This window comes from Ensifer sp. BR816 (genome assembly GCF_000378985.1).
GTDB lineage: Bacteria > Pseudomonadota > Alphaproteobacteria > Rhizobiales > Rhizobiaceae > Sinorhizobium.
Genome location: NZ_KB905370.1, coordinates 2,859,017 through 2,916,687, shown reverse-complemented (window position 1 = coordinate 2,916,687; position 57,671 = coordinate 2,859,017). Strand labels below are relative to the sequence as shown.

Annotated in this window: 45 protein-coding genes and 2 pseudogenes (2 of these 47 running past the window's edge); 17 read left to right on the top strand and 30 right to left on the bottom strand. The window is 60.6% G+C overall.

Annotated features, from left to right (window positions below; translation table 11 throughout):
* The 6 genes and pseudogenes from RHIBR816_RS0114045 to RHIBR816_RS0114015 form a co-directional block, all read right to left on the bottom strand.
* Positions 1 to 30: the 5' portion of a response regulator transcription factor gene (locus RHIBR816_RS0114045; protein WP_026186982.1), read on the bottom strand. It extends 747 nt beyond the left edge of the window; 30 of the gene's 777 nt are visible here — the first part of the coding sequence; the start codon lies at positions 28 to 30; the stop codon falls past the left edge of the window.
* A gap of 782 nt (positions 31 to 812) precedes the next feature.
* Entirely contained in the window at positions 813 to 1,595 is a 783-nt protein-coding gene (locus RHIBR816_RS0114040) for a response regulator transcription factor (protein ID WP_026186981.1), read from the bottom strand.
* Positions 1,596 to 1,988: 393 nt separating this feature from the next.
* Positions 1,989 to 2,561, bottom strand: coding sequence for a hypothetical protein (locus tag RHIBR816_RS0114030; RefSeq protein ID WP_018237187.1), 573 nt, complete (start codon positions 2,559 to 2,561; stop codon positions 1,989 to 1,991).
* Positions 2,558 to 2,941 (bottom strand): hypothetical protein, encoded by a 384-nt coding sequence (locus RHIBR816_RS34155; protein ID WP_018237186.1) that lies wholly within the window; start codon positions 2,939 to 2,941, stop codon positions 2,558 to 2,560. The genes RHIBR816_RS0114030 and RHIBR816_RS34155 overlap by 4 nt, the downstream gene beginning before the upstream one ends.
* Positions 2,942 to 3,233: 292 nt before the next feature.
* Positions 3,234 to 4,025: an ABC transporter ATP-binding protein gene (locus tag RHIBR816_RS0114020; RefSeq protein WP_026186979.1), complete on the bottom strand. Its 792-nt coding sequence runs from the start codon at positions 4,023 to 4,025 to the stop codon at positions 3,234 to 3,236.
* A 69-nt stretch (positions 4,026 to 4,094) separates the two neighbouring features.
* Positions 4,095 to 4,304 (bottom strand): annotated as a pseudogene (locus tag RHIBR816_RS0114015) (ABC transporter permease); the annotation flags it as partial.
* A 163-nt stretch (positions 4,305 to 4,467) separates the two neighbouring features.
* On the opposite strand from RHIBR816_RS0114015, the gene RHIBR816_RS0114010 reads away from it, so the two are divergent.
* Both RHIBR816_RS0114010 and RHIBR816_RS0114005 read left to right on the top strand, forming a co-directional pair.
* Positions 4,468 to 5,040, top strand: a complete 573-nt coding sequence (locus tag RHIBR816_RS0114010; protein WP_157628189.1) for an SMI1/KNR4 family protein — start codon at positions 4,468 to 4,470, stop codon at positions 5,038 to 5,040.
* Between the two features lie 174 nt (positions 5,041 to 5,214).
* A complete protein-coding gene (locus RHIBR816_RS0114005; RefSeq protein ID WP_026186978.1) occupies positions 5,215 to 6,249 on the top strand; it encodes an IS110 family transposase in 1,035 nt (344 codons plus the stop codon).
* 527 nt (positions 6,250 to 6,776) lie between these two features.
* Here the strand turns inward: RHIBR816_RS0114005 and RHIBR816_RS0114000 are convergent.
* Positions 6,777 to 7,823, bottom strand: coding sequence for an IS110 family transposase (locus RHIBR816_RS0114000; RefSeq protein ID WP_026186977.1), 1,047 nt, complete (start codon positions 7,821 to 7,823; stop codon positions 6,777 to 6,779).
* A gap of 121 nt (positions 7,824 to 7,944) precedes the next feature.
* Positions 7,945 to 8,436: pseudogene (locus RHIBR816_RS34150) on the bottom strand (ABC transporter permease); the annotation flags it as partial.
* Between the two features lie 690 nt (positions 8,437 to 9,126).
* Between RHIBR816_RS34150 and RHIBR816_RS0113990 the strand changes: the two are divergent.
* The 10 genes from RHIBR816_RS0113990 (at position 9,127) to RHIBR816_RS37495 (ending at position 20,370) form a co-directional block, all read left to right on the top strand.
* Positions 9,127 to 9,951, top strand: coding sequence for a response regulator transcription factor (locus RHIBR816_RS0113990; protein WP_026186976.1), 825 nt, complete (start codon positions 9,127 to 9,129; stop codon positions 9,949 to 9,951).
* A gap of 360 nt (positions 9,952 to 10,311) precedes the next feature.
* Complete coding sequence (locus RHIBR816_RS0113985) at positions 10,312 to 11,628, top strand: O-antigen ligase (protein WP_157628187.1); 1,317 nt, start codon at positions 10,312 to 10,314, stop codon at positions 11,626 to 11,628.
* A 25-nt stretch (positions 11,629 to 11,653) separates the two neighbouring features.
* A complete protein-coding gene (locus RHIBR816_RS0113980; RefSeq protein WP_018237177.1) occupies positions 11,654 to 12,490 on the top strand; it encodes an AAA family ATPase in 837 nt (278 codons plus the stop codon).
* 8 nt (positions 12,491 to 12,498) lie between these two features.
* Complete coding sequence (locus RHIBR816_RS0113975; RefSeq protein ID WP_157628185.1) at positions 12,499 to 13,521, top strand: hypothetical protein; 1,023 nt, start codon at positions 12,499 to 12,501, stop codon at positions 13,519 to 13,521.
* Positions 13,522 to 13,660: 139 nt separating this feature from the next.
* A complete protein-coding gene (locus RHIBR816_RS0113970; protein WP_018237175.1) occupies positions 13,661 to 15,841 on the top strand; it encodes a pyruvate kinase in 2,181 nt (726 codons plus the stop codon).
* Positions 15,842 to 15,874: 33 nt separating this feature from the next.
* Positions 15,875 to 16,432, top strand: coding sequence for an adenylyl-sulfate kinase (locus RHIBR816_RS0113965; RefSeq protein WP_084811072.1), 558 nt, complete (start codon positions 15,875 to 15,877; stop codon positions 16,430 to 16,432).
* 85 nt (positions 16,433 to 16,517) lie between these two features.
* Positions 16,518 to 17,855: a cation:proton antiporter gene (locus RHIBR816_RS0113960; RefSeq protein WP_018237173.1), complete on the top strand. Its 1,338-nt coding sequence runs from the start codon at positions 16,518 to 16,520 to the stop codon at positions 17,853 to 17,855.
* Positions 17,852 to 19,006, top strand: coding sequence for a PqqD family protein (locus RHIBR816_RS0113955; protein WP_018237172.1), 1,155 nt, complete (start codon positions 17,852 to 17,854; stop codon positions 19,004 to 19,006). Before RHIBR816_RS0113960 ends, RHIBR816_RS0113955 begins: the two co-directional genes overlap by 4 nt.
* 29 nt (positions 19,007 to 19,035) lie before the next feature.
* Positions 19,036 to 20,004: a nucleotidyltransferase family protein gene (locus RHIBR816_RS0113950; protein WP_245262589.1), complete on the top strand. Its 969-nt coding sequence runs from the start codon at positions 19,036 to 19,038 to the stop codon at positions 20,002 to 20,004.
* 90 nt (positions 20,005 to 20,094) lie between these two features.
* Positions 20,095 to 20,370: a hypothetical protein gene (locus tag RHIBR816_RS37495; protein ID WP_084811071.1), complete on the top strand. Its 276-nt coding sequence runs from the start codon at positions 20,095 to 20,097 to the stop codon at positions 20,368 to 20,370.
* A gap of 280 nt (positions 20,371 to 20,650) precedes the next feature.
* Here RHIBR816_RS37495 and RHIBR816_RS35280 read toward each other — a convergent pair whose 3' ends face one another.
* The 7 genes from RHIBR816_RS35280 to RHIBR816_RS0113915 form a co-directional block, all read right to left on the bottom strand.
* Positions 20,651 to 24,568, bottom strand: coding sequence for a metallophosphoesterase (locus RHIBR816_RS35280; RefSeq protein WP_018237170.1), 3,918 nt, complete (start codon positions 24,566 to 24,568; stop codon positions 20,651 to 20,653).
* 211 nt (positions 24,569 to 24,779) lie between these two features.
* Positions 24,780 to 27,404 (bottom strand): RTX toxin, encoded by a 2,625-nt coding sequence (locus RHIBR816_RS37960; RefSeq protein ID WP_198294144.1) that lies wholly within the window; start codon positions 27,402 to 27,404, stop codon positions 24,780 to 24,782.
* A gap of 204 nt (positions 27,405 to 27,608) precedes the next feature.
* A complete protein-coding gene (locus tag RHIBR816_RS34135; protein ID WP_198294143.1) occupies positions 27,609 to 28,847 on the bottom strand; it encodes a hypothetical protein in 1,239 nt (412 codons plus the stop codon).
* A gap of 309 nt (positions 28,848 to 29,156) precedes the next feature.
* A complete protein-coding gene (locus RHIBR816_RS0113930; protein ID WP_018237168.1) occupies positions 29,157 to 30,659 on the bottom strand; it encodes a lipopolysaccharide biosynthesis protein in 1,503 nt (500 codons plus the stop codon).
* Positions 30,660 to 30,761: 102 nt separating this feature from the next.
* Positions 30,762 to 31,640: a sulfotransferase gene (locus tag RHIBR816_RS0113925; protein ID WP_018237167.1), complete on the bottom strand. Its 879-nt coding sequence runs from the start codon at positions 31,638 to 31,640 to the stop codon at positions 30,762 to 30,764.
* Between the two features lie 169 nt (positions 31,641 to 31,809).
* The gene (locus RHIBR816_RS0113920) at positions 31,810 to 33,129 is read right to left on the bottom strand and encodes an HlyD family type I secretion periplasmic adaptor subunit (protein ID WP_018237166.1); all 1,320 of its coding nucleotides are present in this window, start codon (positions 33,127 to 33,129) and stop codon (positions 31,810 to 31,812) included.
* 24 nt (positions 33,130 to 33,153) lie between these two features.
* Positions 33,154 to 34,893: a type I secretion system permease/ATPase gene (locus RHIBR816_RS0113915; RefSeq protein ID WP_026186975.1), complete on the bottom strand. Its 1,740-nt coding sequence runs from the start codon at positions 34,891 to 34,893 to the stop codon at positions 33,154 to 33,156.
* Positions 34,894 to 35,665: 772 nt separating this feature from the next.
* Here RHIBR816_RS0113915 and RHIBR816_RS0113905 point away from each other — a divergent pair.
* Positions 35,666 to 35,905: a hypothetical protein gene (locus tag RHIBR816_RS0113905; protein ID WP_018237164.1), complete on the top strand. Its 240-nt coding sequence runs from the start codon at positions 35,666 to 35,668 to the stop codon at positions 35,903 to 35,905.
* Between the two features lie 40 nt (positions 35,906 to 35,945).
* Here RHIBR816_RS0113905 and RHIBR816_RS0113900 read toward each other — a convergent pair whose 3' ends face one another.
* The 6 genes from RHIBR816_RS0113900 to RHIBR816_RS0113875 all read right to left on the bottom strand — a co-directional run bounded on the left by RHIBR816_RS0113900 (position 35,946) and on the right by RHIBR816_RS0113875 (position 44,896).
* The gene (locus RHIBR816_RS0113900; protein ID WP_157628251.1) at positions 35,946 to 37,169 is read right to left on the bottom strand and encodes a polysaccharide biosynthesis/export family protein; all 1,224 of its coding nucleotides are present in this window, start codon (positions 37,167 to 37,169) and stop codon (positions 35,946 to 35,948) included.
* Positions 37,170 to 37,388: 219 nt separating this feature from the next.
* Positions 37,389 to 38,687 carry an exopolysaccharide biosynthesis polyprenyl glycosylphosphotransferase gene (locus tag RHIBR816_RS34130; RefSeq protein WP_157628183.1) on the bottom strand — a complete coding sequence of 433 codons (1,299 nt, stop codon included), beginning with the start codon at positions 38,685 to 38,687 and terminating at the stop codon, positions 37,389 to 37,391.
* A gap of 195 nt (positions 38,688 to 38,882) precedes the next feature.
* Positions 38,883 to 40,091 (bottom strand): glycosyltransferase, encoded by a 1,209-nt coding sequence (locus RHIBR816_RS34125; RefSeq protein WP_018237161.1) that lies wholly within the window; start codon positions 40,089 to 40,091, stop codon positions 38,883 to 38,885.
* Positions 40,092 to 40,255: 164 nt separating this feature from the next.
* A complete protein-coding gene (locus tag RHIBR816_RS0113885; RefSeq protein WP_018237160.1) occupies positions 40,256 to 41,857 on the bottom strand; it encodes a hypothetical protein in 1,602 nt (533 codons plus the stop codon).
* A 193-nt stretch (positions 41,858 to 42,050) separates the two neighbouring features.
* Positions 42,051 to 42,614 carry a transcription termination/antitermination protein NusG gene (locus RHIBR816_RS0113880; protein WP_157628178.1) on the bottom strand — a complete coding sequence of 188 codons (564 nt, stop codon included), beginning with the start codon at positions 42,612 to 42,614 and terminating at the stop codon, positions 42,051 to 42,053.
* Positions 42,615 to 42,802: 188 nt separating this feature from the next.
* Positions 42,803 to 44,896, bottom strand: a complete 2,094-nt coding sequence (locus RHIBR816_RS0113875) for a polysaccharide biosynthesis tyrosine autokinase (RefSeq protein WP_084811069.1) — start codon at positions 44,894 to 44,896, stop codon at positions 42,803 to 42,805.
* A 471-nt stretch (positions 44,897 to 45,367) separates the two neighbouring features.
* Between RHIBR816_RS0113875 and RHIBR816_RS0113870 the strand changes: the two genes are divergently transcribed.
* From RHIBR816_RS0113870 to RHIBR816_RS38380, 3 genes are all read left to right on the top strand, one after another.
* Positions 45,368 to 45,847, top strand: a complete 480-nt coding sequence (locus tag RHIBR816_RS0113870) for a hypothetical protein (RefSeq protein WP_018237157.1) — start codon at positions 45,368 to 45,370, stop codon at positions 45,845 to 45,847.
* 353 nt (positions 45,848 to 46,200) lie between these two features.
* On the top strand, positions 46,201 to 47,166 hold the full coding sequence (locus RHIBR816_RS0113865) for an AraC family transcriptional regulator (protein WP_245262588.1): 966 nt from the start codon (positions 46,201 to 46,203) through the stop codon (positions 47,164 to 47,166).
* A gap of 170 nt (positions 47,167 to 47,336) precedes the next feature.
* Positions 47,337 to 47,552, top strand: a complete 216-nt coding sequence (locus RHIBR816_RS38380) for a hypothetical protein (protein ID WP_018237155.1) — start codon at positions 47,337 to 47,339, stop codon at positions 47,550 to 47,552.
* Positions 47,553 to 47,593: 41 nt separating this feature from the next.
* Here the strand turns inward: RHIBR816_RS38380 and RHIBR816_RS0113855 are convergent, their stop codons facing one another.
* The 6 genes from RHIBR816_RS0113855 to RHIBR816_RS0113830 all read right to left on the bottom strand — a co-directional run bounded on the left by RHIBR816_RS0113855 (position 47,594) and on the right by RHIBR816_RS0113830 (position 54,768).
* Positions 47,594 to 48,670, bottom strand: coding sequence for an ABC transporter ATP-binding protein (locus RHIBR816_RS0113855; RefSeq protein ID WP_018237154.1), 1,077 nt, complete (start codon positions 48,668 to 48,670; stop codon positions 47,594 to 47,596).
* Entirely contained in the window at positions 48,671 to 50,593 is a 1,923-nt protein-coding gene (locus RHIBR816_RS0113850; protein WP_018237153.1) for a glycoside hydrolase family 127 protein, read from the bottom strand.
* A gap of 17 nt (positions 50,594 to 50,610) precedes the next feature.
* On the bottom strand, positions 50,611 to 51,474 hold the full coding sequence (locus tag RHIBR816_RS0113845) for a carbohydrate ABC transporter permease (protein WP_018237152.1): 864 nt from the start codon (positions 51,472 to 51,474) through the stop codon (positions 50,611 to 50,613).
* Positions 51,471 to 52,388: a carbohydrate ABC transporter permease gene (locus RHIBR816_RS0113840; RefSeq protein WP_018237151.1), complete on the bottom strand. Its 918-nt coding sequence runs from the start codon at positions 52,386 to 52,388 to the stop codon at positions 51,471 to 51,473. The genes RHIBR816_RS0113845 and RHIBR816_RS0113840 overlap by 4 nt, the downstream gene beginning before the upstream one ends.
* Positions 52,389 to 52,450: 62 nt before the next feature.
* Positions 52,451 to 53,686 (bottom strand): sugar ABC transporter substrate-binding protein, encoded by a 1,236-nt coding sequence (locus RHIBR816_RS0113835; RefSeq protein ID WP_026186973.1) that lies wholly within the window; start codon positions 53,684 to 53,686, stop codon positions 52,451 to 52,453.
* A gap of 92 nt (positions 53,687 to 53,778) precedes the next feature.
* Positions 53,779 to 54,768, bottom strand: a complete 990-nt coding sequence (locus RHIBR816_RS0113830; protein WP_245262587.1) for a LacI family DNA-binding transcriptional regulator — start codon at positions 54,766 to 54,768, stop codon at positions 53,779 to 53,781.
* 357 nt (positions 54,769 to 55,125) lie between these two features.
* Between RHIBR816_RS0113830 and RHIBR816_RS35935 the strand changes: the two genes are divergently transcribed.
* Positions 55,126 to 55,287, top strand: coding sequence for a Thivi_2564 family membrane protein (locus tag RHIBR816_RS35935; RefSeq protein WP_018237148.1), 162 nt, complete (start codon positions 55,126 to 55,128; stop codon positions 55,285 to 55,287).
* A gap of 633 nt (positions 55,288 to 55,920) precedes the next feature.
* On the opposite strand, the gene RHIBR816_RS0113820 is transcribed toward RHIBR816_RS35935, so the two are convergent.
* From RHIBR816_RS0113820 to RHIBR816_RS0113810, 3 genes are all read right to left on the bottom strand, one after another.
* A complete protein-coding gene (locus RHIBR816_RS0113820) occupies positions 55,921 to 56,247 on the bottom strand; it encodes a hypothetical protein (protein ID WP_018237147.1) in 327 nt (108 codons plus the stop codon).
* A 214-nt stretch (positions 56,248 to 56,461) separates the two neighbouring features.
* Positions 56,462 to 56,908, bottom strand: a complete 447-nt coding sequence (locus RHIBR816_RS0113815) for a universal stress protein (protein WP_018237146.1) — start codon at positions 56,906 to 56,908, stop codon at positions 56,462 to 56,464.
* Between the two features lie 252 nt (positions 56,909 to 57,160).
* Positions 57,161 to 57,671: the end of a DUF475 domain-containing protein gene (locus RHIBR816_RS0113810; RefSeq protein ID WP_018237145.1), read on the bottom strand. It continues 587 nt past the right edge of the window; only the last 511 of its 1,098 coding nucleotides appear in the window; its start codon lies beyond the right edge, outside the window; it ends in the stop codon at positions 57,161 to 57,163.

The following is a 57,671-nucleotide window of genomic DNA, read 5'->3' as shown; positions in this document are numbered from 1 at the left end:
TTTCTCAAATCTGGATATGAACGAAGCCATTGCAAAAATCCCCTATAACAAAAATGAGATAAATTCCTCAACCAAACGCCAGACTCATACAATTTTCCCGAAACTAACCAGAGTACTTCTTTTTAATTAATACTTTTGGTTCTATGTTTCGGTTAAAAATATTTCACAAGATACCACTTCATTACAAATAGACCTGCACTCCACAATAGTCTAGTGGAACTTCCCCCAAAAATGAAGGGGGGCGCCGACGAAAGTCGCCGCTGGCGCGCCAGTGCGCACCGATCACGATACCGCCGGGCCCGTGGGGCGACTGCGGATTCCCGACATCCGCAGCAATTTCCCTAAGGCGACGGCACCGGGGTCAGACAGCTTTTCTGAGCGAAATGGGACAAGGGCGCTCGCCGCCCAATACGGAAGACATGGATGGGCGTAGGCCAACCGGTCGAACATCGGCTGCGCCATACCCTCCATTCTCTTCCGTCGAATGGGCAGTGCCACGAGATCCGACCTCCGATCCTCCAGACAAAGCATCGGATTAAGTGACGCGGCACGGCATTTGACAATTGCCGAAATGAGAGGATGGCTACCGCCTTAGGCGGCTGCCCGAGTATCTACCGATCCACCTTTAGCAGCAAGTCGCGTCTCGGGCTCATCAATCAGTCGATGGATCCGGGGGAAGTGCGGCCAAGCTCTGATCGGGACGATCTACAGCGCCGCGCGTCTTGTCAGACGCGCAAAGGTCGCTGTAGCACTTTGAATTGCTGCATGTCTTTGTCCTTAAATCGAGGTCGATTCACGGAGACATGCAGGAGTCAGGTCGTGGAACGGAACTCCTTGAACCCCGACGAGGACTTGCGGTCCTGGAAGCTGCGGTATCTTGCCGCTGCCTCGGTCCGGTTGTGCGCGCCCAGCTTGGTGATGATGTTGTGGAGATGAATCTTCACAGTATGTTCCGACAACCGGAATTCGGCCGCGATGAGCTTGTTCTGTAGCCCTCGCGAAACCATCTCGAGGATCTGCAGTTCGCGCGCCGTCAACTCGGCAACGCCATCGATCTCTCCGCGTGGAGCCGTCGCGACCCCGCTATGGGACGGCATATGATGGCCACCTCTGCTTGCCTGCAGCATGAACACAGGCGGAAAATACTCGCCGCCGCAAAGCATCAACCGGACCACCGACAGCCATACATCGAGCCTGACGTCCATGGGCAGCACGCCACGAACCAGGGGTGATCTCAGTATTTCGGCGAAGGACGAGCCTTGGCCGTGGCCGTGCGGTTCGATGACCGCCGTAAGCGCCTGCGGGTGAAGGCGCAGGATCCGGTTCGAGGCGCCCTCAACCTCCCGCATCAGGCAGATGTCGACAAGAATCAACGACACCGGGTGCGAAAAGGCTCGACATGCTGCATCGACATCGTCGACCTGATCGACGCGGACCCATGGAAATTCACGTTCCATCGCCTCGATCAACCGCTCCGAAACGCTCCCGACGCTCGATACAATCAGGATGACGCGTCGGGGCTCAGACCGCCGTTTACCATCTGCAAAGGCCCCGGTTCCAACCCCACCCTGCTCAGCCACGTTCCGTAACGCCATACCCCCCACCCGATCTATCGATCGGCAACTGCTGGTCGATCGAAGCTGCGCAAACCACGTCGCTCCCGCAAACTCTAGCCCACCGCAAGCGCCGTCGCGACGACGCAAAAAGTGTGAGCCATCCATTGAAAGTCTACCAGGCGGCGGAGCCCGCCCTGTCCGGCTTCATCCAAATGAACGAGACTGGTACGCGGCGACATAGTCGGGGCGCGGCGCACGCGTCGATTTCTGCTGATCGAGACAGCCGAGTGACGATCACAGGCAGAAGCCGGGCGGCGTCCTCTACCTCTCCGATTGCGGCAAAGCGCAGCCAGGATTCCTGTACGACGCCCTCGGTCTCCGAAACCGTACCCAGACGCCGATAGGCCAGTCGCAGCAATCGTTGCCGATGGCTCATGAATGCCGCCAGCCCTCTGCCTCTTCCTCATGTCCATAGCGCTCCTCCTCAACACTTGCCAGAAAATCGCGCTTAACCGGTGAGCAGATCGCCGCGTGACCGAGGCCCCGTTTGAGAAGCGGATAGAACTGCCCAGCGACGACGGCCGTCGCCAGGCCGGCCCTGCCCCTCTCACCGAATCTCTTTCGGACCGCCTCGGCAATCTCCGCAAGCCCGGGTGCGTTGTCGAGCACCGCATCGGCAAAGGCAATGGCCAATGCCGCGTCAGCCGGAGCATTTCCGTGATCCAGCGCCGCAGCCATCACGCGCCGGTTCGCGCCATTCTCGTCCGCCAATTTCAGCGCGAGGTCCAGGCACGGCCCACAATCGGCACGCATGGTGCTCCGCAGCTTCGCCGCGAAGTAGACGTCCGGCGTCAATCCGAAATCCCTTGCGAGATATTGCGTGGCCAGCATCAATAGCACTCCGCCGCGCGGATCGGCGCCGATAAGCTCGCGGAGATACGCCGCGTTGTAATCGTAGCGGCGCTCGAATCGCTTCAGCAGGGTTGAAAGCAATCGCTTGATCATGCCCGGACCTCCTGACGTGCGCCGGTCACCGAAAGTACCAGCGGCATCAGTCCCGGAACGACGATAAGCAGCCCGTCACGAAGAGCTGCCGAAAGCGCGATTCCGTGCTGCGCCATCTCAATCAGATGCAGCCCCGCATGACCTGCGAGAAAGATCGTTGCGGACCATAGCACCGTCCCTCGCCCGCCTCGCCAGGCGGCAACGGCCAGCACTGAGGCCGCCGCAACGAACCCCAGCCCAATGTCCCTCACAAAATGAGCATTGAACGGGCCAATTTGGTCCACATCGGGTACTGTATGAAACCACAACTCCGGCGCAACCAGCATGAGGATACCATTGGCGCCGTGATAAACAGAAAGAAGAATGAGTAGAATACGCATGGTTTAGGGTCTCCGATTAAAGACGAGACAACTCGGTATAACGTGACGTGACATGGTCGGTTTCTTTGAACTACTGCAAGGACCCTTCGCGGTCACTTGGAGGAAGAGGCTGTCCCCGGGCTGGCGATTAGTTGACACCTGGCCCGCCACCTTCATTTGACAGAAGCTGCTTTGAGTTGGGTCGCTAAGCTGACCTAGAGTTCGGCGCATGCTGTCTCTTCGCATTGGCGAGTCGCGTTCGAGTATAGCGTCTGTTCCCTCTCGTGGAGCGAAACGCGGCCGTGCCCACCATTTAGTCGGCGGTGATTTGCTTGATTTCATCAACCGTGAAACGTTGCTGTTCTTCCATCACCATCTCGCCGAGATCGCGTTTGAGCCGGTTGAACTCTGGATGGGCGGTGTCGCGCGGGCGCGGCATGGTGATCCTGATATCGCTTTTGATCGTGCCGGGACGGTACGTCATCACCACAACACGATCGGCCAGGTAGATTGATTCCTCGATCGAATGTGTAACGAAGATGATGGTCTTGCGAAATTCCTCCCAGATACGAAGCAATTCGTCCTGAAGTGTGTGCCGAGTCAGGGCGTCTAGGGCGCCGAATGGCTCGTCCATCAACATGATCGGCGAATCCAGCGCCAGCACCCGGGCGATCGCAACGCGCTGGCGCATGCCGCCCGACAGATCCTTGGGGAAACGATTCCAGAAATCTTGCAGATGCAACTTGTCTAGCAGCGAGGAAACCCGCTCCTCGACTGACTGCTTCGACAGTCCCTGTATTTCGAGGCCGAACGCGATGTTCTTGGCCACGGTCATCCAGGGAAACAACGCGTATTCCTGAAACACCAGGCCGCGATCGGGACCCGGCCGGGTAACGGTCTGGCCCGCTACCGATAACTGACCATGGGAAGGCAGCGAAAATCCGCCGATGGCGTTTAGCAAGGTGGATTTGCCGCATCCCGATGGGCCTAGCAGGCAGACGAATTCTCCGGGATGGATATCCAGATCGATGTCCTTGAGCGCGACGACGGCGCCGTCTTTCCCCGGAAAAGATTTAGTGACTCCTTGGGCCTGAATCTGAGGCATCGCGCCTGCGCCCGGAGCGATGTCCCGTTAGCGACACAGTGGTGTGCATTTTCGAGTCTCCTCCGCCAATCAGTTGTTGATACCGCGATGCCAGCGCAGCAGGCGGGCATTCAGAGCGTTCATCCCGATATCAATGGCAAGGCCAAGGAGACCGATGGTGAACATTCCCGCGATGATTTTATCCGACCACATGAACTCGCGAGCTTCGAGGATGCGGAAACCGAGGCCGCTGTTTACCGCGATCATTTCTGAGACGATGACAACGATGAAGGCAGCGCCTTCTCTAATCGGCGTGTCGAGGTCAAGCTCTTTTCGCTCGCCCGCAATCGGCCCGAAGCGGACCTCGCACATCAGATAGGACCCTGCTAGACGCTCTCCAACGAAGTGCCTAGCTATAAGGTGCGGCAACGTGCAACCTAAGAATACGATTCGGAGGCAACTCGTGGATTTGGAAGCTCTGAACCCAAAAGTTCACCAGATGTGGCTTGAACAAAAGATGGCCGGGCCTGACTATTTCCAGCCGAGTACAGAAGAGGATATCGCTCAGATTGAGAGAGAAGTCGCCGCGCAGCTTCCGTCAGATTACAAGGAATTCCTGCTCGAATATTCGACTGTTATCGCTGCTCCGGTCATCGGTGCATATTTCTTTAAAGTTGAATATAAGGATAAACAAATAATCGAGTGTGACTTCACGCTGGTGCCTTGGGCGCGGTTAACGCTTGGAGCCGTTCGAGTCCTGCATAAGCCGCATCGAACAATGTCGGGCGTGGGACCCCGCGTACCCAAGGAGTTGCTTCCACTCACTTATGACAATGAGTCTACCCTGTTGCTCGATTTGCGCGCCAAAACGTTCGGGCACGTCCTCTATCTGCCGAAGATCAAGCGCCAGACTTTTGGGACCCTCGGTTATGGGTGGGAGCAGATTGGCTTTGTGGCGAGCAGTTTCACTGACTTCCTTACTGATCTGGACACCGAGGAGAACCAAGTGGCAAAATACGGGCTGCCAATTCGCTGATGGCGACTGAGTACACAGGGCCGGCAAGTTTCGCGAGAAGGCGAATGCCTTAGGGGAAAAGTGAACATGCTAGTGCGCAAGCGTCCGCTCTTGATGCTGTGGACGGCTCCTCCGCCGGCATCGCGATGTGCCATCATTGCGGTGTTGTTAGGAACCGCATGGGAGGAGCCATCCATGGAACAGATTACCACGATTGGACTCGACATTGCCAAGTCGGTGTTCCAGGTGCACGCCGTTTCCGCAACTGGCACGGTGGTCGTTCGCAGACAACTGAAGCGCCGCTACGTCATTCAGTTCTTTGCGGGGCTCAAACCTTGCCTGATTGGCATAGAAGCCTGCGCAACAGCCCACCACTGGGGGCGGGAGCTGGCAAAACTTGGCCACGAGGTCCGGTTGATGCCGCCAGGCTATGTGAAACCTTACGTCAAGCGCAACAAGAACGATGCTGCTGATGCTGAGGCCATTTGCGAAGCGGTGACGCGACCGAACATGCGCTTTGTCCCGATCAAAACACCGGACCAGCAGTCGATCTTGATGCTTCATCGCACTCGAATGTTGTTCATCCGGCAGCGCACGATGACGATCAACGCGGTCCGCGCCCATCTTGCGGAGTTTGGTATTATCGCGGGCATCGGTCGTAATGGGCTGCAGGTGCTGCTTGATCTCATACGGAAGGGTGAAAAGGCAGAGATACCGCCAGACGCATGGCTATGTCTCGTAGCGCTGGCTGATCAGATTGATTTGTTGAGGCAACGCATCCTGAACATGGATCGGCAGATTCTGAAATGGCACCGCACCAATGATCTGAGCCGCAAGCTTGAGGGAATTCCCGGTGTTGGTCCGTTGGTGGCCACAGCATTGGCAGCCAGCATACCCGATCCGACGGCCTTTCGCTCCGGTCGTGACCTGAGTGCCTGGATCGGTTTGGTGCCAAAGCAGAGCTCGAGCGGCGGCAAGGAAAAGCTCGGAAGCATCAGCAAGGCCGGAAACCGATACCTCCGACAATTATTGGTACTCGGCGCGTTGGCAGTTATCAAACGAGCGAAACTATTAGGCCATGCTCGTCATCCATGGCTCGTCGGCCTGATGGAGCGCCGTCCGTCGAAGGTCGCGGCGGTCGCGCTCGCGAACAAGATGGCGCGGGTTGCTTGGGCGATGATGAGCCGTAATGAACCCTTTCGCGCAATTCCGGTCGCGGCCGGGACCTGAAACACGACGCAAGCGTCGTGACCACCGTTGGTAAGAGCAGGAGACTTGTAACGCACCTATGCCAGTCGGCCCGAGGAAAGGGACAACCCACTATGCGCCAGGCGCTTCGAGCGCGAGCTTTTGACCGGGACCCAATCCGCGGAGAGCATTATGGCCAGCGGCCCTCTGTGCCGCGTCGAAAGGCCGGACACATGGCAGCTCCGACCAGCAACGTGCGAAAAGTCAACAAACCTCTTGCCAAACCGGAGCCGTCCACACATGGCGCATTCCAGCCGACATCACGCCCGCTCCACTAGTACGGCGTTCAACGTCTTTTCGCGGCCCGCGCTTCTCTCCGGGATCGGCCTCAGCCCTCCCACAATGGGGTTCAGTAGATGATGTGGTCCAATCTATGCTGCATCCTGATGACGTGTCATCGGATAGCGCCGCCCACGAACTCACATCACCATCGTCCGCGAAGGACGTCTTCCGCTGCGAAGCGGAACTTTGAATTTCTCTTACATCGATTGCCCTGAGAACTGACTACTCTACACGGCCATGGCGCCAGCCGTCGCCTCCCGCGTCCAGCGGAATTCTGAGCCGTCCACCCACATCCGATGCATCACGACCGCAAGCCTGCGTGCCAATGCAACGTTGGCTTTCTTTCTGCCATGTCGCCTGGCAATGCTCATTGCCCATGCTTTAAGCCAGCACCATTTCACCACACGCGTCAGCATCGTCTGCGCCGCCTCGTACAGAAGCGCTCGCATCATGGCATCGCCGCATAAGGAGACATGACCGATCCGTTTGCTTTCGCCCGACTGGTTGAGCACTGGGGTGAGCCCCAGTACGGCTCCGACCGCCCGCGAATGGCGGAACCGGCTGGGAATGTCGATCGTCGAGACATAGGCGAGCGAGACAACCGGCCCGACGCCGGGCACCGTCATCAACCGCTTGCAAACTTCATCACACTTCGCCTCGTGGACGACCCTCTTGTCCAGTTTGGCGAGTTCTTCGCGCAGCTTGCGCCGTCCAGCGAGCAACGGTTCCATGATTTCCGCCAGATCGGGATCCGCTTCAACGAGTTCGCGTATCCTCTCCTCGAACGTGCCCCCCGAGACGACGCCAACCTTCAGCCCGAAATTGCGCAGGAGCCCACGCATATCGTTCTCGAGAGCGATCGCTTTTTCCTGTAACAGCGAGCGAGCCGTCAGCAGCGCGCGGCGCTTCTGGCTTGTGAGCGTCTTCACGTGCACGTTCTTGAAAAGACCGACGCGCATCATCTGCGCAATGCCGCGCGCATCGTTGCGGTCACTCTTGTTCGTTTGCGAAGCCTTCAGGAAGGCCTTCGTGTGACGCGTCTCGATGCAAAATACCGGAAACCCGGCCTTTGCCAGTCCTTCGAACAGCCATTGCGACATTGGCCCAGCCTCGAGGCCCACCCGTTCCAAGTTGAGCGCGGGATCACTTAAGATGGCAATCAAGTCCTCCGGGTGAGACACTACCCTCTTCTCCCAGCAGATCTTGCCGCTTGCATCGGCAATACAAACGCTCGTTTCTTTGACAGAGACGTCGAGGCCGGCGTAATGTTTCATGGCTGCGCTTCCTCTTTCTGATGCTTGTGGCTGTTTCATACAGACCACGTTCTATCATCAGCTCGGAGCGCAGCACCTTCCCTTCCGGTCGGCGAAGATGGGGCACGAAGCCGATTACCCCATCTATGCTGATCCTCGCTCCCGCCAGGATATAGGGAGTGGCAGCGGGTATCATGACGCGGACGAACATCGTCATCTGACCAGCTCCAAGGTTGCGGGCGGCCCGGATATAAATGCCGTCCACGTGGTGCACCCCGGCGACCGTATTCATCAACACCGGGAAGAATGCTCCGATGCTGATCAGAAAGACGGCGGGCGGATCACCCAACCCGAACCACAAAATAGCGAGCGGGATGTAAGCGATCGGCGGAATCGGCCGCAGCACCTGGATCAAGGGATTGAACAGCGCGTAGGCACGGTCGTTGGCGCCCATTATGAGCCCTAGCGGCAGCGCCAATCCGGCGCCGACAGCGAAGCCCACAACCACCCGGTACAGGCTTGAAATCGTATCCCCGATCATCTCACCGGAGAATACCCAGGCGAGCCAAGTATGTTCGGCTGGGTCAAAGGGTTCCGGGGGGCACAGATAGGCCCACCATTTCACCAGCACTTGGCCAGGCGCGCTGAAGCACGACAGAGCAAGCGAGATAACAAGGCGGACAGGAGAGAACCTATGTGGCTGCGTGGCGGTTGCCTATGCGGCTGCGTCAAGTACGAAGTCAAGCAACTCGATATGCCCATTGGGCAGAATGCGTGCCAATTTTAGTTGGATCGCCGGCGAAAATCAGCGCCGCAGTTTCGAGTCGTCACAAGGAAAGATCCGTTGCTTTTGCTCAGTTTGCGGTATTCATCCAATGCAGAGAGGCACGGGCAAACTGCTCGACGACCTCAAATGGGATCTTGCATCCACGTCCGAAAGTCTTCTTTTCGAACAGCCGAGCTGCCCAAGAAACTCTTCGCTACACGCGTTCGACCGCGACAGCGCCATTGGGAATGGAGGTTACGGATGAGCAAAACTGCACCAAAAGAGGTACGCAGAACCACGTTTTAATGCTTCAAAAGTACGTATTTTTCTGCACTATTCACGGGGCTTCAAATGAACGATACTTCAGTAAGCGCCTGTTGATCTCGTCAATGACAATTTCATTGCGCTACTTTTGAAGTAATCTTTGATTTATTATTTTTCATTTAGTACGTTTTTCGAGGAAAATGTGGTTAGCAAAGCAGACGCCTTAAACAAATATGCGCGAAGCAAGCCTCTCGATCTCAGCCGACCTTGGACGAATTGCCGAGGGCTACGGCCATGAACCCATCGAGCCCAGAAGGTCGAGGGAATGGGGAGGTCGAAGCCAAGTCTCATCAAGAGGACGCCGGCGACGAACCACAGGCAACGGAAACAGACGTGCAGCCGCCACAAGACCGGCACCTTGTCATCATCGACGAGCGGGTTCTTTGGCGCGACAGCCTTGCGCGAAACATCGCCGCCGACAATCCGGACAGGGCTATTCTTACGTTCGAGTCCTCCAAGGATTGGCGCCGGCATCGCGAGGAAGACACGCCACCGTCGGCAATCCTCTTGAACATTGCGGACAAGAGGGTCGATGATCCGGCTGTTGAACAGGAAATCACGATACTCGCATCCGAGCTCGCTCCGGTTCCGGTGATCGTCCTGTCGGACAGGGACGATCTAACACAGATCGTGAAGGCTCTGGAATGTGGAGCAAAGGGCTATATTCCTTCCTCCGTAGGCGTGGAGGTCTGTATCGAGGCTATCTCGCTTTCCCTGGCGGGTGGCATCTTCCTTCCGGCGAGCAGCGTCTTCGCGATGCGCCACCTGTTCGAAACGGGGGGCGCCGCCGAGCGGCCGCTGGCCGGTTTGTTCACCGATCGCCAGGCGGAAGTGGTGGAGGCGCTGCGGCGCGGCAAGGCAAACAAGGTCATCGCTTTCGAACTCAACCTGCGGGAAAGCACGGTAAAGGTCCACGTCCGCAACATCATGAAAAAGATCAAGGCGGCCAACAGGACCGAGGTCGCCTACAAGATCAACGATCTGTTTCCGGACCGTCCACCGGCACAGGAACCGAGAGGGACGAGCACAAGAGATCTCGGCTTCGACGATGACGACTGACCGACAATCGCTTTCTGCCGTGTCGAGACTCGAAGGATTGGCAAGAACCACCCAAGGCCGGAGATCATACGGGGCTCAGACGAAGGGCGTAACTTGCATAAGAATAAGCTTCAGTTTATCTTGATCATTAAGGTAGCGCCCTAGGCGATCAACGATTTCCGATCGGCGCCGCAAGCGGAAAACGCTATTGGAATGCGGGGATATTCACCTGTAGTGCGGCAGCTTAGTTAGAATTGCTTTCGACAAAAAATTCTATTTCCATTGTATCAATTCAGCCGCCGGACGTCGCGAAGCCTCCCGCCTAAATTCATTCGCGCAACACCATGCTGCGGGGTCGTACGCACCTTGCGAGCCTGATTTTTGCGCCGTGATCGTACCGGATCATCCTTGCTTCAAATCTCCCTTTTATTGCTTATCGCTTCGATCTGGTTTCCCGGTGCCACGCGGATTGCTGGAACGGATGGCTCGTTTTCCTTCCTGCTGGCACTGTGTTGCGCCACGATAAGCATGGCGTCCTATGGCGACCTCGCAAGACGCGTTCACCGCACCGAAGCGGCTGTGGCCGCGGCCTTGCTGAGCACCGCTGGCCTGATCATCATCCTGTCGCTGGTGTCGATGCTTTATACCGGCAATCCGATGCGGACCATGCGAGCGGTTTTCGCGCAAGTCTTCGGTTTCGCCACGATTCCCGCGATTGCGGTAATTTCCGCCAAACCGAACGGGTCGGTCGTGGTGGACAGGCTCGTCACTGCGATGATCGTCATGAGCGTTGCAACAGCATGCCTCGTCATCGTCGGACTCGGCGGCGCCAAATTCGCCGATAGAGCGGCCGGCTATTTCAAACACGCAAACCAGTTGGGCATCGCCATGTCGGCGGGCCTGCCGCTTCTCGCGGCCAGACTCGTCATTGCACGCAAACACCGGCTGCTTTTGTTCGGTTGCCTCGTGGCCGTGCTCCTCGGTTTGGTGAAATCGGGTTCCAAGACCAACTTCGTCGTCGGCGTCATAGGGCTCGGTCTCTTCTTTGCCCTCTATGCAATTTATCTCGCAGTCAGACGACAACGGCCATTGACGATCATTGCGGGAGCGGTCGCAGCCCCCCTAGTGCTTCAGGGCGCCTTGTTCATTCTGCAATCGCTTAACCCAAGGGCCTACCGGCTGTTGACGACGCAACTATCCGGCGGTGAGGCGCATTCGATCATATCGCGCGAGCGGCTGTGGTCCATTTCGATCGACCTGGGTCTCGCGCATCCGTTCACGGGTGTGGGGGCGGGTCAACCGATCGGCGATATCGCTCCCCATAGCCACAACCTGTTCGTTGAATACTTCCGAACCTTGGGTGTCCCGGGCGTCGCGCTCATAGCAGTTTTGGTCCTCATCGTCATGATTTACCTGATCGGCGCCGTCATCGCCACCTTGCGTGGCAAAGGCAGGAGTACCTACTCCACCGGCGCGAATGTAATGGTGCTCGGGACGTCGGTTTGTGTGTGGAACTATCTCCTGGCAAACCAGATGAGCGACTCTTTCGGTCCATCGACGGCGCCGTTCTTTTGGATTCCGCTCGCATTGCTGATCGCCTACCGCAACGTGCAGCGATCGATCCAGGCTGGTGCTGAAGGGAGCGACCGGGCATTCGCCGGCGTGATGCCGCACGCCGTCCGAACGCTAAGGACCTGAGGACGGCCGCTTTGGACCTGATCCGATGACGTCAGAAGGGTTACGCGAGACGACGCCCAGTGGTGACGCGCAAAGCGTTGCGGGGCAGCTTCTTCCGAAGGGCATTCGTTTTGTCGAATTCTATGGTCTGCCGGGGATCGGGAAGACGACGGCTTCCAGCGTCCTGGCCGCAAGGCTGCAGCAGGGCGGCTGCGTCGTCGACGAGAAAAGAATAACATGGGAAGACAAACCACTGCTCGCACGGCAAGTGCACAGAGTCGGCCTCGTTCTTCCCAGGTTGGTTGATCGAGAATTTCGTTCGATAGCCGCAAGAATCGTAAGATACATTGCCCAAGGCGGGCAGGAAAAGCCGATCGATCTAATCCGTTGGACATGGCACCTGTGGTCGGTCGCCGCCTATCTCCAGGAAGAAAGGTCGAAAGGTGCCGCCGTCACGATCCTGGATCAGGGATTGCTGCAGGGATTTTGGTCGGTCCTCCTGAAAAGCAGGGATCGCAAAACGTCGGAACATTGGCTTGATATCCTGTCCGCCATCGGCGTGGACGATATTGTTTTTGTGGATTTGCGCGGCGGGATCGATCTTGCGCAGGATCGGCTCCGGGGAAGAGATGACCGGGCGTCACGGCTGCAAAGAGGTGTTCCGGATGGTGAGGGTGCGCTCTGGACCAAGGCGGAACGCGCCTACCGCAAGATGGCGGCCGATCTTCGGAGGAGTGCCAAAGCGTCGGATCGCATACCAACGCTGGCGACAGTCGACGTGACCGCGTCGACGTCCCCCCAAGAGGTGGCGGATGCGACGCTTTCGGCGGTGCGCTTGGCCTATCGCGGCAGGTATCGGCAAGCCGCCTCGGAAAGCCGCTGAGCATGGAGATGAACCGCCGGTCATTCCTGCGCCTTGCCGGCGTCTGTCCCCCGCTCGGTCTGATGTTCGGCTCGGACACGATAGGCGCCCGGCGAGCGCCTATCGCTAAAGCCGAGGCGGAACGCGGCCACATCGTATTGACCGGTGAATTCGGCTACGAGCAGAAAATCATTCGCAACCTCCAGGCCGAAGCGACAATCGACGCAAGAAATGCCTCCTTCGCAGTCGCCAACAGCCGCAACCCAAGACCAAACGCGATTATCGGCTGCGATATAGGCCGACGGCCGGTAAATCCTTATCCCGTCGTTATTCGCAACTGCCCCGGAGTTCGGTTCGTCGGGGGGCGCATCGACGGCGAGGTGCCGCTCAAGGCGGACTGGGGACATGCATACTGCAACAGCGCCGCTCTGCTTGTCCGAGATGGAACGACGAGGGCGACGATAGAGGGCGTGCGCGCGCGCCGCTGCTGGGATGGTATTCGCTTCGCCGAGCGAGCGAACGGCTTCTGCTTGAAAGGCTCCTGGCTAAGCGAGGTCAGGGACGACGCGGTGGAAAATGACTATCTCGTCAGCGGCGTCATTGAGGATTGCCTCTTCGACGGATGTTTCTCGGGGATCAGCCTCGACCCGGGATCGCGTGATCGCGACGGCAGCGAGGAAATCGTAACGATCGACCGATCGCTGATCCGAATGCACCCCTATCTCGCCAAGGGCGAGGTGACGCATCAAGCCCCCGTCAAAGCCTCTGACGTATCCCCGAAATTGAGGATTACAGGGTCCGTCTTTGCGCTTTCCTCGGCAAACATGCGGGGATTTCGTCGACTGGAGCGAACCTGGCAGAGGATGATCGAAAGCCACGGCAACGCCCTCCTATGGCTACCCGACGAGCCAATCCCGCCCGCGCTGCCGCTACCGCCGAGAGGCTTTGATTTGCTGACCGGCGCTGACGCCCGCACATACTGGGAAAAGGCCCGCCGACGCTGGATCACCGCCCATCCCGAGGTCCCCCGCTTCTCGGACGACGAAACGTAAAATCATCCCGCAAGGGTTCATTCCCAGGCGGAATCGGGATCGATGCCGACGCGCTTGCCGGTTGAACGGAAGCGCTCGGGCTGCGCTACAGCGCATTCATGACGTTCATCAATTCGAATCGGACGCAAAGGTGGAAACCATGAAAGCCAGGGAAGTCGAGCTCTTGTGCACGCTGGGTCCAGCGTCCCTCAATGACCGGGTCATCCATTGGTTGGAGCGGGCCGGCACTTCGCTTTTGCGCCTCAACCTATCGCACACGAAGGTCGAGGAACTCGAGCGGATCATCAAGTTCGTCCAGCAGCGTACATGCATTCCGCTTTGCCTGGACACCGAAGGCGCACAGGTTCGGACCGGACCGTTGGCCGACGGCAAGATAATCGTACGGGAGAACCGGTTCGTGACGGCGCACGCCCGGCCGGTGGCCGGCGACCAGTTCAGTATCAGCCTGTATCCGGCTTATATCGTCAACAAGCTTGAAGTCGGCGATTTCGTCAGCATCGATTTCAATGCTGTCCTGTCTCAGGTCGTGGAGAAACGCAGCGACGAAGTAACTCTCCGGATCCTGAACGGGGGGGAGATCGGCCAGAACAAGGCCGTGACGGTTCAGCGACCGCTCGACATGCCGCCGCTCACCGGGAAGGACCTCGCCGCGATCGCAATCGGCAGACGAATGGGCATCCGCCACGTCGCGCTCTCCTTCGCACATCGCGCGTCCGATGTCGACGTGGTCCGCTCGCATGCGGGCGACGACGCGGTAATCATATCCAAAATTGAATGTCTGAGCGGGTTGCGCAACCTGGCAGCGATCGCCGAGAAGTCGAACGCCATCCTCATTGACCGGGGAGACCTGTCCCGGGAAGTCCCGATCGAACAGATTCCGGCCATCCAGAAGATGATCATTCGCGGGGCGAAAGCACATGGCGCCAAAGCCTATGTCGCGACGAACCTGCTCGAGTCGATGACGAGCGCGCCGACACCAACCCGCGCCGAGGTCAACGACATCTACAACACGCTCGCGGATGGTGCTGATGGCCTCGTCCTGGCAGCCGAGACCGCCATCGGCCAGTACCCGGTAAACTGCGCCCGGATGGTGGTAAAGGTAGCGGAGCAATTCCAGCGGAATGTCAACAATGGCGGACGGCCTATCCGGGTGCGCCCTTCGTCGCTGATCGCCGGTGCCGAGCCCCACGGCGGGCGTCTCGTCTGCCAGACCATGGGACCGGCCGACAACCCGGACATCAAGAACTTGCCGTCGATCACGGTCGGCGATGACGAACTGACGGATGTCGAGCAGCTCGTCCGCGGCACCTTCTCGCCCCTTCGCGGCTTCATGGACAGGGCGTGCCTGGAAAGCGTGCTCGAGGACAATCGGCTCCCCTCCGGACTGATCTGGACAATGCCGTTGGTGCTCGCCGTGCCGAAAGAAACCGCAAGCCGCTACTCGAAAGGTGACCGGATCCTGCTGTCCACCACATGCGGATCGCCGCATTCCGTGCTCGAAGTATCCGAGGCCTATCATTTCGAGCCCGAGCTTCTCGCGCGGAAGTGGTTCGGCACCGCTTCGCACGAGCACCCCGGCGTCGCCCGCGTGCGTGCGCGCGGCGGCCACTTCCTGGCAGGCAACGTCACCCTTATTCAACCGCTGCCCTTGCCATACCGGCGCTATGACCTGACCCCTTCGCAGTTGCGTACGGTTTTTGCTCATAAAGGCTGGAGCCGTGTGGTCGCCTTCCACAGCCGCAACCTCATCCATCGCGGGCACGAGGCGATTCAGATCGAGGCCCTGAACCGCACCTATGCCGACGGCCTGTTGGTCAACCCTATCGTGGGGCATGCCAAGCGTGGAGATTTCCTGCCGCATCTCATCCTCGACGGCTACCAGGCGATGCTCGACTACGGCATTTACCCGTCGGGTAAGGTGGTCCTTGCAAGCTTCATTACCTATCCCCGGTTTGCCGGCCCCCGCGAGGCAGTCTTCACGGCTCTTTGCCGCAAGAACATGGGCTGCACGCATTTCATTATCGGGCGCGATCATTCCGGCGTCGGCGGCTTCTACGGGCCGAACTCCAGTCGGGAGCTATTCGAAGAACTCGGCGACTTGGGCATTGAACCGATCTTCTTTGACGCGATCGGCTACGACACCCACTCCGAACGCTATGTCGATCTCAATGCCTGCGAGACCGCGCAGCCCATCAGCGGCACGGAAATCAGGCGCGCCTTGATGGCCGGAGAAGCGCTGCCGAATTGGATGATGCGCTCCGAGGTCCAAGACATCGTCCGCGCCGAATTGATGATGAAGCACGCGCTTTTCCAGGAATAGCACAAGGCTGGGGGAGGACCGGTGGTGAACGGAATGACGTATTTGGCGCCCGAAATTCGGCAGGAGAACGCTCGTCTGCAAGCCGGAACCGTGCTGTGGCTACTCGGACCGACCTCGGCGGGCAAAACGACGCTGGCGACCCGCGTCGTCGCGGACTTGAGAAAGAACGGTATTCCCGCCATTCTCTTCGACGGTGACGAGGTCCGCGATTTCTTTGGCGAGCAGCTCGGATTCGGCGCAGACAGCCGGTTGCGCGTCGTCTCAATCCTGGTGCATTTGGCCAACAAGGCAGCCGACGCGGGCCTCAACGTCGTGGTCGCCGCGCTGACGGCTGGGGACGATGCGCGCGCCTATGTTCGCCAAAACGCGATAAACCTGACGATCGGCTATGTCGCCTGCTCCATTCAAGGTTGCGCGCAAAGGGATCCGAAGGGGCTGTACGGGAAGGCGATGCGCGGCGAGATCAATACTCTCATCGGCTACAACAGCGCCTATCAACCGCCCGAGAGCCCAGACCTCATCCTCGATACCGAATTGCATTCGTTGGACGAACTGACGGCACGCATCGTTGCTTCCTATGCACAGGACTGACAGGCGCGCGCGGAGCGGCGTCGATGCGGAATCGATAGTGCCCAAGGTTCACTTCCTGAAACGCGTTAGCAATTGAGGTCGCAGCATGAACGATTCCGAAACCGCGCGTTTTTTCCTCTCCCTGGTCCTGCTGCTTATCTGCGCTCTGGGCGGTGGCCACGTGTTCGAGCGGCTGAAGATGCCACGCGTTATCGGTGAGATCGTCGGCGGAATAGCGCTTGGTCCGTCTGTACTGGGGGTAATCTCGCCCGAGGCGCACAAATGGCTCTTCGCCGCTTTTCCCGCGCAGGGCGCCCTGCTCACCGCTTTCTACTGGTTCGGCCTCGTCCTGCTGATGTTCACCGCCGGATTCAAAGTGCAGGCCGAGGGTGCGGGAGCGTCGGGCCGCATCGTTTCGGCGCTGGTCTTCGGCGCGCTCATGGTCCCGTTTGCACTTGGCTATGCGGGCGCCTCGCTGTTTGCGGACACTCGCCTCGGCGATCCTTTCGCCTTCGCGCTGGTGATGGGCATCGCGCTGTCCGTGACCTCTATCCCCGTCATCTCGCGTCTCTTTCTCGATCTCGGCTTGATGGGCACGTCGTTCGCGCGCAACATCATCGGCGCCGCCACCATCCAGGATCTCATTCTGTGGACCATCCTTGCGGTCGCCACGGCGGTGCAGCATGGAGAAGCCGCCAACGCAGCAGGCATCGGGCGCGTCGTCGCCATCACGCTTGCCTTCGTGCTCGGCTCGCTCTTCTTCGCGCCGGCAGGCGTGCGGGCGGTCCGTCGGTGGATCATCGGCAAGTTCAGCGAAGCGCCTTTTACCGGCTATACCATGCTGCTGTGCCTGATCTTCGTGGCGGCGGCCAGCCTCCTGAACGTGAACATCGTGTTCGCAGCGCTCGTTGCGGGCCTGGTGATGGCGCGGTTTCCCTCCCGGCATCTCGCGCCCGTAAAGCAACACATCGCGGATATCGCAATCTGGTTTTTCGTGCCGATCTACTTCGCCCTGGTTGGGCAGCGGCTCAATCTCGCGCACGAGTTCGACAGCACCCTCACCCTGTTGTTCATCGTACTGAGCACGACCATCAAACTGACGAGCTGCGTCCTCGCCGCCAGAATGGCGAATACCGATTGGGGCAGGGCGTTTGACTACGGCATCGCCATGAACACGCGCGGTGGCCCGGGCATCGTGCTTGCCAGCGTAGCGCATGCGGCCGGCATCATCGACAGCCGCATGTTTACTGCGCTCGTCCTCGCCTCGATCCTGACCTCGCTTGCCACTGGGCTATGGTTGCGTTGGCGGCTCGTGCGCAATCCGACGGCGTTCGCCGATTGGGGCGATCGCCTGCCGAGCGATGTCGCCACGGCCACCGCCGGCCCCGACATGCCGAACAACTCCAATGATCGCCGCTTCCGGCGAGCGGAAGGAACGTCATGATCCATCAAGAGGCGATTGGTAGGATGGCCGCGCAAGGTCCTGCCGATGACAAAGCGGCAAGGTTTGTGGTCCAGGCGCAGCTCGTGCGCATCAAGGAACAGAATATTCTGTTCAGTCCGTCCCAACGCGCCATTTTCGCCCTCAACGACACTGCCGTTGATATCTGGCGCTCCCTGCAGGAGGGCATGCCACCGGCGGCCATCTCGCGCAAAATCGCCCGCGGCCCCTTCGATACTGCCGAAGCCTACAGGCATGTCGAGGCGGCGCTCAAAGATTGGGAACAACTGGGCCTGATCCGGCCCTGTCCGCCTTCTGCCTGCGCCGCGCCCGACCAGCATGTCAGCCAAATGCTGGCTGTAGCGGGCCGCACCATCCAGATTGTCTATCCAGCCGCCCATGCCTTTCCGGCGAGCACCGTTTTCAAGCATCTCGAAAGCCGCAACGAGATCGCCGACATTGTCCTCCAGCCCGTCGAGCACGGCGAGAGGATCCGACTGTTCCGCAATGGTGAATGGGTTCTGTCCTGTTCCCCGGAAGAGCTCGCCACGGTCCTCAAAGGGGAACTGCTGAGCGACATTCTCAAACACGCGAAATATGAACTTGCCCTCCATACGGCCGCCCTGCTGAAGCGCGAGCGCCTCCTCCTGCTCTGCGGTGCGCCAGGGGCCGGCAAGACCACGTTGACATTGGCACTGGCGCGGGCGGGATTCGGCTTCGTCGCGGACGATGTGACGCTCCTGGACGCCGACGGACTTGGCGTGGGGCTTCCCTTTGCGCCCGCGATCAAACCGGGCGCATGGCCGCTGCTGGCCGAAGGCTATCCCGCCCTCGATCGAGCCCCGATCTTTCGTCGCCCGGACAGCAAGCGTGTGCGTTATGTTCTGCCGCAGGACTTCGTGCAGCCGCGGCCGAGTGCCATAGGCTGGGTGATTCTTCTCCGGCGAGATCGCGTCTCCCGGCCTCGCTTGGATCCTGTCGACACGGTCGGCGCCTTGCGCGGCCTGCTCAGTGGCGCGTTCGCGCCCGGCCAGGAGTTGGGCAATGCCGCGTTCGACGTGCTGAGCCACGTTATCCGATCTGCGGAGGTCTATTGCCTGACCTATTCCGACCTGCAGGATGCGGTCGAACTGGTCCGGAGAGCCTGTCGATAATGCGCTCAGGAAACGCGCTTGATACGTTGGTGGCCGGCCTCGGCGGTCGCGTGACTGACAAGGCAGATTGGCAAGCCGTGATTGCGCTTGCCAACCACACTTTGGTCACCCCCGCCTTGTTCTCGTCGCTCGATGAGGCTGGTCAACTTCAGCGTGTCCCTGCGGATGTGCGCGAGTATCTCGAGTTCATTCACGATTGCAATCGGCAACGAAACCTGCGCTTGCGGCAGCAGTTGAAGGAGGCCGTCGCCGCTCTCAACCGGCGCGGCATCGTTCCGGTTCTGTTGAAGGGCGCCGTCCGATTGTTTCTTTCGCCGCCCGATCACCCGCCGAGCCGGATGACGAGCGACCTCGACTTAGCCGTAGCTGCGGGCGAAGAGGCACCCGCCCAAGCCTGTCTCGAAGAGATTGGCTATCTTCAAGTGGCTTACGGTCGCGGCATGTCGCGCCCGCAAGACGCCGGCGTGCTTGAACTCCGCCCGTATCGAGCAGATGGTCTGGAGCAGCCGACGCTCATTGAGCAGTATGGCTTGCGGGCAAAAATTCCAGCCGCGACGTCTCGCGCCCTGCACTGGATACTGCATGATCTTGTCAAGGAGGGAGATTATTGGCGCGGCAGGATCGAGCTCAGGCACATGCATGATCTGGCGTTGATGGCGGAAGGCGATGCAATCGACTGGACGGCGCTGCGGGCATCGCTGCCGGACAAGAACGCGCGCAACGCCGTGGATACGCAACTTCTCGCCTTGCGCTACTTCTTCGGGACCAGCATTCCAGCCGAGTGTGCGCGGCGCCCGATCATTCGTCTCCACCATTGGAGGCGCATTTTTGCGTCCAGACACCCATTTCTTGGCGCCCCGCTGCGTCTTGCCGGCAACTTGCTGTGGGGCACCAGGCGGCTTTCACGCCTCCAGAAACTGGTCCGCCGCGGCCCAGTCTTCTTGGCGCGCCGCATTGGCCTGTTGCTGCTCGACAAAGATCTACACTCAAAGATTTAAGCACAATCAACCGATATTGATCGTTGCAATTATTGACTTGTAATGTTATTATTAATCACTTCTAATATTTTTATATTATAGGGGCGCGGGATGTCGATATCGAATGCCGAAGGGCCAGAAAAAAAGCTCGAGAGCTTAACATCAGAAGCGCAAGCACGTCGTGATTTTCTTACGAAGGCCGGGCGTTTCGCTGTTGTAACACCGCCGTCTATTACGCTTCTGCTGGGCACCAGCCTGAGTTCTGACGCCATCGCCAAGTCTAGCGGCTCACATCGCGGTCATGGATGGGGAAAGAAGAAGCATCATCATCACGGGCCGACCAAGCGTCTGGCACGTCTTCTTCTGCGTGGGAAACACAAGGGATAGTCTGACGTTGCTGCCTGGCGGTCTTGCCGCATGTTTCGTCAACTCTCATTTGAGGAGAACTACGCAGCAATTCGCAGGCGACAGCGGAGCTTTGCGCCACCGGTAACACCCGCGGCCTGTAGCCCGCGAAGTCCCTATGAGTAAATAGTCGATCACAAAAAAGCCGGCACCAAGTGCCGGCTTTTTTGTTGGGAACGGCGGGGGTGCCGGACGCGGCCGACACGTTCGGCGGTCGCGATCAGCTCGCCGCACACCTCCGGAGACCGCCTCGATACGAGAACTACACCAGGAGGAGATCCTTGCGGAAGTCGTCATCGTGAAACTGATCTTCACGAACGCCCAGCAAGGTGATCTGGTCCGTACCACCAAGACTGACCACCACATTCGAGCCCTGGTTCGTGGCCGCCTGCTGGAACTCGATGGCGCTGTCTATGCCGAAGGCACGCAGATCGAGGACGTCCCCAATGCCGGCACCGGCCCGGAAATTCACGATCGTGTCATTCCCGTCGCCGACGCGGAACACGAACAGGTTGGTGTTGTTGCCGCCGACCAGCGTATCGTTGCCGCGTCCGCCCGTCAGCGTCGCATTGCTGCCGAGTCCCCATAGATAATCGGCCCCGTTGGTACCGTTTATCGCATAGCCGCCATTAACGATCGTCGGGGTACGACCCGTCGGCGTGGCGACGAAGTAGGAGTCGGTAAGGCTGCTGGTTGCGGTGGTGCCGTTGAAACTGGTGACGTTATAGACTTCGATCAGCATGCCCTGATCGGTGATGGTGACGAGAGTGGCGCCGACATTGGGAATTTCGCGGCCGTCGCCGGCGAAGCCCGTCGAGAGATAAGGAAGCTGGACACCATCGCCGTTGTCGTCGCGATTTTCGCGGTAGTAGCCGTGCCTGTGTCCGGCGAATGCGGCATTCACGCCCCAGTTCTCAAATGGCCACCGCATGCTGCTGGATCCGCCGTCCGGGTTATAGGCCGTGTGGTGGAAGTAGGCGACGTTGAAGGTCGCATCGGAGCCTTCGAGAGTGGAGCGCATCCATTGGCCCTGGACCGATGTGGAGGTGCGGCCATCCGGCTCCTCGCTGTTGCTGTTCAGCCCGAAGAAGTGCACCGGGCCAATCTGAAAGTCGTAATACCGCTCGTTGTCGGGCAGCGTAAAATAGTTCAAGTAATTGGAGACGTTATTCGTCTCGTATTCGTTGTCGCCGATTATCGGGAAGAAGCGGTTGATGCTGCTGCCGGGTCCATAGGCGCCCTGATAGTTGCCGATGTAGTCGTGGTACTGCTGGCCGACCACCGTCTCATAGGTCTGCCCGGATGACGAGACATTGTCGCCTATGGTGAGGATGAAATCGACGTTCCAGCTGTGAATGAGCGCCGCGACCGCCTTTTCTCCGGTGAGATTGGCGTCGCCCGCATCGCCGAACACGGCAAAACGGTAGAGGGTCTGCGGCCCGGCCTGGGCCGCGACGCTGACGGTGTAGTCGTGCGTGGCGGTACTGCCGTCCGACGAGGTCGCCGTCACGTGAAGAACGATCGACGGCTCGTTTTGCGCATTGAGCGTGCCGGTGCCGGAACGGGTAATGACGCCATTCGCATCGATGGCAAAGCGCGCGTCGTTGACGCTGTAGGTAACGGTAGAGCCGGCATCGGAATCCTTGGCCGAAGCGGTGATGCCGACCCTGGTTCCGGCGGCGGCGCTCTGGACGATCCGGTTGGTGGCCGTGTCGGTGTCGGCCGGGTTGTTGAAGGCAACCGGCTCGGGGCTGTTAAGGACACCGAGCGTGAAGGTCTGAGTGGCGGTGCTTCGGTCGGACGAGGTCGCCGTCACTGTCAGCGTGATCGAGCTTTCGGTTTCGAAGTCGAGCGTGCCGTTGCCGGAACGAGTGATGACCCCGTTGGAGTCGATGGCAAAGCGCGTATCGTCGATGCTGTAGGTGACGGTGTCGCCGGCGTCCGGATCGCTGGCAGAGGCGGTGATGCCGATCGCCATGCCGGCGGCTGCCAGTTCGGCGATCTGGTTGGCCGCGGAATTGCTGTCAGCCGGGCTGTTGAAGGCGACCGGATCGCTCGCCGGCGGCACATAATATTCGATATGAAGCAGCGGTGCGGATGCGGCGCTGCTGTCAAACGCCCTGGCCGTGCGTGTGCCGGTGCCGGCGACGACGAACACCATGTCGTTGAGCGCCGTCCAGCCGCCGCGGTCGATGATCTCCTGGATGATCGCCTTCAGATCCGGCGTGCGCTGGGCAAGTCCGGCTGCGCCCCGTGTTGTCCAATCCGGCGGCGCCCAGGCGACGGAGGCGTCGGTGGTCGGGCGTGAGGAGAGATTGAACTGCGCGGTGGTGAAGTCGGCGGCATCGTCGACGTCCTGACCGCGGATCAGCAGCGACACAGCCCCGGTGCTCACCTGGTCCACCGTAAACTGGATATAGGCATTGGTGATGATGGCACCCTTGGGGATGTCCATGCCGGTGAAGCGCATCCCGATGGTCTGGATCTTGGCGCCGTCGACCGCCAGCTCGAGATCGCTGCTGTTGGTCGTCATCGCACCGGTATCGCGCTGCTCGACGTCGTCGATACTCGCCGCAATCCTTTTCTCAAAAATGGTCTGCGGTCCAGTCTGCGAACCCACGTTGACCGTATAGTTCTCGGTTGCGGTGCTGCCGTCGGAAGAGGTTGCAGTCACCGTCAGGGTGATCGACGGCTCGGTTTGGCCATTGAGTGTCCCGGTACCCGAGCGGGTGATGACGCCGTTGGCATCGATCGCGAAGCGAGAATCGTTGACGCTGTAGGTAATGGTCGATCCTGCGTCGGGATCCCTGGCCGAGGCCGTAATGCCGACCCTTGTGCCCGCCGCAGCGTTCTGGACAATCTGGTTGGCGGCGGTGTCGGTGTCTGCCGGCGTATTGAAGGCGACGGCCTCCTGGCTGTTGAGGATGTTCAGCGTGTATGTCTGGGTTGCGATGCTGCGGTCGGACGACGTGGCCGTCACCGTCAGCGTGATCGAGCTCTGCGTCTCGAAGTCCAGCGTACCGGTTGCCGAGCGGGTGATAACGCCGTTGGAATCGATCGCGAAGCGCGCGTCGTCGATGCTGTAGGTCACCGTATCGCCGGCATCGGGATCGCTCGCCGAAGCGGTGATGCCGATGGCTGTGCCGGCCGCCGCGAGCTCGGCGATCTGGTTGGCGGCGGAATTGCTGTCGGCCGGGCTGTTGAAGACGACCGGATCACTGGCCGACGGTATTTGATATTCGATGTGCAGAAGCGGCGCCGTCGCAGCACCGCCGTCGAAGGCTTTTGCCGTGCGCGTGCCGGTGCCGGTGATCACGAAGGCGATATCGTTGAGGGCAGCCCAACCCAGGCGGTCGACGATCTCCTGGATGATCGCGCTGAGGTCCGGCGTGCGTTGTCCGGCGCCAGCCTCGCCGCGTACCGTCCAACCCGCTGGCGTCCACGCGACGGATGCATCCGTCGTCGGGCGCGAGGTAACGTTGAATTTGGCGGTGGTGAAGGCGGCAGCGTCGTCCGCATCCTGGCCGCGGATCAACAGCGAGACCGCTCCGCTCGTCACTTCGTCTGCTGTAAACTGGATGTAGGCGTTGGTGATGATCGCGCCCTTGGGAATGTCGATGCCCGTGAAGCGGATCCCGACGGTCTGTCCGGTGCCGTCGTCGACGGTCAATTCGAGGTCGCTGCTGTTCAACGACGTCGAGCCGCTCGACCGCTCCTCGGCGTCGTCGGCGCTCGAGGCGACCCTTGCCTCGAAGATCGAGGGGGCGGCAAGCAGACTGACGGCGGCGGTGCTGAGCGTTTGCGGGCTTTCATCCGTCGCGTTCGCCGTCGGGACGGACGCCTCATCCGGGTCGCTCCCGCTTGTCCGCCGTTCGGGGCTGGAAGGCTGTTTGCCTCCGAAACCGTCGGTCGGACTGTTGCTTTCGGGCGGTGCAGCATCGGAAGCTGGGTTGTCACCGTCCTTGCCGGCCTCGCCGGATCGGTCGCCGTGATCGGGAATACCGATACTCCCCGAGCAGGGATCGAGAAGCCCCCTCACGGTCGGAATGGCGGCTCCGAACAATGACGTGAAACCGTCATCGAACAGGTGGTCGCCAATGAGATCGAAATTCAGATCGAAGTCGATCGCGAGCAGTTTCGCGTCGATTGCGCTAGACGGAATGCGAGGTAGTTTCGACATGTGCTATCCCCTTACCGCTGCCAGGTTGAGCGCCTCGATTGATGCGATCTCTCAAAGCCGGTGCCACGACGCGAGCGAACACAATCGCCCGCCGCCGCAATCGACTGCGAGAGCTGAGTATTTCCGAAGATCGGATGGGAACCGTACCCGGACCGGTTGATAGTCGGCCGGTCTACCGGCCCCAGCGGGCCGGTCATCGTGGCTGGTTCATTCAGGCAAGCAGCCAGGGGTTGAGCAAGAACTCATACACCTTGCCGTCGTTCTCGTTCGGGTTCGAATCGTTGTCCGTACCGCGATCGACGATGTAGAGGCTCATCTGGTTCGCATCCGCGCTGCTCGGCGCCAGCGCCAAACCGGCCGGCTTGCGGGCTTGTGCGGCCGAGATGTTCAGCGTCCCCAGCAACTGGCCGGTCGTGGACAGCATGGCCACCTCAGTCCGCGACTTGATGACGTAGAGGAGATCGTGGACCGGATCGTATTCGACGCAGGGATCCCCGTTGGTCAGCGAGCCTATCGAGAAATTCGTAATTATATCGTCGCCGGCGCCCTCGAACTTTCCGTTCGCACCGGGGTTGATGGTGTAGATCTTCGCCGACCCATCCGCGATGTACAGGACGCCACGCTTGGTGTCGAAGGCTATGCCCTCCGGGTCCGAGCTGCCGAAGGTCGACGTCTTGAACGAGGTCACGATGTCGTCGGACGTACTGTAGAGCCCGTCCGCTCCAGGGTTGAGCTCGTAGATGCTCCTGGTACCGGTGTCGTCCGTGAAAAACAGATGCCGATTGGTCGGATTGTAAGCAACCCCGCTCGGCTCATCAGAGAAACTTGCGGTAGTGAGCGACCTAACGAGCTGCCCGCCGAGGCTCATTTCATAGAGATTTTTGCCCTTATAGATCGACATCTCGTCGACTTCCGCGTCGGAAATCAACAGCGTGCCGAGATGCGAGATATAGGTGATCCCCGAAGGATCGGGGCTCGCCGGCGACCACTGCGATGTCAGTATGGTCCGCACCAAGCTGGCCGAAGTCGGGAGCTGATTGCTCGTGCCGGTCCCGACCTGCAGGTTGAAGCTTTCGGTGTCCGTACTTCCATCCGAGGAGGTTGCCGTTACGACGAGGGAAATCGACGGCTCGGTCTGAGCATTGAGCGTCCCGGTGCCGGAACGGGTGATGACGCCGTTGGCAGCGATCGTGAAGCGCGCGTCGTTGACGCTATAGGTGACGGTGGAGCCGGCGTCGGGATCACTGGCCGAGGCCGTGATGCCCACCTGGGTGCCTGCGGCAGCGTTCTGGGTGATCCGGTTGGTGGCCGTGTTGGTGTCGGCCGGAGTGTTGAAGGCGACGGCCTCCTGGCTGTTGAGGATGTTGAGGGTGTATGTCTGGGTCGCGGCGCTTCGGTCGGACGAGGTCGCGGTCACCCTCAGAGTGATCGAAGTCTGGGTCTCGAAATCGAGCGTCCCGGTGTTCGAGCGGGTGATGACGCCGGTGGTGGCATTGATGGCAAAGCGCGGGTCGTCAATGCTGTAGGTGACCGTATCGCTGGCATCGGGATCGCTGGCCGAGGCGGTGATCCCGACTTGCGTGCCTGCGGCGGCGAGTTCGGCGATCTGATTGGTGGCCGTGTTGATATCGGCCGGCGTGTTGAAGACGACCGGATCGCTGGCCGGCGGCACATAGTATTCGATGTGCAGCAGTGGCGCGCGCGCCGCACCGCCCTCAAAGGCTTCCGCCGTGCGCGTACCGGTGCCGGTGATCAGGAACACCATGTCGTTGAGCGCCTGCCAGCCCAAGCGATCGACGATCTCCTGTATGATGGCCGCAAGATCCGGCGTGCGCTGGGCCAGGCCGGACTCGCCGCGCGTCGCCCAGTCCGGTGGTGCCCAGGCCACGGCCGCGTTGGTGGTCAGCCGTGAGGAGGCATTGAACTGGGCGGTGGTGAAGGCCGCCGCGTCGTCCGCGTCCTCGCCACGGATCAGCAGCGAAATCAGCCCGGTGGTCACCTCGTCGACCGTGAACTGGATGTAGGCGTTGGTGATGATCGCGCCCCGGGGGACGTCGATGCCGGTGAAGCGGAGCCCGACCGTCTGGTTTATGCCGTCATCGACAGTGAGTTCGATATCGCTGCTGGTGCTCGACATCGAGCCCGAAGCCCGTTCCTCGACGTCATCGGCACCCGACGCCACCCTTGTCTCGAAGATCTGGTCAGCGGCAAGCAGGCTGCTGGTGACCGCGAGGCTCTGCAAGCTCATCGCTGTGGGGGTCTCCGTATCGTCGGTGCCGGTTGCGAACGCAGCCGGCTCCGGCGATTGGTCGGCCTGGCGTGCCGACGCCGTTGCCGCCCGCTCCGTCGACCCGGTTTCTGCCGCCGTTTCTCTGGCATTCGCCGTCGCCCCCGGTGTCGTGGCGATGTCGCTGACGCGGCTACCAATACAGCTGTCGTCCACGTGGTTCCATATGTCGGAGCTGGCCGCTTTCAGGGTGTCGTGCACGGTGCCGACACGCCGCAAACCGTTCGCATCACGTTCAAGTGCGGGAAGGATGTCTGCCAAGAAGGAGACCGGGAACTGCAAGCTGTTGTCACCGCCAGTTTCGGCAGCGACGCCATCGTTATCTTCCGAAAGCTTGTGCGTGGCGAAGCCCCGATCGCCACTCCCGTTCAAGATTACCGTCTCGGGCAGAGCGCCATCGGCACAAAGACGCCTCGCGACATCCGCACCGGCGATGCCGATCAGCATCATCGCCCCGTCATCGGCCAGTCGGTCACCTTTGATGCCGTAGTCGACGCCGAATTCTGTGACGAGGGGTTTGATACCAGGAAACCGAGCCAATCTAGCCATGTCGTATCTCCTTTGCGCTCGCTCTTTTCAGTTCTTGGGTTCATGCGTGGGGCAAGCTCTCCATTGCGTACCGGGGCTTTTCGACGCCATCAGCAGAGCGAGGCCTGCCCCGGGCGCCATATAGCAACCAGAAATCAGGCCTTGGCCGCGTCCTGCCAGACGGCGTGACGTAGCGGCTGCTCGGACGAGCATTCTCTGCGCTGTTCAGGAAAGCAGCCAGTGATCGAGCATGAATTCGTACACCTTGCCGTCGTTCTCGTTCGGGTTCGAGTCGTTGTCCACGCCGCGATCGACGATATAAAGGCTCATCTGGTTGGCATCCCCGCTGCTCGGCGCCAGCGCCAGCCCTGCCGGTTTGCGCGCGTTTGCCGCCGAGATGTCCAGGGTCCCCAACAATTCGCCCGTCGTTGTCAACATGGCCACCTCGGTACGTGACTTGATGACGTAGAGCAGATCGTGGACCGGGTCGTATTCGACGCAGGGATCCCCGTTTGTCAGCGTGCCCATTGAAAAACTCGTCACTACGTCATCGCCGCCTACGGACGGCACGCCGTCGAACTTGCCGTTCGCACCCGGGTTGATGGTGTAGATCTTCCCTGCGCCATCCGCGAGGTATAGAACTCCGCGTGTGGTGTCGTAGGTTAGCCCTTCCGGATCTTTGCTGCCAAATGCCCCCGTCTTGAATGAGGTCACAGTGTCGTCGGACGTGTTGTAAAGCCCGTCCGCTCCGGGATTAAGCTCGTATACTTTCCTCGTACCGGTGTCGTCGGAGAAATAGAGATGCCGATTGGTCGGATTGTAAGCAGCCCCACTCGGCTCATCCGAAAAACTGATGGTGGTGAACGGTCTCACCAGCTGGCCACTCAGACTCATTTCAAAGGCATTCTTGCCCGTAAATATCGACATCTCATCAACTTCGGCGTCGGAAATCAGTAGCGTGCCGAGATGAGAGATATAGGTGATCCCCGAGGGGTCGGGGCTCGCCGGTGACCACTGCGACGTCAGTATGGTGTGCACCAGGGTCACCGACGTCGGAAGGGTGCTCGTGCCGGTCGTGACGCTTGCGCTGAAGCTTGCGGAAGCACTGATGCCATCGGACGAAGTGGTCATGGCCGTAAAGGTATTCGACGGCTGGAACGGGGCACTAAGTGTCCCGGCGTCCGAGCGCGTGACGGCGCCCTTGGCGTCAGGGGCGGTTATGCCGCCGTTGTCCACGTGGTCCCATATGTCTGACCTCGCCGCTCTCAGGGTGTCGCGCACGGTGCCGACGAGCGGCAAACCATTGACATCCGGTTGAAGTGCGGGAACCGCGACATTGGAATCGGCGATGCCGGTCAGCGTCATCGACCCGTCATCGGCCAGCTGGTCTCCTTTGAGGCCGTAGTCGACGCCGAATTCTGTGAAAAGGGGTTTGACGCCAGGGAACCAAGCCATTCTAGCCATGCGTATCTCCTTTACTTAGGCTGCGTTTACTCATGTTTTTTTGGGGGTCTGCCACCAGGGCAAATGCCATCGCTGCCGAGCGTGGACGCCCCACTTACCTATGATCGCTTCGCGGGTTCTTCATTGAGTGGCGCCGTCTCTCGCGGTGATGGAGGCGCTGAAGCCGTTCCTGGAAACAGGCCCGCGAGCCACCGGAGGACCATTCTTCGTCGGCACAACGAAAACGCCGCTCCTCGAGTGACTCGCAAGTCGAATACAACTGTGTTGGCGGATCGCCGGCCCGGCCTGTCGGTCAAGCCGCTCCCTCTTTTACCCCGGGCGGCTGCGCTGCAACCATGCGGGGGCCAACCCGGCAAGCAGGCGCACCACCGACTGCCCTTCCCTTCCGAGGAACAGGGCCGGCAGCAGCCAGCACAACGCCAGCGCCAAGATGCCTGCCGCGAATGCCACATTGAGGAGAAGGGCGAGCGGCATCACCTGGGCCTGGCGCAATTGCTCTGCCGCGATCCAGACGACCGGTCCGACGACGCCTGCAAGGGCAAGACCGGGCACATGTGCCGCGGCAAACTCGGGCCAGCGTATCCCGGTTACGCGAAGACTGAGATGCGCCATCAACATGAAGTTGGTCGCGACCGCCGCAACGACGCCGAACGCCACGCCCGATACCCCCCAGAACTGCCCGATCACGGCCCCCGTCGCGACGGCGATCACGTAGATTGCCTGTCGCCAAGCGCGGGCATAGACGACGCCGGTTGCACGCGCGACGGAATCGCTCAGCTTGTAGCTGGTGCGGAACAACATCCCGACTGCAAGGATCTGGAGGGGGGCGACAACCGCGGCCCATCCCGAGCCGAGCAGGACGAACACGAGTTCGGGCGCAGCGATAGCGACGATGACGCTGGCCGGCAACACGACAAGAGCGCAGGACGCGACCGCGCTGCGGTAGGCACGAGCCAGCCGAGCCGGCTCCTGCTGCACGAGCGCCATCGTTGGAAATAACACCCGATCGAGAATCTGCCCGACGAGAACCGCCGGCGTCGTCATTAACTGGGAGGAAAGCGAATACACGCCGAGCGCTTCCGCCCCGAGCCAGCGGCCCACGACGAGCTTGTCGACTTGCGTGGCAAGGTAATTGCAGATCCGCGCGAGTGTGAAGCCGCCACCGAAATAGAGCAGTTCGCCGATCGCGCGTCGTTCCAGCAAGAGCCTCTTTGGATGCGGTTGGCCGAGCAGCAACACGACCATGCGCAGGAAATGCTGGGTGACGAGTGCCCCTACCAATGCCCAGATGCCGAAACCGAGCAGAGCGAGAACCGGGCCTGCGACGACAAAGCCGACCGCAAAGGTGCAGGCATCGACGGCCGCCAGCCATTGAAAACGAAGCGCCCGCTGGGCAGATGCCTGTGCCACCATCGCAACCCCCTGGCAAAGGAAGACGACGCAGGTTGCGCGCACCACGGGCGCGAGTTCGGCAAGGCGCAGCGCCTTCTCGAGAGCCGGCGCACTCGACCAGACCAATCCGGCCACCGTGAGACTGAGGAGGAGCGACAAGGTGAAGCCGACCCGAAGATGGCGTTCCTCGAGGCTCGGCCGCTGCACGATTGCAGGAGCAACCCCAAGGCTCTCAAAGATGGCCGAGAATTTGATGACGATCAGGGCCGCGGCGTAGAGACCAAATTCGTTGGGAGAAAGCAGTCGCGCCATGACAAGGAGCGCGACGATCTCCGCCACGGCGAGAGCGCCCATGGACAGGCCCGTCCAGAACATCCCGACGATGCTGCGCCTTGCCAGTCCTTGCCGGATATCAATCACGCCTTGCTCTCCTTGCGCCACGGCGAAACGCTTCGCTTTCGGCAGCCTTCCGGACCGCTGCAGCAGGATGATGAATTCTTCCGATTTCGCGTGGTTCGTACGTCATCGCAGCATCGGGGGGACGTCGTAGCCGTAAAAGCCCATCTCCTCCCGCACCTCCGGGATGATCGCCTGCAGCTTTTCGCGATCGAGACGGAGCCACTTCTCCTGACGGGTAGGGTCCACCATCGCCTTGGCGGCACGAACGATATCGTCGCTGCAGGTCAGCCCGCAGTGATCATAGATGCGACGCAAGGTGGTCTCGGTATCCTGCATCAAATCCTCGTAGCGACAGGTCAGCACCCGGTCGTTCCCGAGCTTGGCGAGGTCTTCCCGGGCCTTGCGATTGCCGCGCGCCCACTGACGTGCAATCACGCTCAGCTTGCTGTATTCGCGGAGATCCGCATCTATGCCTTTGTACCGAGGGCCATAAATCGGCGTATACTTCTGCCTCAATATCTTCTTCACGAGTATTTGCTTGACGAAGCCGCCGACGTAGTAATGCAACTGTGTTATCGGCACTACGGAGAGAGTTCTCTTCAAGCCCTTAAAAGTTTTTGTTCTCTGCCACTTCAACTCCATCGAGCTTATGCAAGAGAACGGATTTCTGGTGATGTATAGAAATGTTGCCTCCGGAAAAATCTGGTGCACATAGGGCACACGCAAGACATTCGATGGTGTGTTTTCCATGATCTGGCGGTTGCCGTTACGCAACTGAAACTCGAGGAAGCGGCCGCGAATGTAACGGACGACCTTTTCCGTCGCATCGCCTTCGGCGAATTCATCGTGATGCCGCGCGGGATCCGCGTATAGCCACAGCGTCCTCGGTTCATACCAGGTCACCACGTCCGGATGCAGGCCGATGAGATTCTGCGTTACGGTCGTTCCAGATCGATAGTTGCCGATCAGAAAGATCGGAGGTCTCAGTTTCGTCGCGATCACGGCAATCCTCGTTCACTGAAGTGGCAGGAGATAGCCCTACAGCGCGGCGCGTCTTTTCAGACGCGCCGCGCTGTAGCACTTTGAAACGACGCATCGTGCTTTCCTAATATCGATTCCGATATTCAGGCCGATGCGCCGGGTGTCAGCGGCTCATGCCGCCCTGCTGCGCCTACTGATCCCGGAAGGCACGCATCATCTGGTCCGTCAAAGGCTTCATCAGATAGGAAATCACCTTGCGCTCCCCGATCTCGATGAACACTTCGACCGGCATGCCCGGAACGAGCGCGACGGGACCGAGGCGATCCGGCTTCTCGAAATTCGGCGTAATCCGCGCGACGTAGTAAGCCTCGTTCGTGCGTTGATCGCGCGTCACATCGGCAGCGACCATCGACACGACACCCGGCCCCTCCGGGGTGATGCGCTGATTGAAGGCGCTGAACCGAAGAAGCGCACCTTGGCCGATCGAGAGCTGGTCGATGTCCTGCGGCGGCACTTTCACCTCGACCGTCAGGATGTCGTCGTCGGGGATGATCCGCATGATCGGCTCTCCCGCGCTGATCACGCCGCCGACGGTGTGAATGGTTGACTGATTGACGGTGCCGCTGGTAGGCGCGCGTATGTCGATGCGCAGGAGTTGATCCTCGGCAGCAACCCTGCGCTCCTCGAATTCGGCGATCTTGGCGTCGACTTCGCGCAGCTCGCTTCCGGTCTCGCTCGAAAATTCCTTGTCCAGCTGCAAGATCTGGAGCTCCACTTCGGCGATGGCGCCCCTCGCCTGCGCGATGCTTGCAATCAGCTGCGCCCGTTCGCCATCGATGCGCGTCGCGTCGCGCTCGTAAGCGGTCAGCCTCGACAACGGCGTAAGCTTCCTTTCAACAAGATCACGAATGCCCTCGAGCTCATTGTTGATGAGCTCGATTTCCCTGCCCTTGGCGACCTCCTGGGCCGAATGGCCTTCGATCTGCTTCGCCAGTTGCGCCCTGCGCTCACGCAGCCGCGCCTTGTTGCCCAAACGCGCGATCCGGCGAAGCTCGAACAGTCGGCGCTCGCTGCTGACCAGCGCCGCAACCGCCGGATCCGTCATCCGCTCGAGAAGCATCGGCCCAAGCGTCATCTCCTCAGCGCCGTCGCGCTCGGCCTCAAGACGCGATTTGCGGGCATAAAGCTCGTCGAGGCTCTTCGTCACGAAGCCCAGATTGGCGCGGGGAATAATATCGCTGAGCTGCACAAGCAGGTCGCCGGCTTCGACATGAGCACCATCACGGACGAAAATCCTGCTGACGATGCCGCCGGTCGGGTGCTGAACCTTCTTCTCGTTGGTATCGACGACCACGGCGCCATGCGTGACGATCGCCCCCGAAATCTCGACCGTTGCGGCCCAGCCGCCGACGACGCCGACGAGCAAGGCAATGACGGTGACCCCGCCCAGCAAATTGCGGCGAATGGATCGCCGGTGGGAGCGCGTTGCGTTTATCTGGACGTTTGTCATGGTTCGAGCAGCCTTTCGGACGCCTCAATTCGGCAGCTTCGGTGAGGTAGCAACGAGCTTCGGGCCATCGCTGTTGGCCGGCTGCAGCGACGGAAGCTTCGCGAACACGAGGTCGCGCGGGCCCAGCATATGCATCTGGCCCTCCTTCATCACCATCACGTAGTCGACGGCCGCGAGTATGTTCGGTCGATGCGTCGCGATCACCACCAGGCCGCCGCGTGCCTTGATTCCCCGGATGGCTTCGCCAAGGGCGTTCTCGCCTTCCACGTCGAGATTCGAATTCGGCTCGTCGAGAACGACCAGGAAAGGTTCCTTGTAGAGGGCGCGGGCGAGCGCTATGCGCTGACGCTGCCCAGCCGACAGGGCGGCTCCGCCCTCGCCGATCTGGGTCTCGTAGCCATTGGTGAGGCTGACGATCAGATCATGGACGCCCGCCGCGCGCGCAGCGGCCACGACAGCCTCCGGATCTGCCCCCGGTTCGAAGCGCGCGATGTTTCGTGCCACCGTTCCGGCGAAAAGCTCGACGTCCTGCGGGAGGTAACCGATATGGCGGCCAAGGTGCTCCTGCGGCCATTGATCGAGCGCTGCGCCATCCAGCTTTATCCGGCCCGCCATCGGTCGCCAGGCGCCGACGAGCGCGCGAACCAGGGTCGATTTTCCGGAACCGCTGGCGCCGATGACGCCGAGCCCTGCTCCGGCACTCAGACTGAATTCGATGCCCTGCACGATGACCCGCTGTGTACCCGGCGCACCAACCGTAACGCGATCCACGCTCAGGTTCGAGCGCGGCATCGGCAGCGCCATGGGCTCCGCATCCGCGGGCAGGCGCGACAGCAACTGGCTCAGCCTGCGCCAGCTCTGGCGAGCGGATACGAAGTTGCGCCAATGGGCAATGGCGAGGTCGACGGGCGCCAGTGCCCGCCCAGACAGGATCGATCCTGCGATGATGACCCCAGCGGTCGCCTCGCCATGGATTACCAGCCAGGCGCCCACGCCCAGCATGGCCGACTGCAGCATCAGCCGAAGGGCCCGGGAGAGACTACCCAGGCCTCCCACGACATCGCTGACCCGCTGCTGCTGGGCCAGATGCTCGCGGCTCGTTTCCCGCCATTCGTCCTGGAGGCGCCGGCCCATGCCCATCGCCGCCACGACCTCGGCATTTCGACGGCTCGCTTCAGCCAGGCTGTTGCGCCGGATTCCGGTCGACACGGCGAGACTCGCCGGCTTGCGCGTCAGCAATTCGGTGGCGGCCGTGAATGCGACCAGCACGAGAGCGCCGCAGATGGCAGTTATCCCGAGGACCGGGTGGAAACTCCATATGATCGCCAGGTAGAAGGGCAGCCACGGCAATTCGAAGAGCGCGCTGGGCCCAGGGCTCGCCAGAAATGTGCGAATGCTGTCGAGATCGCGCTGGGGCTGCAGGCCCTCGCCCTGGTGGCCGGCCAGAAGCGGCAGCCGGGCCATGGCGGTGAACACACGTCCCGAAACCGCCTCGTCCAGTGTGGCACCGATCCGCGTCATGACGCGACCGCGCACGAGGTCGATGAGCGCCTGCCCAAGGAAAAGAATGGCGGCCAGTATCGACAGCCCGATCAGGGTCGGGACGCTGCGGCTTGGCAGCACGCGGTCATAGATCTGCAGCATGTAGATCGCGCCGTTCAGCATGAGAATGTTGCTCACGCCGCTGAAGACGGCCACGCCGCCGAGCGCGCCCTTGCAGGAGCGCAAGGCGCTGGCCAGTTCGACTCCGGGCGCCGCCCTGATGCCGAGGGAACGGGAATCCGGGGAAACGCCCACCGAACCCGCGAAAGCGCCTCTCGGCTTTCGCCGCCGCGGAACGGCGACCAACAGCAACCCGAGCGCTCCGACCGCAAACCAGGGCGGGAGGATGTCCATTGCGCCGCCGTTCAGCTCGGACCATTGCTCCGACAGCGCCGCGATTGCGCCTGCGACGGAACCGACGAGCCAGCCAGGCAGGAGCTCGTCCGTGAACCGGAACAGGGCCGCCTGTCCAGCGCCACCGGCAGGCAGCCGGTCAAAGCCGGCCCAGACGAGCGCGAGCAGGATCAACACGCCTCCGGCGATTTGCCAGAGTCCGACGCCGCGCCGGCGACCACGCCGCTGCCGCCGCCTTTGTCCGCGCAACAGCGCCATCGGCTTCGCCGCCGCTCCGTGACCAGGAACTGCGCGCATGCGGCTGCCCAGCACGACGAGGGCTGCACCGAAGAGCATCGCCAAAATGCCGGGGAGAAGATATTGGTCGCCGAAATCCATGCCCAATGCACCTACCTTGGCGATCGCACCAGAAAATCATTCTTCAGAAACGTTCGCGCATCCCTCAAAGGAGGCGCGCCGTGACGCGCAGGGTGACGAACTCGAGGGCGCCGAGCGGATCCGCGTGAAAAAAATGTGCCGCGCTGGGGAACTTCAAACACTGTTACGCAATTATCATTCTTTTACCCTATAGTGCGTGCAACAGTGGTAATGATTTGGACCTGAGGCCACGAACGAAAGACTTAGACAAAGGAGCGGCAGGGTGCTCGAGCTCGCTGTATTGCTGACCATCGGCTATCTGGGAGGATGCTTCAGGCATATCGCCTGGATCTTTCTTTCATCCGGTCTCGTGTTGGTGGGCGCACCCGTTTACTTGATGGTGCAGTTGGGGATCGTTAGTCCCCTTGCATTGATTTTGCTGACTTTTGTGGCGATAGCGACCATACAGTCGGGCTCACTAACTGGTCTGCTCAAGATGCAGACGCCTTCCGAAGCCGAATGAGGCATGTCCTGTGCTGTCCGCCGATGGCAGCACTGCATTCTCAAAAGCCCTTCTTGTCGGTACCCGCGGCCGGGTTGGGACGCGATGCGCCCGGTACATAGAATCCTCGGCTCGCAACGACCGAGACCTCGACGACGTCGCCTGCCCTCACTTCCGTATTTTCATCCGCCACAAGCTGCTGACCCGCCTTCTGGCCGCGCCGGAAAATCGAGAACTTCACGGAGCCCTGCAGGTCATCAAGCGTCCGGTGCTCGCCATATTCAAAGACATACAGGAGCTTGTCCGTGAGGTACTTCAGCTGGCTTGCCAGTTTCGCCAGCGCTACCTGCGTATCCTGTATATCCGCGATCAGCTGAAATTCGTGGGTCTGGCGCTTCTTTCGCAGCTCGCTCTCCAGATTGAGAAGTTCCTGCTGCACCCGCGCCTGCTGCAGTTCCGACTGGGCAAGGTCCAGACGATAGTTGTTGTGGGCGCGCTCCAGCGCCATGACGTTCGAATTGGTTATGAGGCCCTTTTCGCGCAGGGATCGAACGGATTCCAGTTCTTCCAGGTGGTTCTTCGCGGTGCTTTCCTGCTCCGCCCTTGCGCTGGCGATCATTTCGACTTCTTTTTTTACGCGCGCCAGGGAGGCTTCTAGGTAGGATATGTCGTCACGGAACGCGGCAAGCCGTGCCTCCATCTGTGCCTGTTCGGTCCCGACGATGTTATCGATCAGGCTCTGACCAAGTTCGGTCGGCGGGTCCCGCGGAACGACGAAGGTGTCAGCCAGCCGGCTCTCGGCATGCAGGCGGGCAAGTTTGACCTTCAGGCGGTACTCTTCGATTGTCAGGTTTGCTCGTTCGCTCCGCAGATCCGCAATCTGCAGCGCCGGAACGGAGGCGCCGGCCGTCTGCGGACGGAACCCGCCGGCCAGCGCCAGTGCGTGGCGAACGGTTATTCCCGGCTGGAACGGATAAGATCCGGGGTGAGCGACTGCACCAGAAATGAAAAATGGCCGGTACTGCCCGATCTCCACCTTGACGTACGGATTGAGGATCAGTTTCCGCTGCTGGAAGGCGCGCTGGATGTCCCGGGAAAGAGCAATGGGGGTCAGGCCGCGCGCTTCAACGTCACCCAAAAGCGGAAGAGATATCGCGCCACGGTCATCGACCACGACCTCCAAAGGATAGGTCGCCTCGCCCAACACCGATATCCGCACGACATCGCCCGTGTCGAGGACGTAGCCGTCCGCGCTGGCCACATCCGCCGCAAGCAGCGCCAGCATGATCAGCAACGCCCGAAACGCCGAGCGCCCGACATCGAGCCCTTGGCCGATCCGAGCAAGAAGCATTCGGCCCCAGGCGTTCCTTTTGAACGGCTGCGATGGAAACGATCGAGCGACACACCACTTCATTGTTTTTCCCACGGCGGTCCTACCGCGCTTCGTTCTTCGCGTTTTGGTCATCATCGTGAATGCAGGCACGACCAACGTCCCAACGCCACTTCAAAATGCATTGCTGTGAACCAGGACGTGGAATGTCCTGAACAGGATCCGCATGTCCAGCCACAGGGACCACGTGCGGATATATTCCAGATCCGCGGCAACCCGGCTCTCGATGTCGCTTCTTTTTTCGGTAGGGCCGCGATAGCCACGGATTTGAGCAAGGCCCGTCAGACCTGGCTTCATGGAATGACGTTGCCAATAGGCCGGCACGACTTCCCAATAAAGAGCGCCTCCTGCCGATGCGCCCAGTGCGTGCGGCCGGGGTCCCACGAGGCTCATTTCCCCCTTGAAAACGTTCCAAAGCTGGGGCAGTTCGTCGAGGCTCGTGTGACGCAGAAAATGTCCGAGCCGCGTCACGCGCGGATCGTTCCTCTCCGTGAGGCGACAGCCGGCCGCGTCCGTCACGTCAACGCGCATGGTCCTGAATTTGATGCAGTTGAAATATCTGTTGTTGGTGCCGATCCGCTTCTGCAAGAAGAACGCCGGGCCGGGCGAATCGAGCCGGATGAGAATGGCCAGAACAGCCACGAGCGGCACGATCACAGGCGCCGCCAGCAGAACGAACGTCAGGTCAAAGGCTCGCTTGAGCGCCCGCTTGCGCAAGGTCAGCGGTTCGGTAGAGACGACCAGGGTCGGCGTCGAGTCGAGGTAGCGGAGCGCCAAGGGCTTCAGATCCGCAAGTCCGGGTTCGAGAAGTTCCGTTTCGAGGCCGATCTGCCCGAGGAGCCGGGCCCACTCTTGCCGCTCCTTGACCGCCTGGAACGACAAGACGATCCGGTCCGCCCCTGCGACGGCGACCGACAGATCGTTCAGAAAGTTCGGATCCGTCTCTACCGGGCGCCAGTCGCATGCCCTGACGTTGATGGTCGCAGCCACCTTGCGGTCGCGGTTCGAACGGACACTCTCGTCGCCCAGCAGGACGACCCTTGCCTCCGTTTGATCACTCTTGCGCAGCAGTCCCGCCGCAACGGTCCAGCGAAGGGCGGTGAGGCCAACGGCAGCAAGGCTCAAGAATAGAAGCGTTTCTTCCCATGAGAAATTGCTTATGACCTTGAAAGCGAGCGCGGCGAGAAGCGAAAGGCCGGTTGCTGCGGCCAGGCAGGAAAGCGCACTCTGGACAGAAGCCGAGGCTATCCGCAGCGTGGACAAGTGGTACGCGTCAAAGCTCCAGGCAGCAATCAGGTAGGTTGGGATAACGACGTATGCAATCTTCGGGCTTTCATCGACGCTTGCCATTCCGAAGTAATAGAACTCGGCAGTAACTGCGGCTGCAAGTATTACTCCTAAGTCGCCGAGCATGGACAGAGAACGAAAGAGCAACCGAAAAAGACGCCGACTTGTCGCCCGCTCGTTACCGAGCGGAAACGCATTACGCCAGAGACGCGTGGATTCGGCCGATACTTGAGTCACAACACACCTCCCGGAGGGTTTTTCGGGACGAACTTCTTGACGTTTGAAGAGGGGGCGACCTGCGCAGAGCGACAGGCGCCGCGTTTAATGCCGTTGCAAGGCCTGCCAGCGTCCAGGGTTTGCCCTGGCATCCGAAGAGCTTGGCGCGAACCGGGATCCGAGGACGGACTGATAAACCGTCTCGACGCTGTCGCACATCGCATCGAGCCCCCAGGACGTCAGGTCGGTTCGCCTCGCGCCGTCCGCCAGCCGGGCGCTGTATGCCTCGTTCTCGAGGAGATCGGCCACCGCTGCCGCCGCGGCGGCGACATCCTGTGCCGGCGTCACGACGCCATTGACGCCGTTCCTGACGACCTCCTCGAGGCCGGGCAGTTCCGACACGACGCAAGGCCGACCGCCCGCCAGATACTGCATCACGACGCGCGGCAATCCTTCCCGCATCGACGTCAGGACACATACATCCGCCAGATTGATCAGTTGTTCCGGCGCGGAATGGTAGCCGATCAGATGGATGCTGCCTGCCACCGGAGACCGTGCGATTGCCGCCTCGACCTCGGGGCGTCCGGGCCCTTCGCCGGCCAGAAGCAGCCTGACGTTTGGGATGCGCTCGACCACCTGCGCAAACGCTTCGATGAACGGGACATGGCGCTTTCTGGGCTCCAACGCAGCCAGCATCAACACCACCGGCGGCTTTGGATCACCGGGAGCGATACCCAGTAGCCGAGGCGTCTCGTCCGGCCACCGGGCCTGGGAGAAACGCTTCAGGTCGAAGCCCGAATGAACGACATGGTGTTGGTCGGGACCTCCGATGTGGTGGGCGATGCAAATGTCGCGCATCGATTGACTGACGTCGATGAAAGCCCGCGTGAACCTTGCCGTCAGGCGCTCGGCCGCCAGAAATATCAGCTTTTGCGCGTTGCCGACGTGCAGGAAGGGCAGGATGTGCACGCCATGTATGATGCCCGGGACATTGGCCTGCCTGGCGGCAAGTCGGCCGATGATGCCGGCTTTGCTTTGATGGGTATGCACGATGTCGGGATGCCATTCGAGCAGAAGGCTGTTCAGTTGCCTCAGCGCCGCAACGTCGCTCGCCGGCGACAGCGGATGAACGAGCGTGTCGAGCGCCACCACCCGCATCGCTTTGCCAACCGAGGCCCGTAACGCTGCGTCATACTCGTTGCCGTGAACCAGCAATACCTCATGACCGTGATTGGCCTGCGCGAAGCAACATGCCAGCGTATTCTCCTCCGAACCCGCCCGAAGCAGGCGGGTCAGCACGTGAACGATCTTCATTTGAGTGTATCTCCGCGAGCTTGCATGGCTGCAGACGACGCCTTGGGCCGGAGCCGTCGGGCGGAAGGCGAAGCGAATTCCGGGGCGCCAGCCCCCCGGCACCGCCGAAGTGCCGCACCCGGCCCCTGTTTGATGTGTCTTTGCTGGAAGGCTGACCGTTTTGACTACAAAGAGAGCCAGACATGCTTGAACAGTTCCCGATTGACCGCCTCGGCACTGCCGCTGGCGTCAATGGCCCGGATGTCCTTGTCCCGCGCCCGAAGCTCGGCCATCAGCGCCATACGCGCCTCGAAACCCTCTTTGCTGATTTCTCCGGGCTTTCGCCGCTGTGACACCGCAAAATCGGAGACGAGGTGCAAAGTCAGATGCGGCTTGCACGCGTCCATGTCCCGGTAGAGTTTCTGTTCAAGCCGCGCCAAAGTTGCCAGGCCGGGGACGGAAGCGAGGTTCGGCGGGATCATCGGTCCGTCCAAATACCCGTCGCGGAGCGCCTGCGGCCACCGGTCGCTGATGACGATCTGCCCGCGCGTTGCCCATCGATGCGCACGCTTCACAACCGCGTGTCGTTCGATCGCGATCAGCACGCCCCACAGCGCCAGCCCTACCGCGAGCAGTTTCCCCTTTGCTCCGCTTGGCGGATCCTTGCGGTCGCCTCGAACGATGTTCTTGAATTGGCGCCGGCGGGACGTCACCAGATACTGCAGCCCCTTGCGGAACCACCATCCCCTGCCCTCACCAGTCCCGACATAGGCTTGCGCGCAGCCGAACTTCCATCGGAATGCCCGTGTCAGCAGATCGACTTGGGTGCTCTTGCCCAATCCGTCCGGCGCGACGAGCGCCACGACGAGTCCGCCGGTCAAAGGGCACCGTTTTGCCGGGATAGCGCCTGGCACCAGTTTCCCGAGCAGCCGCAGCGCAAGATAGGAGCTCTTGCGGATGAAATGGACCGTCGCATCCGCGAGCCCGGCTCCTTCGGAGAACCCGCAGCCATGGCGGATCGACCGACGCAGCTTGGCCAGATCCGCGCTGTGCACCACGAAACTGTCGTCGCTCGGCCGAATTCTGCAGGTCATGGTGCTGCCGCGGCCAAACTTGTATTCGACGAGATGGAAATCCTCGTCGCCGGCCCGGGGGGGCAGACGCGATAGCTGCTCCTTCCAGTAGCCGGGCACCGCCACCCAGCGCGTCCATGGACGTGTCCAGACACGAAAGGCGAAACGGGCGATCGCCATCCGGATCTCGTCTTCGACGGATGCGATCGGGATCGAAATCCCGTCCGCGGAAACCCGCTCCCAGCGAGCGATCTTCGAATAGTCGAAGGCGAGGTAGCGCTTTCGAAACTCCCAGCCGATGCGGATGCCGATGTGCAGGTCGATATGGAGATACGCCCCCCGCATAAAATCGGGGATGAACCAGTCCTCTCGGCCCGCGCAGACATTGTCATAGCAGGCGAGGCTCACACCGCGCAGGCCGTGCAGCTCGGCCATGATCGAGCAGAAAGCCGGATAGTCCTGCTTGTCGAGCAGCACATCCATATCGTCGCGGCCGGCAAGAGCCTCGGGCAGGCCGTCGATATCCTGGACCACCCCGTATCTCGCCCCGGCGATATCCAGCGCCCGGAACAGCGTCGCGGCAACCGGCAGCACCGCGCCGCTCATGGTCGTCGCGGCGGCAGGAGATGCGGCTCCGATCTCGGCGGGCGTCGCGGGCACCGCCGTGTTGCTGGCCGTCTTGCGGGTCCGGACAAGCGCTTGTTGGAGGTTCATTCTGTGTTCCCGTGACTGCTGGTTGATCGCAAGGAGCGTGGTTCCTTGCATCGCTCGGGCGCTCTGCCCTTTGAACGATCGGACATTTTTGCAAGCTACCGCAGCGAGGGTGAATCGCATCACTCACCACCCGAGAGATATTCCTTGCATTCCAAGAACAGTCTTTGCCCCAACCAGTACTATTATATTAGAATTATCTAATAATCAAGCATTTATCTCTATTTATATATATCGGAACGGAACGGTTCATAATATCCAACAGGACTCTAACCGCTCCGGTCCGCCCGACATAATCCAATGTCCCGAGTTGATCTGCGAATGGTCCATCTGCCACCCGAATTGTCTGCCCCGGCACCAGCAGGCTGCTCGGATGTAGGAATCCTTCTTCATCCGTGGCCAAGATCAGAGACTCGACGACCCCGTATGGAACAGGTATCGGCGAGCGATCACTCGTGACGAGCTTGCGCACGCCCACAGTCGAGTTGATCGGGGTCCACCTCTGCTTGCGAATATCCAGCGAGACGAAGAGGTAGCAATCGAAGTATGCGCCGGAGACCGTCCTGATGCTGCGCGCATGGCGGACGGTCCGACGTCGCTTCGGCAGGTAAGTCCGAAATTCTTGTGAGGACAGATGCCGCTCGGCCAGACTCTCACAATTCTGGTGCGTCTGAACCACGTACCAGCGTGCGCTCCGTGCCTCGTGCAAGGTTTCGGACGGCTCCGCAGCCGAATCGTAGTGTGCGTTATCGTTCCGCATCATCGCCCCCAAATTACTGGAGGCCGCATCAGGCATACAAAATAAAAAACTGCCAGAACGGCCAATTAATATCGTATTAATAGAGTTAAATTGTAATATTCATGCATACTGCTGAAGTTTAATAACGCAAAAGCTGATAGTATACCCTGAATTTTCTTTTTAGTTCATGCCAGCAGATTTAATTTCCATTAATTTAAGTAGTATCCATCCGACATATTTCCCTCGATGGACACGTAGCGGCCGTATCTCGGCAGCTTAGGCTCATCAACCATGGTCAGGGCGATACCGGCGATCTTGGAACGACCGCCGAGATGCCGAATCGCCTCGGCCACGACTTCACGCGAGGTTTCACGCCACTTCACGACAAAGAGCACTTTCTCCGCATAGCGCCCCAGGATGGAGGCATCGGCGGCGGGCCCTACCGGCGGCGCATCGATAATCACCGTGTCGTAAGTTTCCCGGAGCTCATCGATGAGCGAACGCATCCGCGCCGAGGTTAGAAGCGCTGGGGGATTCAGCGTCTTTGCACCCGCGGGCAGAACGTGAATTCCGGAACGCTCGTCCAGATGGATTGCTTCGGCGGGACTGATCGGCAAAGTCAAAAGGTCGACCAACCCGACTTTTTCCGTCATGCAGAAGAACTTCGTGGCAGCCGAAAGCCGCAAATCAGCGTCGATGATAAGAACACGCTCGCTGTCGGCGGCCGCCGAACACGCCAGGCTCAACACGAGAGTCGTCTTGCCTTCGCCCGGCATCGCCGACGTGACCAGCGTGACGCGCTGCTGGCAATCCACTTCGGATATCCCGTCGATACCCAGCCGGAGTCGCCGCACGGCTTCGCTGTATCGGGACAGGGGCTTGTGCCCCAGATATGCCACGGGCTGCGCCGTGGACGTCTTCGTATCCGACCACTCCGTCATTCTTGGCATGGAGGCAAGAACCGGAAGGTCCAACGTCTCTTCCACCTGGCGCCTTGCCATAAAGCCGGATGAAAAGAGCTCACGAAGAAAGGCGCCGGCGGCTCCTAGAGCGACGCCGAAAACCACGCCCAATGCGGCGAAAAGCGGCCTGTTCGGGAAGCTTGGCTCAAGCGGAACAACGGCATGCGTAATCACGCGCACGCCGCTGTTGAGCAGAGTGGATTTTTCCTCGGCGATCTTGGCGCGGGACAGGAATGTCTGGAAGAGCTCCTTGTTCGCAGCGGCAATCCTCTCCAGATCGCGCAACTGCACGCCAACCTGATCTTCGATCTCTGATTGGTTCGATACCGAGGCCAGCGCCCGGGCCAGAGCAGCCTCGCGAGCTTCGGCCGCCTCGGCCTCATTTCTGAGATTGCCGATGAGACGGCGAATCTCGGCGGAGATCTGTTGCTCGATGTCGCGGCGCTCCACCTGGGCGGTCATTACCTCCGGGTGCAGTTCGCCGTATCGCAACAGAAGATCGGCTTCCTTGCGCGTCACCACAGACTGCTGCGCGCGCAACGCACTAACAACGTCCGACTGCAGTACGTCGGGTATCGTCTGAGCGTCACCGCCCGTCCGAAGCAGTTTCTCGGCCTGTTCGAACTTGGAACGCTTCGTCGTCAGTTCGGCGCGAGCGTTGATGAGCGCGATGTTCAATTCGGACAGCTGCTGCTCGGTCAGGCTTCCTGATTTTGTCGCCAGCAGCTTGTGTTCCATGCGGAATTTCTGGACCGCATCCTCCGAACGGCTCAGTTCCTCGCGCAGAACTTCTGCTCGCTCGCTCAGCCATGTGGAGGCCTTCTTTGCTCCCTCATACCGGGACTCGATGCGGTCAGCCACATAGGCCTGGGCAATCGCGTTCGCGAGAGATGCCGCCTCGTCCGGATCGTGACCGGTCACGGTAAGCTCAATCACGTCTGCAAGCCCGACGCGCGACACCTCCAGAGCACCGTTGAGCCACTCCAGGGCGCGCGCACCGTCATCGACGTCTTCCATGAGCTTCTCGCTGTCGACGACCTTCTGGAGCAGCGAAGCCGACGTCAGAACGGCAATCTCACTTTCGATGAACGTCGTATTGTCGCGCAATTCCGTTCCTGCATCCTGAGATAAAATGTAATCTTTTGGAGCATCGAGAAGTATTCTCGAAACTGCCGTATATGATGGAGTTGCTATAAATGATATGCCGACAAACGCCGCAAATGTTACGGCAGAAACACACAGTATGAACTTCCATCTACGAATAATGAAATCGACAATTTCTCTCACATCGAGCATTGCAGGCTCTGGTGTTACCATCGCACTGTCGGTGGATCTCTGCATCTCCAAATCCCTTAGCGACAACGATCAGTTCCGCCACTACATTAGAGGAACGGCCTGCACGATCGTCTATGCACAGCCGCGCTCATGCGCGCACACCTAAGGATCCGCGTCCCGATACCTCGCACGTTCAAGTCATCTATTTCGCAGCCGTTGACCGATCGAGCTGCCAACCACCTAAGAGCATATCAGGTTCGCGGATATACGTGCCATCAGCACTAGTGCGTAGTAAGTTGAGGCACTTCATGAGGGGAAGAACACTTTTCGCCTGTCAATATGCAAAAAGGTTTGAAAGCGGATACCCCAACGGTGGAATAGGCCCACGAGGGCATACGCGGATCAGACTGCTGACTACCCGCGTCTCAGAAGTGTTAATCGCCGAGCGGCCAGGCACTATCGTAAACATTGGTGGTGACGCTTTTGTGTAGCTGCCGTTCATGTCCGAAAAGTCCCGTAGAGCTCCAGGTAGATCAGATGGTAGACTTCAACGATCTTAGCGAGCCTGAGGTTGATATGGACACTCTCATTGAATTCACTCCAGCGCCCACAGGTTGGTTAACGGACAATTCGGGAATAGTTCTGGTGCTGTTGGCTACCTTACCCTTGACACTCTTTCTCAGGGCGGACCGGGTCCTGAGATATAGCGCCATTGCGGTGTTCATCGGAGCTATCCTATTGATTCTACTAGGCGTCGATGGGCTTGCAGGAGCAATTGTCGTGATTGTCGCCAATACCTCGCTCGTTTCAGCCGCGGCACTGTCCATGCGCAAACGGATGATGCAGATGGAAGTTCACATCGAGGCAGCCAAGTCGGCCGTCCGCGACTTGGAGATCGCCGAAGAAAGGCGACAGACCTTCAGCGCGAGAAATCCCATCGAGCGCACAACTTCCTCTGCCGCCGCGGCCGCCAGCCGACTGCGCGATAAACATCAAAGCAAGACCCCGTTGACGTGAACGATCCCAACTGCGGGCCTCGGTCCACGCCGGCTCGGCCGGGAAAGCACGTGCCGCAAAATACATGCGATCCCAGGTAGATTGCTCTATCGGTTACCCGAATCCCAATATCCACCCCGCGCAACTTCTGTCCGCATGACGCCGAGATGTTCTCGCCGGCCGACATTTTTGTAGAGCTTTAATCCTCCAGAACCACCAATAGCGGCCTGCGAATCTTTCATTCGCGGAAGACGGTATCGCGGGGACGATTCATGCGGCCGGGCGTCAAAGGTGGCCAGCCGGATCATCTTCGGCGTCTCCTTGGGCAAGCCCCGTGCCCGCACGACTGGAGGGAGATGGTCGAGGTGGACAGAGTGTCTATTGCAGCCACGTCGTTTCGCTGCCACGATCCGGAAGAACTCGCGGCGGTCTTGTCCACGCCCGCTTCTCCAATCAAGGTCGAGATGCTGGGCGGCGAAACTCTGTCGTTCGACTGCGAGTTCTTTTCGACAGGAGCGATATCGTTCGGCAGCTGCGCCTACGAAGGCGAAATGCAATGCAATCGTCAGGCGGCAAGCGACAAGTTGTTGATCTTCCTTCCGACACGGGGGGCTGCGTTGTTCGAGCCCGGCAAGAAGGAGATCTGGTCGCGGCCCGGTCAGGGAACGATCGTCGACGGGACGCGCAGCGAAAGCGTCCGGCTGTACGGCCCCCGCCGGCATCTCACCTTGTTCATTGACCACCGCAAGATCGCCAACCACCTGATCACCATCCTGGAGCGAACGATCAGCGGCAACCTCGAATTCCATCCGCATATCGATCTCACCGCCGGACCGGGGCTTGCCCTCACGCAACTTGTCGAAACCACCTGCAGCGGCCTGCGAGGGAACGCCCCCTTGCGCCAATCTCCATTGGCTCTCGCATCGCTCGGCGATGCGGTGACCCATCTCCTGCTGGAAGCCGCGCCGCACCGCTACTCGGACCAGCTTGTCAGCCCTATACCCCTGCCGGCGCCGCGGCATGTGAAGTGGGCGATCGATTTCATGCATGCCCATATTTCCGAGCCGATCACCATGGCGGAGATTGCCGCGGCGGCGAAGGTGAGCGTCCGGACCCTTCAGCAGGGATTTCGGCAGTTCCGGATGACCACACCCATGGCCTACCTGCACGAGTTGCGTCTGACTGCCGCCCACCAGGATCTCATGAACACACATGAGGCCCAGAGCGTCGCCGATATCGCACTGAAATGGGGCTTCACCCATCTCGGCCGGTTCGCAGCCGACTACAGGAAGCGCTTCGGCCTCCTGCCTTCGCAAACGATGCGAAGCGGCAAAGGCTGAGAAAGGGCCCATCCGGCCAAATTCCCTGAAAGGACGGTTCTCTGAAGGAGAGGAGAGAGGCGGCCTGACACCGGCCTGTTACCAAAGAAACGCACACTGCGGCAGAGCCGTCGATAGACAGGAATGGCGCCAATTCGACGCGTAAGCATTCGAACGAAGAACCCTGCCCTATGACGCCCGAACGTTTTACCGCATGTCTCGCCAGCCTGAGGTGGACCGCGATCGATCTGACTTCCGCCCTCCAGTGCCAGCTCTCTTGGGTGGAGGCTATGGAAAGCGGTCAGGCGGAGATACCGGATGACCTGGCTGCCTGGCTCGAACGCCTTGCCGGTTGCCATGAGGCCGCGGGGGTTCCAACGCGCTACCGCGGCCTTGCGCATTCGTAACGGCCTGCTTGATCCGCTCACCCTCGCGCCCTTCGTGGGGGTCAGCCGATCCGCGCGCCGGTGCTGTCGAAGTATCGACGACGCTCGCGCGATGCCGTCAGCCATACCGTTGATCCTGGAGGAATGTCGTCGCCCTCCCGCAATTCCACCACGACATTCTGCAGATCTCCGAGCCTGCAATAGACATAGCGCGTGCCGCCAAGATACTCGGTGAAGTCCACGGTCGCCTGCACCGCATCGGGTCCGCTCGCAACGATCCGGACATGTTCCGGCCGCATGCCGAAGACGATCCTTTCGCCGGGCCGAAGCGGGTCCAGGCAAGCCTCGATCTCGCAGCCGGCAACCCGCACTTTTCCCGAACCTCTCCATTCCGCATCCATAAGGTTCATGCGCGGCGAGCCGATGAAGCCGGCGACGAAGGTATTGACGGGGTTCTCGTAGACTTCGCGCGGCGTGCCGGTCTGTTCGATCCTCCCGTCGCGCAGGATAACGATCTGGTCGGCAAGCGTCATCGCCTCCGTCTGGTCATGCGTCACATAGATCATCGTGTTGCCGAGTCCGCGATGTAGCCGCGCGATCTCGACACGCATCGAGACGCGCAATTCGGCGTCGAGGTTGGAGAGCGGTTCGTCAAACAGGAAGACGTCCGGCTTGCGCACGATCGCCCGGCCGATCGCCACGCGCTGGCGCTGGCCGCCCGACAATTGTCCGGGACGCCGGTCGAGCAAATGGTCGATCTTGAGGATTTCGGCTGCTTGCCCGACGCGCCGCTCGATTTCCATGCGGTCGGTACGCGACATCTTCAGTCCGAATGCGAGATTGTCGCGCACGCTCATGTGCGGATAAAGCGCATAGGACTGAAAGACCATCGCGATGCCGCGCTCGGAGGGGTCGAGATCCGTCACGTCACGCCCCTTAATGGCGATTTCGCCCTCGGTCACCTCCTCGAGCCCGGCAATCATGCGCAATAGCGTCGATTTCCCGCAGCCCGACGGGCCTACGAAAACGGTGAAATCGCCGTCCTTGATCGTCAGATCGATGCCATGAACGACCTGCAGCGCGCCGAAGCTCTTGCGCACCCCGTTGAGCACGACACCGATCCTGTCCCGTTCCGTCATCTAGGCGCCACGCTTCTCGGCCTGCAGCCAGACGAGCATTTCACCCGGCCCGCGATTGTCCCAGACGTGGTAGGGCACCAGACGCAGCCGTGCGTCGCGCCTTGCCGCCGGCGTGGAGCGATAGAGCGACGTTCCCCAATCGGCCGCGTCCTCGCGCTCGACCGGCAACTCGACTGCCACTGCACCTTCGAGCTCGTCCAGGACCGCCGTCTTCGTTTCGGGCAGATCCCCCGGAACGACGATGGCGTTGAGTTCGCCGCCATTGTCGACCTCCTCGGCGCAATAGACGAGCGGCCCGCGCATCAGAGCCACGCGACCGGCGTCCTGCCTGACCTTGGGATTGGCGTATTGCGGCCGAAGCTCGAGCGGTAGGTCGAGCAAAACCTGGTCGCCGTCGGACCATTCGCGTTCGATACGGGCGTAGCCGTCAAACATCACGCCATCCAGCTCGATTGTACCGCCATTGACGGATAAGCACGCACCCTTCGCCCATTCCGGAATCCGCAAGGACAAGGCGAACTGTCTTGGCTCATCGAGTTCGAGCTTTACAGAAATCGCACCCTCCCACGGATAGTTGGTGACCTGCCGCAACGTCACGTTCGAGCGACCAAGCTCCAGCCTTACGGTGCTCTCCCCGTAGAGATGAATGGCGATTTCGTCGGCCGCCACGCCATACATATAGGACCCCACCGAGGCGACGAGCCGGGCGATGTTCGGCGGGCAGCAGGGGCAATTGTGCCACTTCCAGCGATGATGCTTGCCGGTGCTCTCCAGCGGATTGTCATAGAAGAAGGTCCTCCCGTCGAGCGAAAGGCCGCTCAGCGCCCCGTTGTAGAGCGCCTGTTCCATGATATCGGCGAAGCGCCGGTTTGGCCCGCGCCCGAGCATGCGGCTTGCCCAGAAGACCAGGGCGACCGAGGCGCAGGTCTCGGCATAGGCCGTGTCGTTCGGCAGGTCGTAATAGTCGGTGAAGCCTTCGTTCTTCGCGGAAGGGCCAATGCCGCCCGTTACATACATCTGCTTGGTCGTCAGGTCGTCCCACAGTGTTTCGAGCGCCTCGGTGAGCGTATCGTCTCTGTACTCAGTGGCGAGATCGGCCATGCCGGAATACATGTACATGGCACGCACCGCGTGGCCGACGACCTTCTTCTGCTGGCGCACCGGCTCGTGGGATTGGCTGTATTCGTGGGTTTTCTGAATGTAGTCCTTCGGCGAACGCCCGTCGCGGATCGCCTCCTCGGTGAAGAAGTGCGGCTCCCGGCCACGCTCGTCGATAAAAAACTTTGCAAGGTCCAGATACTTCTTCTCGCCGGTGACGCGCGCCAGCTTGACGAGCGCGAGCTCGATCTCCTGATGGCCGCAATAGCCGCGAAGCTGGCCCTCTCCATGGCCGAAGAGCTTGATCGCATAGTCGGCAAAGCGGCACATGACGTCGAGCAGCTTGCGTTTTCCGGTCGCCTGGAAATAGGCGACTGCCGCCTCGATCAGGTGCCCGGCGCAATAGAGCTCGTGGTGATCGCGCAGGTTGGTCCAGCGCCGATCCGGCTGCACGCGCTGGAACCACGTATTCAAATAGCCGTCGTCATCCTGCAGCCGTTCATACATGTCGATGATGTCATCCGCCCGTGCCTCGAGCGTAGGATTCGGCTTGCGATAGAGCGAATAGGCGATCGTTTCGATAGACTTCGCCAGATCGCTGTCCCAGAACATCTGGGTCGTTCCGCCCCAGGGCTGGATGGGAATGATGATGCCGGGATTTGGATGATCGACGTCAATGGCGCTGAGCATTCCCGCCTCGACGCAGCGGTCGAGGAGGATCTCGGCCGTCGCATTGCAGACGGCATCCTGCCACTTGCCCCAGAATCCCCCCACCCGGACATCGGGTACGGCCACGGGCCTGAACTGACGGTCCTTATTGCTCATGGTTTTCCTTTCTCTCGTCATTTGACCGCGCCGGCCATCAGCCCGCGCATGTAGTAGCGTTGCAATAGAAGGAAGACGATCAGGCAGGGCACGACCATGACGGCGACCCCCGCTTGCACGGCGCCCCAGTTGATCGCGCCAAGCCGGCCGGCACGAACGGCGGTCATCAGCACCGGGAGCGTATAATTGTCGTTGCTGGAGAGCAGCACGAGGGCCGCAAAGAACTCGTTCCAGGCATTGAGGAAGGCGAAGATCGACACCGTCGCGACGCCGGGCATCACCAGCGGCAACAGCACCCGCACCAGGAGCTTCAGGTCGCGCGCGCCGTCGATGCGGGCCGCCTCCTCGATCTCCTTCGGCACCGCGTCGAAGGCGTTGCGCATCATGAAGACCGAGAACGGCAGCTGCAGCGTCACATAGACGAGCATCAGGCCGAAGAGCGAGTTGTTGAGTCCGAGCCTCGCCAGGATGATGAAGAGGGGCGTCAGGATCGACTGGAACGGGATCATCAGCGTCGCGATGATCAGCACGAAAAGCGCGTTCTTGAAAGGAAAGCGGTAGCGTGAGAAGCCATAGCCGGCGAGCACGCTGACCGCGACAGTCAAGGCGACCGTCCCAAACGACACCACCAGCGAGTTTAGCGTGTGCTGCCAGACGCCGGAGCCGAAGCCGTCGAGGATACGATAGGCGTCGAAGCTGATGCCCGACATCGGCCACGGCGGCAGCGGCGGCAGGCCGGATTCGCTGTTCGGCCGGAACGATGCCAAAAGGCCGATCACGAACGGCGCCAGGAAGAAGAAGGCCGTGCCGATACCGATCCCGTGATAGGCGATCCGGTCGCGCAGCGCCTTGCGGGCGCGGATTTCACGACGCGTCCTCATGGTCTCTCATCCCCCACCTTGAGCAGCCAGAGCTGGAAGATGCTGATGGTGACGAGGATGGCGAGCAGCGCGATCGAAAGGGCTGCGCCATAGCCCAGATTGAAGGACACGAAGGACTGGTTGAAGATGTAGTAGACGACGGAGATCATCCGGTTCTGCGGACCGCCGCTCGTCATGATGTAGAACTGGTCGAAGGCGAGGATGGAGCCGGTGACCGACAGTATCAGGGCCAGTGCCATAGTCCGGCGCATCAGCGGCAGTGTCAGGTAACGGAAGCGTTGCCACCGCCTCGCGCCGTCGATCCGGGCGGCCTCCGTCAGCTCCGCCGGAATCGCCTGGAGGCCGGTGAGCAGAATGATCATGGTGAAGCCGGCAATCTTCCAGACGACCATGACGATGATGGTCAGGAAGGCCGTATCGAAACCGGCAAGCAGGTTGATGCGGCCATTGGTCAGCCCGAGCCGCTGCATCAGCGGGGCGAAAAGACCGCTGTCGACATTGGCAAGCCACACCCAGAGCAGCGAGGCCGAGGCGAGCCCGACGACGACCGGCAGGAAAATAATCGTTCGATAGGCGGAAACCAGCGGCCGCTGCTTCTCGACGAAAATCGCCAGCGGAAAGGCGACGGCGAAGATCGCGATGGTGACGATGATCGTATAGTGCGCCGTAAAGCCGAGCGCCGCCATGAAGCGCACGTCGCTTACCATGCGGACATAGTTGCCGAAACCGATCCAGGCGGGCGTGCCGAGCAGCGGCCATTTGTGCAGGCTCATCCAGACGGTGAAGAGCACCGGAAGGACGAAGAACACGGTGACCAGCGCCATCGCCGGCGCGATGTAGAGCAGACCGCGCCAGCCGGATCGCTTCTTCCTGCGGTGACGCGGCGACTGAGATGCGATGCCCGACATGGTCATGAGTGACTTCTTCGATCCTGTTGCGTGTGCTGGAAGGACGGATGCCCTCCCAGCGGTACGGGTTATTGACCCGCGTCGATGATCGATTGCATCTCGGATTGCGCATTCGAGAAGGCGCCGTCCACGTCGTCACCGTAGATTGCCGCATTGATGAAGGTTGCCCACGGGCCGTTCGATGAGTTGATCAGGTCGTTGAACTGCAGCGTATAGGGCGTCTTTGCGACCGCGATCGCCTCGATGCCGACCTTAAGGCGCGGATCGAGCCCTTCGAGAACCTCGCCGGCGATGTCGCCGCGCGTTGGCAGGCTGCCGTATTTCGCCATGATCTTCTGGCCCTCCATCGAATAGGTATATTCGAGGAATTTCTTGACCGCTTCCAGCTTCGGCGTTCCCTTGGTGACGACGAAGTTGTCGCCGCCGGCAAAGGACGAGGGCTTGCCGTCGACGCCGGGGATCAGCGTAACGCCGAAGTCGATCTCCGGATGCTGGGTGACCAGCGTGCCGATGGCGAAGGCTCCGATGCTCTGTTGGCCGATCTTGCCGTTGGTGAAGGTCAGGAAATTGACGCCGTTATCGCTTGCGGAGCCGGCGGGAACCGTGTCCTTCGCAACGAGATTGCGATAGATGTCAACCGCCTTGCGCATCTCGGGCGTGTCGAGCGTAGCCTTCTTGCTGTCGGGGGAGAGGATGTCGGCATCCGCACCCCAGACCAGCGGCGTGAAAGTGAAGATCATGCAGCCGCCGCAGCCGCCGCCGGAGAAGTAGAAGCCGTAGGTGTCGTCGCCGAGGGCGCGGATCTTCTCGGCATTGGCGGTGATCTCCTCCCAGGTTTTCGGCGCCTTTTCCGGATCGAGCCCGGCCTTGCGATAGAGTTCCTTGTTCCAGGCGAAGATCGACGTTTCGACCGAAAGCGGCAGGCCGTAGATCTTGTCCTGATAGGTGCCGAGCTTGACGTGCGACGGTGATAGCGCGTTGAAATAGGAGAGCGATTTCGCCCATTCGCTCAGGTCCTCGAGCTGGCCGGCAGCGGCGAAGGCAGGCGTGTAGATCAGGTCGAGCGACAGCGCATCCGGCGCCTGGCCGCCGGCAATGGCCGTGGCGTATTTCTGAACGAGTTCGGAAAAGGGAACTTCGGTCAGTTCCACCTTGTCCTCACCGGCAGCATTGTAGGCCTTGACGACTTCCTTGAAGGAGTCGCCGATGCCGGTTCGCACCCACATGCTGATCGTTTCGGCAGAAGCAACAGAGAGCCCCAGCCCGTAGGCAAGCGTCGTTGCGGCAAGCAATCTCTTCAACACTTTCCATTCCTCCTCTTGACCGGAGCCGCTTCAATGCAGGCTCCCTCCTCCTCGTTCAGTCGCACGCGGCCGGCGTCAGTTCAGGCGTCTTACTAGTCGGCTCGGGCCCCGCCACAGGACTGGCGGATGACCAGCTTACAGGGCAGCTTGCGCAAGCCCGGCTCGGCCGGACGTCCTTCGGCGAGTGCAAGCACCATCAACCCGGCTTCCCTGCCGAGTTCCTTCAAGTTCATGTCGATTGTCGTCAGCGGCGGTCGGGTCTGTTCGGCCAGGATTTCCCAATTGTCGAAGCCGATGACCGAAACCTCCTCCGGCACCTTGACGCCACGCTCCCGAAGCGCGTCGATCACGCCGCGGGCGATCTGGTCGTTGCCGCAGAAGATGCCGTCGGGCCGCACGCCGCCGGCGCTCCACAGATCGGCAATCGCCTGGTGGCCCCAACTCTCGGACCAGATGCCATAGAGCACCGGCGCCTCATCGCCGGCCTCGCTGGCGAAAGCCGCTGCACGCTCGCGCACGGAAACGAACGTCTCGGGACCGGTGATATGCACGAGCCTGCGACGACCTATTTTCTTGAGCCAGTCCGCAGCAAGAGCCGCCCCCTGCGCATCGTCCGCCGTGAAGGTCACGCTTTCCGGCGTCCCGGCGGTGAAAGCATAGACGACGGGCACCGGCAGGCCAGCGAGATCGACCGGGAGAGACCTGTCGATCCGCTTGCCTGTCGCGATGATGCCATCCACCTGCTTGTCCAGCATGGCGTCGACATGGACCTTGCCGAGGGCCGGATCGTCCTCGATGGCGCAGAGGAAGACCGAGACACCGTGATCGACCAGTGCCTCCGAAACGCCGGCCATGACCGGCAGGGTGAAACGGCCATAGGTGTCGTTGGTCAGAAGGCCGATGGTGAACGACCGGCTGGACAGCAGCCCCCGCGCCAGCGCGTTCGGCCGGAAGCCGATTTCGGCTGCGATCCGCTTGATCCGTGCCCGCGTCTCGGCGGCCATGCGGCCGTTGTCGTTTAGTGCCTTCGACACCGTCGAGACGCTGACGCCGGCCACGCGCGCCAGATCGTGAATGGTCACGCGACCGCTCCTCGCCCGCTGCGTCGTCAAATCGACCTCCCACAAGAATGACAATGAGAAAACCTTTTCTCACACCATATGTCAATATGCGAAAACGTTTTCTCAGCGAGCTGGCATTTTCTTTGAAATCTTCAGGGGTGGCGACAGGCAGCGCGTAGGATCAGCCTGTAGCTCGGCCCGTCTCCGCCCCGAGGCCCTAAATTTCATCGCCAGATGCGATCGTCGCGCGCGAAATGCGCGTCGACGCTCCATCGCGCGCAAAGCGACACTGTTGCGATCTGGTGGCTTGGGCCTTTCCTTTCGCCTCTGCTCCCATAGGTAAAGTTTCGTAAGTCGAGACAACAGGAGCGGAAATACATGTCCCTACTGATCAGTGTGCTTGTGACATTTCTCGTCGTCATCCTTGTGCTCTATCTCGTCAACCGGCTTCCGCTGGACGGACGCACCAAGCAAATCGTCCAAGTCATCGTGATCATCATCGGCGTCTTGTCGCTGCTCAGATATCTGGCGGTATTCTAGCAATGCCGCGTTTGTCGCGGATATCAGGTGGTGATCCGCCATTCGGGTTCGGTGGCGCGGAACGCGCCAACCGCGCCTGCAACACTCGCAGCAAGCGGAATCAGGCAGCCGGGTTGCGAATCACCCTGTTCAAGGGCGATGATGGGCTGCGTTCACTGATCTCTGATTGCAAAGCAACTGCCGCTCCATTAATCGAGTCGAGACCGAATCCAGGATGGTCTCCAGTATCGGAGGAACTACTCAATGAACAGAAACGTGATCATCGGTATCATAGTGGTCGCGATCGTCATCCTCGCGGTTATGTTCCTGATGCCGGGTGGCACCGAACAGACAGCCGAAACGCCACCGGCACCTGCTCCTGCAGAACCCGCGCCTGCTGCGCCTGAACCGGCGCCCGCTACTCCGGCACCCGCTACTCCGGAACCGGCGACGCCCGCGCCCGCGACACCGGAACCGGCCACCCCGGCACCCGCAACGCCGGCGCCTGCTACACCCGCACCGGCACAATAGTCCGGCCGGCGATCTCGTTCATGAAGCCTCGCGCCCCGCCCGGGCGCGAGTGTTTCGCCTCTTTGCTCGTTGATGCGAGGGCATTGGGGGCTGCGGTTGCGTATTTGACGCTACCGCAGCCCGTCAGTCCATCATCGTGTGGATTCCGAGCATATGAACCGTCTCCGTCGGGCTCTCGACCTCGACATGACAGTCCTCGATACTGCCGCCGCTTCCCCAACGCGCGGCGAGGCTCATCAGTTCTTCCTGCTCCTTCCGAAGCACATGCCAAGCCAGGATATCGTTCGCGTGGGACGTGTTCAGCCGCGGGTCGTAGAAGCGGTCGATTTCCTCGCCCGCATCCTTGCGGGCGCTCTCCAACCGTTGCTTCATCGCGTTCGACTCGTCCTTCACCAGAAAATACCGGCGCATCACGGCAATCAGCGCAAGATCGTTCGGACTGGCGTTCAAGAGCGTTCCTCCGCGTCATGTAGCGATTCCGCCGGGAAACAGTGCCGGCTCGCCGAGCCCTTCGCCCAAAACTGTGACGCTTTTCCGGCAAAGGAAACCATCAAGCGGAATCCCGGTCACATTGCTTGAATGACTGATTGCAGACCGACTTCAGCGATCATTCATAGGGCCGGTCGAGCGCGAACCGGCGGCCGGGCAGAGCAGACCGGCCCCATCACTTCTTGCGGTAGATCAGCACGGGGATCGCCGAATGTGTCAGCACCTTGGCGGCTACGCTGCCAAGGATCAACGCGCCGACGCCGCCGCGGCCGTGCGACGCCATGATGATGAGGTCGGCGTCGATGTCCTGCGCCTTCGTGACGATCGCGCGGTAGACATCATGGGTGCGAACCTGATCCGTATCGCAGGTGACGCCGGCGCCTTCCGCCTTGGCCTGCGCCACGGCGAGCCTCTCGGCCGCGTGCTGGCGGGAGATTGCCTCGTATTCTTCCCGGGTGCTGCTGAGTTGCTCGATATCGGCTGAAAAAAAGAGATGGAAAGGCTCAACCACGGTAAAGACGGTGACCCTGGCATTCACCTCTTTGGCAAACGCTATGCCGGCGTCCACGGCAAGCGTGGCAAGCTCTGAACCATCGGTGGGAATGAGTATGTTGCGGAACATGGAAGCCTCCTGTCTGCTGTCTTTCCAGGCTACTTGCACTGCTCCAATTGACATTGATGCGGATCAAGCATTTTGGCCATTCGACATATGGAAGCGGCCCGGCAAGGTTTGCCGGGCCGTCGAATTTTGATGGCCAAATCCGCATCTACAGCGCCGCGCGTCTTTCAGACGCGCAAAGGACGCTGTAGCACTTTGAATCTACGCATCGTGCTTTCCGAAAATCGGTTCGATTTTCGGGCCGATGCGCTAAATTTAGGCGTGCAACCGCCCTTCCGGTTCGCCTCGTACCGTTTCCTCCCGCGCCTCGCGCCGGTTGTGGCGGATCGACGACCAGAGCGAAAGGCCGATGAGGCCCGCGCCGCCAAGCCCGGTGATGACCTCGGGGATATGCATCAGCGTCTGGAAATACATCACCACCGAGAGGATCAGGATCGCATAGAAAGCGCCATGCTCCAGGTAGCGATATTCGCTGAGCGTGCCCTTTTCGACCAGCATCACCGTCATCGAGCGGACATACATCGCGCCGATACCAAGGCCGATGGCGATGATGAACAGGTTCTGCGTCAGGGCGAAGGCGCCGATGACACCGTCAAAGGAAAAGCTGGCATCGAGGACTTCCAGATAGAGGAAGGCGCCGAAGCCACCCTTTGCTGCAGCGCTCATCGTCTGCTCGGTGGCGTCCAGGAGCCCACCGACGATCTCGACGACGAGGAACGTCAGCAGGCCGTAGACGGCCGCATGGACGAAAGCGACCGCCTCTTCT

Excerpts from the sequence above, each read along its gene's own strand:
- RHIBR816_RS0114005 (WP_026186978.1), top strand. The coding sequence starts at position 5,215 with ATGGAACAGATTACCACGATTGGACTCGACATTGCCAAGTCGGTGTTC.
- RHIBR816_RS35280 (WP_018237170.1), bottom strand. The coding sequence starts at position 24,568 with ATGTCGAAACTACCTCGCATTCCGTCTAGCGCAATCGACGCGAAACTG.
- RHIBR816_RS0113845 (WP_018237152.1), bottom strand. The coding sequence starts at position 51,474 with ATGAGGACGCGTCGTGAAATCCGCGCCCGCAAGGCGCTGCGCGACCGG.
- RHIBR816_RS34130 (WP_157628183.1), bottom strand. The coding sequence starts at position 38,687 with ATGCTCGGCGACTTAGGAGTAATACTTGCAGCCGCAGTTACTGCCGAG.
- RHIBR816_RS0114040 (WP_026186981.1), bottom strand. The coding sequence starts at position 1,595 with ATGGCGTTACGGAACGTGGCTGAGCAGGGTGGGGTTGGAACCGGGGCC.
- RHIBR816_RS0113850 (WP_018237153.1), bottom strand. The coding sequence starts at position 50,593 with ATGAGCAATAAGGACCGTCAGTTCAGGCCCGTGGCCGTACCCGATGTC.
- RHIBR816_RS0113960 (WP_018237173.1), top strand. The coding sequence starts at position 16,518 with ATGAACGATTCCGAAACCGCGCGTTTTTTCCTCTCCCTGGTCCTGCTG.
- RHIBR816_RS0113815 (WP_018237146.1), bottom strand. The coding sequence starts at position 56,908 with ATGTTCCGCAACATACTCATTCCCACCGATGGTTCAGAGCTTGCCACG.
- RHIBR816_RS37960 (WP_198294144.1), bottom strand. The coding sequence starts at position 27,404 with ATGGCTAGATTGGCTCGGTTTCCTGGTATCAAACCCCTCGTCACAGAA.
- RHIBR816_RS0113870 (WP_018237157.1), top strand. The coding sequence starts at position 45,368 with ATGGTAGACTTCAACGATCTTAGCGAGCCTGAGGTTGATATGGACACT.
- RHIBR816_RS0113970 (WP_018237175.1), top strand. The coding sequence starts at position 13,661 with ATGAAAGCCAGGGAAGTCGAGCTCTTGTGCACGCTGGGTCCAGCGTCC.
- RHIBR816_RS0113875 (WP_084811069.1), bottom strand. The coding sequence starts at position 44,896 with ATGCAGAGATCCACCGACAGTGCGATGGTAACACCAGAGCCTGCAATG.
- RHIBR816_RS0113965 (WP_084811072.1), top strand. The coding sequence starts at position 15,875 with ATGACGTATTTGGCGCCCGAAATTCGGCAGGAGAACGCTCGTCTGCAA.
- RHIBR816_RS0114020 (WP_026186979.1), bottom strand. The coding sequence starts at position 4,025 with ATGCCTCAGATTCAGGCCCAAGGAGTCACTAAATCTTTTCCGGGGAAA.
- RHIBR816_RS0113885 (WP_018237160.1), bottom strand. The coding sequence starts at position 41,857 with ATGAACCTCCAACAAGCGCTTGTCCGGACCCGCAAGACGGCCAGCAAC.
- RHIBR816_RS35935 (WP_018237148.1), top strand. The coding sequence starts at position 55,126 with ATGTCCCTACTGATCAGTGTGCTTGTGACATTTCTCGTCGTCATCCTT.
- RHIBR816_RS37495 (WP_084811071.1), top strand. The coding sequence starts at position 20,095 with ATGTCGATATCGAATGCCGAAGGGCCAGAAAAAAAGCTCGAGAGCTTA.
- RHIBR816_RS0114000 (WP_026186977.1), bottom strand. The coding sequence starts at position 7,823 with ATGAAACATTACGCCGGCCTCGACGTCTCTGTCAAAGAAACGAGCGTT.
- RHIBR816_RS0113980 (WP_018237177.1), top strand. The coding sequence starts at position 11,654 with ATGACGTCAGAAGGGTTACGCGAGACGACGCCCAGTGGTGACGCGCAA.
- RHIBR816_RS38380 (WP_018237155.1), top strand. The coding sequence starts at position 47,337 with ATGACGCCCGAACGTTTTACCGCATGTCTCGCCAGCCTGAGGTGGACC.
- RHIBR816_RS0114030 (WP_018237187.1), bottom strand. The coding sequence starts at position 2,561 with ATGATCAAGCGATTGCTTTCAACCCTGCTGAAGCGATTCGAGCGCCGC.
- RHIBR816_RS0113975 (WP_157628185.1), top strand. The coding sequence starts at position 12,499 with ATGAACCGCCGGTCATTCCTGCGCCTTGCCGGCGTCTGTCCCCCGCTC.
- RHIBR816_RS0113880 (WP_157628178.1), bottom strand. The coding sequence starts at position 42,614 with ATGCGGAACGATAACGCACACTACGATTCGGCTGCGGAGCCGTCCGAA.
- RHIBR816_RS0113955 (WP_018237172.1), top strand. The coding sequence starts at position 17,852 with ATGATCCATCAAGAGGCGATTGGTAGGATGGCCGCGCAAGGTCCTGCC.
- RHIBR816_RS34135 (WP_198294143.1), bottom strand. The coding sequence starts at position 28,847 with ATGGCTAGAATGGCTTGGTTCCCTGGCGTCAAACCCCTTTTCACAGAA.
- RHIBR816_RS34155 (WP_018237186.1), bottom strand. The coding sequence starts at position 2,941 with ATGCGTATTCTACTCATTCTTCTTTCTGTTTATCACGGCGCCAATGGT.
- RHIBR816_RS0113840 (WP_018237151.1), bottom strand. The coding sequence starts at position 52,388 with ATGACCATGTCGGGCATCGCATCTCAGTCGCCGCGTCACCGCAGGAAG.
- RHIBR816_RS0113920 (WP_018237166.1), bottom strand. The coding sequence starts at position 33,129 with ATGACAAACGTCCAGATAAACGCAACGCGCTCCCACCGGCGATCCATT.
- RHIBR816_RS0113990 (WP_026186976.1), top strand. The coding sequence starts at position 9,127 with ATGAACCCATCGAGCCCAGAAGGTCGAGGGAATGGGGAGGTCGAAGCC.
- RHIBR816_RS34125 (WP_018237161.1), bottom strand. The coding sequence starts at position 40,091 with ATGAAGATCGTTCACGTGCTGACCCGCCTGCTTCGGGCGGGTTCGGAG.
- RHIBR816_RS0113900 (WP_157628251.1), bottom strand. The coding sequence starts at position 37,169 with ATGCTGGCGCTGCTTGCGGCGGATGTGGCCAGCGCGGACGGCTACGTC.
- RHIBR816_RS0113855 (WP_018237154.1), bottom strand. The coding sequence starts at position 48,670 with ATGACGGAACGGGACAGGATCGGTGTCGTGCTCAACGGGGTGCGCAAG.